46 protein-coding genes (2 of these 46 cut by a window edge) are annotated in these 57671 nt (G+C 68.5%); 25 read left to right on the forward strand and 21 right to left on the reverse strand.

Going from position 1 to position 57671, the window contains the following annotated elements:
- From KEG57_RS27990 to KEG57_RS28005, 4 genes are all read right to left on the reverse strand, one after another.
- Window positions 1-698: the start of a PAS domain-containing sensor histidine kinase gene (locus tag KEG57_RS27990; RefSeq protein WP_272458945.1), read on the reverse strand. Its footprint begins 2038 nt before the window's first position; the window shows 698 of its 2736 coding nt (coding positions 1-698); its start codon is at window positions 696-698; its stop codon lies off the left edge, out of view.
- A 184-nt stretch (window positions 699-882) separates the two neighbouring features.
- Window positions 883-2658 (reverse strand): 4Fe-4S binding protein, encoded by a 1776-nt coding sequence (locus KEG57_RS27995; protein WP_272422941.1) that lies wholly within the window; start codon window positions 2656-2658, stop codon window positions 883-885.
- 2 nt (window positions 2659-2660) lie between these two features.
- Window positions 2661-3632 carry a DUF362 domain-containing protein gene (locus KEG57_RS28000; protein WP_272422942.1) on the reverse strand — a complete coding sequence of 324 codons (972 nt, stop codon included), beginning with the start codon at window positions 3630-3632 and terminating at the stop codon, window positions 2661-2663.
- 114 nt (window positions 3633-3746) lie between these two features.
- A complete protein-coding gene (locus KEG57_RS28005; protein WP_272422943.1) occupies window positions 3747-5492 on the reverse strand; it encodes a serine/threonine protein kinase in 1746 nt (581 codons plus the stop codon).
- 198 nt (window positions 5493-5690) lie between these two features.
- Here KEG57_RS28005 and KEG57_RS28010 point away from each other — a divergent pair, with 198 nt between their 5' ends.
- From KEG57_RS28010 to KEG57_RS28050, 9 genes are all read left to right on the forward strand, one after another.
- Window positions 5691-6122 carry a universal stress protein gene (locus tag KEG57_RS28010; RefSeq protein ID WP_272422944.1) on the forward strand — a complete coding sequence of 144 codons (432 nt, stop codon included), beginning with the start codon at window positions 5691-5693 and terminating at the stop codon, window positions 6120-6122.
- Window positions 6123-6141: 19 nt separating this feature from the next.
- On the forward strand, window positions 6142-6714 hold the full coding sequence (locus KEG57_RS28015) for a CDP-alcohol phosphatidyltransferase family protein (RefSeq protein ID WP_272422945.1): 573 nt from the start codon (window positions 6142-6144) through the stop codon (window positions 6712-6714).
- 86 nt (window positions 6715-6800) lie between these two features.
- Window positions 6801-7757, forward strand: a complete 957-nt coding sequence (locus KEG57_RS28020; RefSeq protein ID WP_272422946.1) for a DUF4349 domain-containing protein — start codon at window positions 6801-6803, stop codon at window positions 7755-7757.
- A gap of 11 nt (window positions 7758-7768) precedes the next feature.
- Window positions 7769-8233 carry a serine/threonine protein kinase gene (locus KEG57_RS28025; RefSeq protein ID WP_272422947.1) on the forward strand — a complete coding sequence of 155 codons (465 nt, stop codon included), beginning with the start codon at window positions 7769-7771 and terminating at the stop codon, window positions 8231-8233.
- Window positions 8234-8370: 137 nt separating this feature from the next.
- Complete coding sequence (locus tag KEG57_RS28030) at window positions 8371-8970, forward strand: hypothetical protein (RefSeq protein ID WP_272422948.1); 600 nt, start codon at window positions 8371-8373, stop codon at window positions 8968-8970.
- Window positions 8970-10130 (forward strand): hypothetical protein, encoded by a 1161-nt coding sequence (locus KEG57_RS28035; protein ID WP_272422949.1) that lies wholly within the window; start codon window positions 8970-8972, stop codon window positions 10128-10130. The genes KEG57_RS28030 and KEG57_RS28035 overlap by 1 nt, the downstream gene beginning before the upstream one ends.
- Window positions 10131-10172: 42 nt before the next feature.
- Window positions 10173-11033 carry a hypothetical protein gene (locus KEG57_RS28040; RefSeq protein WP_272422950.1) on the forward strand — a complete coding sequence of 287 codons (861 nt, stop codon included), beginning with the start codon at window positions 10173-10175 and terminating at the stop codon, window positions 11031-11033.
- 13 nt (window positions 11034-11046) lie between these two features.
- The gene (locus tag KEG57_RS28045; RefSeq protein WP_272422951.1) at window positions 11047-12366 is read left to right on the forward strand and encodes a M28 family peptidase; all 1320 of its coding nucleotides are present in this window, start codon (window positions 11047-11049) and stop codon (window positions 12364-12366) included.
- Between the two features lie 41 nt (window positions 12367-12407).
- On the forward strand, window positions 12408-12674 hold the full coding sequence (locus KEG57_RS28050; protein ID WP_271919358.1) for a NifU family protein: 267 nt from the start codon (window positions 12408-12410) through the stop codon (window positions 12672-12674).
- Between the two features lie 78 nt (window positions 12675-12752).
- Here KEG57_RS28050 and KEG57_RS28055 read toward each other — a convergent pair whose 3' ends face one another.
- Window positions 12753-13586 carry a hypothetical protein gene (locus KEG57_RS28055; RefSeq protein WP_272422952.1) on the reverse strand — a complete coding sequence of 278 codons (834 nt, stop codon included), beginning with the start codon at window positions 13584-13586 and terminating at the stop codon, window positions 12753-12755.
- Window positions 13587-13775: 189 nt separating this feature from the next.
- Here KEG57_RS28055 and KEG57_RS28060 point away from each other — a divergent pair, with 189 nt between their 5' ends.
- Genes KEG57_RS28060 through KEG57_RS28070 form a run of 3 tightly spaced genes read left to right on the forward strand, consistent with a single transcriptional unit; the run spans window position 13776 to window position 16729 of the window.
- On the forward strand, window positions 13776-14369 hold the full coding sequence (locus KEG57_RS28060; protein ID WP_272422953.1) for a cobalamin ABC transporter substrate-binding protein: 594 nt from the start codon (window positions 13776-13778) through the stop codon (window positions 14367-14369).
- Window positions 14366-15187 carry a type I methionyl aminopeptidase gene (gene map / locus KEG57_RS28065; RefSeq protein ID WP_272422954.1) on the forward strand — a complete coding sequence of 274 codons (822 nt, stop codon included), beginning with the start codon at window positions 14366-14368 and terminating at the stop codon, window positions 15185-15187. The genes KEG57_RS28060 and map overlap by 4 nt, the downstream gene beginning before the upstream one ends.
- Window positions 15188-15202: 15 nt before the next feature.
- Window positions 15203-16729: an FAD-dependent thymidylate synthase gene (locus KEG57_RS28070; RefSeq protein WP_272422955.1), complete on the forward strand. Its 1527-nt coding sequence runs from the start codon at window positions 15203-15205 to the stop codon at window positions 16727-16729.
- 375 nt (window positions 16730-17104) lie between these two features.
- Here the strand turns inward: KEG57_RS28070 and recN are convergent, their stop codons facing one another.
- The 4 genes from recN to KEG57_RS28090 are packed head-to-tail and all read right to left on the reverse strand — an operon-like array spanning window position 17105 to window position 21559.
- Complete coding sequence (gene recN / locus KEG57_RS28075) at window positions 17105-18856, reverse strand: DNA repair protein RecN (protein WP_272425693.1); 1752 nt, start codon at window positions 18854-18856, stop codon at window positions 17105-17107.
- Between the two features lie 55 nt (window positions 18857-18911).
- Window positions 18912-20354 (reverse strand): hypothetical protein, encoded by a 1443-nt coding sequence (locus tag KEG57_RS28080; protein ID WP_272425694.1) that lies wholly within the window; start codon window positions 20352-20354, stop codon window positions 18912-18914.
- The gene (locus KEG57_RS28085) at window positions 20351-21184 is read right to left on the reverse strand and encodes a hypothetical protein (RefSeq protein WP_272425695.1); all 834 of its coding nucleotides are present in this window, start codon (window positions 21182-21184) and stop codon (window positions 20351-20353) included. The genes KEG57_RS28080 and KEG57_RS28085 overlap by 4 nt, the downstream gene beginning before the upstream one ends.
- Before the next feature lie 12 nt (window positions 21185-21196).
- The gene (locus KEG57_RS28090; RefSeq protein ID WP_272458946.1) at window positions 21197-21559 is read right to left on the reverse strand and encodes a YkvA family protein; all 363 of its coding nucleotides are present in this window, start codon (window positions 21557-21559) and stop codon (window positions 21197-21199) included.
- Window positions 21560-21716: 157 nt separating this feature from the next.
- Between KEG57_RS28090 and KEG57_RS28095 the strand changes: the two genes are divergently transcribed.
- Window positions 21717-22931, forward strand: coding sequence for a DUF3829 domain-containing protein (locus tag KEG57_RS28095; RefSeq protein WP_272425697.1), 1215 nt, complete (start codon window positions 21717-21719; stop codon window positions 22929-22931).
- 35 nt (window positions 22932-22966) lie between these two features.
- Here KEG57_RS28095 and glgA read toward each other — a convergent pair whose 3' ends face one another.
- Together glgA and KEG57_RS28105 are read right to left on the reverse strand one after the other, a co-directional pair.
- Window positions 22967-24415, reverse strand: a complete 1449-nt coding sequence (gene glgA / locus KEG57_RS28100; protein ID WP_272425698.1) for a glycogen synthase GlgA — start codon at window positions 24413-24415, stop codon at window positions 22967-22969.
- A 4-nt stretch (window positions 24416-24419) separates the two neighbouring features.
- Window positions 24420-25256 (reverse strand): shikimate kinase, encoded by an 837-nt coding sequence (locus tag KEG57_RS28105; protein WP_272425699.1) that lies wholly within the window; start codon window positions 25254-25256, stop codon window positions 24420-24422.
- A gap of 67 nt (window positions 25257-25323) precedes the next feature.
- On the opposite strand from KEG57_RS28105, the gene boxC reads away from it, so the two are divergent.
- Both boxC and boxB read left to right on the forward strand, forming a co-directional pair.
- Window positions 25324-27021, forward strand: coding sequence for a 2,3-epoxybenzoyl-CoA dihydrolase (gene boxC, locus KEG57_RS28110; RefSeq protein WP_272458947.1), 1698 nt, complete (start codon window positions 25324-25326; stop codon window positions 27019-27021).
- Complete coding sequence (gene boxB / locus KEG57_RS28115) at window positions 27018-28457, forward strand: benzoyl-CoA 2,3-epoxidase subunit BoxB (RefSeq protein ID WP_272458948.1); 1440 nt, start codon at window positions 27018-27020, stop codon at window positions 28455-28457. The genes boxC and boxB overlap by 4 nt, the downstream gene beginning before the upstream one ends.
- A gap of 352 nt (window positions 28458-28809) precedes the next feature.
- Here boxB and KEG57_RS28120 read toward each other — a convergent pair whose 3' ends face one another.
- Together KEG57_RS28120 and KEG57_RS28125 are read right to left on the reverse strand one after the other, a co-directional pair.
- Entirely contained in the window at window positions 28810-30066 is a 1257-nt protein-coding gene (locus KEG57_RS28120; RefSeq protein ID WP_272425702.1) for a cyclic nucleotide-binding domain-containing protein, read from the reverse strand.
- 48 nt (window positions 30067-30114) lie between these two features.
- The gene (locus tag KEG57_RS28125; RefSeq protein WP_272425703.1) at window positions 30115-30597 is read right to left on the reverse strand and encodes a hypothetical protein; all 483 of its coding nucleotides are present in this window, start codon (window positions 30595-30597) and stop codon (window positions 30115-30117) included.
- Window positions 30598-30709: 112 nt separating this feature from the next.
- Between KEG57_RS28125 and KEG57_RS28130 the strand changes: the two genes are divergently transcribed.
- The 5 genes from KEG57_RS28130 (at window position 30710) to KEG57_RS28150 (ending at window position 41180) form a co-directional block, all read left to right on the forward strand.
- Window positions 30710-32476, forward strand: coding sequence for a TolB family protein (locus KEG57_RS28130; RefSeq protein ID WP_272458949.1), 1767 nt, complete (start codon window positions 30710-30712; stop codon window positions 32474-32476).
- 75 nt (window positions 32477-32551) lie between these two features.
- Complete coding sequence (locus KEG57_RS28135) at window positions 32552-38899, forward strand: FG-GAP-like repeat-containing protein (RefSeq protein ID WP_272458950.1); 6348 nt, start codon at window positions 32552-32554, stop codon at window positions 38897-38899.
- The gene (locus KEG57_RS28140; RefSeq protein WP_272425706.1) at window positions 38896-39309 is read left to right on the forward strand and encodes an SMI1/KNR4 family protein; all 414 of its coding nucleotides are present in this window, start codon (window positions 38896-38898) and stop codon (window positions 39307-39309) included. Before KEG57_RS28135 ends, KEG57_RS28140 begins: the two co-directional genes overlap by 4 nt.
- 41 nt (window positions 39310-39350) lie before the next feature.
- Window positions 39351-39803, forward strand: a complete 453-nt coding sequence (locus KEG57_RS28145) for a hypothetical protein (RefSeq protein WP_272425707.1) — start codon at window positions 39351-39353, stop codon at window positions 39801-39803.
- A gap of 681 nt (window positions 39804-40484) precedes the next feature.
- Window positions 40485-41180, forward strand: coding sequence for a hypothetical protein (locus tag KEG57_RS28150; protein ID WP_272425708.1), 696 nt, complete (start codon window positions 40485-40487; stop codon window positions 41178-41180).
- Between the two features lie 334 nt (window positions 41181-41514).
- Here the strand turns inward: KEG57_RS28150 and KEG57_RS28155 are convergent, their stop codons facing one another.
- Together KEG57_RS28155 and KEG57_RS28160 are read right to left on the reverse strand one after the other, a co-directional pair.
- A complete protein-coding gene (locus KEG57_RS28155) occupies window positions 41515-42750 on the reverse strand; it encodes a hypothetical protein (protein ID WP_272425709.1) in 1236 nt (411 codons plus the stop codon).
- Window positions 42751-42759: 9 nt separating this feature from the next.
- Window positions 42760-43650, reverse strand: coding sequence for a hypothetical protein (locus KEG57_RS28160; RefSeq protein ID WP_272458951.1), 891 nt, complete (start codon window positions 43648-43650; stop codon window positions 42760-42762).
- A gap of 223 nt (window positions 43651-43873) precedes the next feature.
- Here KEG57_RS28160 and KEG57_RS28165 point away from each other — a divergent pair, with 223 nt between their 5' ends.
- Genes KEG57_RS28165 through KEG57_RS28180 form a run of 4 tightly spaced genes read left to right on the forward strand, consistent with a single transcriptional unit; the run spans window position 43874 to window position 51149 of the window.
- Window positions 43874-45034 carry an endonuclease/exonuclease/phosphatase family protein gene (locus KEG57_RS28165; protein WP_272458952.1) on the forward strand — a complete coding sequence of 387 codons (1161 nt, stop codon included), beginning with the start codon at window positions 43874-43876 and terminating at the stop codon, window positions 45032-45034.
- Window positions 45031-45858, forward strand: a complete 828-nt coding sequence (locus KEG57_RS28170; protein WP_272458953.1) for a hypothetical protein — start codon at window positions 45031-45033, stop codon at window positions 45856-45858. The genes KEG57_RS28165 and KEG57_RS28170 overlap by 4 nt, the downstream gene beginning before the upstream one ends.
- A gap of 35 nt (window positions 45859-45893) precedes the next feature.
- Window positions 45894-49721 (forward strand): serine/threonine-protein kinase, encoded by a 3828-nt coding sequence (locus KEG57_RS28175; RefSeq protein WP_272458954.1) that lies wholly within the window; start codon window positions 45894-45896, stop codon window positions 49719-49721.
- 24 nt (window positions 49722-49745) lie between these two features.
- Entirely contained in the window at window positions 49746-51149 is a 1404-nt protein-coding gene (locus KEG57_RS28180; protein WP_272425714.1) for an FAD-dependent oxidoreductase, read from the forward strand.
- Here KEG57_RS28180 and KEG57_RS28185 read toward each other — a convergent pair.
- From KEG57_RS28185 to KEG57_RS28205, 5 genes are all read right to left on the reverse strand, one after another.
- Complete coding sequence (locus KEG57_RS28185; RefSeq protein ID WP_272425715.1) at window positions 51146-51874, reverse strand: glutathione S-transferase family protein; 729 nt, start codon at window positions 51872-51874, stop codon at window positions 51146-51148. The two genes, KEG57_RS28180 and KEG57_RS28185, sit on opposite strands and share 4 nt — an antisense overlap.
- A gap of 10 nt (window positions 51875-51884) precedes the next feature.
- The gene (locus KEG57_RS28190; protein ID WP_272425716.1) at window positions 51885-52343 is read right to left on the reverse strand and encodes a hypothetical protein; all 459 of its coding nucleotides are present in this window, start codon (window positions 52341-52343) and stop codon (window positions 51885-51887) included.
- Window positions 52344-52370: 27 nt separating this feature from the next.
- Window positions 52371-53483 (reverse strand): lysylphosphatidylglycerol synthase transmembrane domain-containing protein, encoded by a 1113-nt coding sequence (locus KEG57_RS28195; RefSeq protein ID WP_272425717.1) that lies wholly within the window; start codon window positions 53481-53483, stop codon window positions 52371-52373.
- 66 nt (window positions 53484-53549) lie between these two features.
- Window positions 53550-54149: an NADPH-dependent F420 reductase gene (locus tag KEG57_RS28200; RefSeq protein WP_272425718.1), complete on the reverse strand. Its 600-nt coding sequence runs from the start codon at window positions 54147-54149 to the stop codon at window positions 53550-53552.
- 37 nt (window positions 54150-54186) lie between these two features.
- Window positions 54187-54843, reverse strand: a complete 657-nt coding sequence (locus KEG57_RS28205; protein WP_272425719.1) for a hydrolase — start codon at window positions 54841-54843, stop codon at window positions 54187-54189.
- A gap of 178 nt (window positions 54844-55021) precedes the next feature.
- On the opposite strand from KEG57_RS28205, the gene KEG57_RS28210 reads away from it, so the two are divergent.
- The gene (locus KEG57_RS28210) at window positions 55022-55945 is read left to right on the forward strand and encodes a LysR family transcriptional regulator (protein WP_272425720.1); all 924 of its coding nucleotides are present in this window, start codon (window positions 55022-55024) and stop codon (window positions 55943-55945) included.
- 56 nt (window positions 55946-56001) lie between these two features.
- On the opposite strand, the gene KEG57_RS28215 is transcribed toward KEG57_RS28210, so the two are convergent.
- On the reverse strand, window positions 56002-57671 hold the 3' portion of the coding sequence (locus tag KEG57_RS28215; RefSeq protein ID WP_272425721.1) for a DUF4215 domain-containing protein. The gene runs 1495 nt beyond the window's last position; only the last 1670 of its 3165 coding nucleotides appear in the window; its start codon lies beyond the right edge, outside the window; the stop codon is at window positions 56002-56004.

A 57671-nucleotide genomic window follows, 5' to 3' on the forward strand; every position in this document is an offset into this window, starting at 1 on the left:
AAACGCGCGGTGCCGTGGGCCGGCGTGAATTCGTGGATCGTGAGGCCCAGGATCTCCTCGCGGCTCCGGCCGAGCAGGCTGCAGGCCGCAGGGTTCGCTTCGACGAACCGGCCGTCGTCGTTCGCCACGAGGATGCTGTCGAACGTGGCGTCGAAGAAGTTCTGAAACGCATTCTGCCAGGCCTCGGCATTCGCTTCGGCCTCGCTTCGCGCGAGCTTTTCTTCGAGGACGCTCGCCGCGAGGATGGCCATGGCTTCGAGCGCGCCGCGGGTCTTCGGGCTGTTCGGTCCTGACAAACCCGCCACGAGTGTGCCGGCGCGTCCGCCGGGGAGGGCGACGGGCGCGGCAATGAAATGACGCGCCCCGCTCGCGGCGTGGGCCATGCGGACGTCCTCGGGAGCCGAGGGGGCCTCGGCGTCGGCGCCCTCGGTCGTACCGCCCTGGGCGACCCGAGCGACGAGGCTCGACGTGCCCAGGGCGATGCGGTGGAGCGGATGGGGCCATTCCGGCGGGCCGCCACGATGGGCGACGAGCTCGAGCACGCGCCTCGCGTTCGGCAGGTAAAGCAAGAGAACGTTGGCATCGAGCGCGCGGAGCGCCGCCGTGTACAGGCGCTCGAAGGGCTCCGCCACGGATTCGCGGGTCCAATCACGAGCGGCAGAGCCATCCATGGCGTGCGGCCCGAAGGCTTTGCCCATCCACGCTGGCCACGTTGTTCCCCTCCACTTGCTCACGTGAGCGCCGCTAGTTTGCTGAACGAACCATGAACCTAACACAAGCAGAATCGTTCGAGAACGACGCGGTCGAACGAGCTTGTCGAAGGTTTGGTCGCTCGCGTCCCCTGCCGGGGACGGCGGCTCGGCGGGCGCGGGGGAACGCGCTTCAGCCGGGTCGGTTGTAGTTCGTGTCTTCGAGCAGGATGACGTTCGTCTTCGAGCGGGTCTCGCCGACGTTCGTCACGTAGACGGCGGGCTTGTCCTGAACGGGGCAGACTTTTTCGCAGGCCCCGCAGCCGATGCAGAGCGAGGGGTCGACGTGCGGGCGCTGCACGTGCACGGTGGTCATCCCGGGCTCCTTGCCGTCCTCGCCCGCCATGGGCAGGCGCTTCGGGATGTCGACCTCCTCGACCCAGATGGCCTTGGGCGAGGTGGGGCAGAACTCTTCACAAACGATGCACGGCGTGGCCATGGCCCAGGGCAGGCAGCGGCCCTGATCATAGAACGCGGTGCCGATCGAGATGGCCTTCTGGCCGATGCCGAGCTTCTGGTCCTCGGTGATCTTCTGGATTGCACCGGTGGGACAAACCTGGCCGCAGAGGACGCAGGAGTGCTCGCAATAGCCGATGCGCGGAATGAGGATCGGGGTCCAGATGCCCTCGACGCCGGCCTCGAAGAACGCGGGGTGCAGGGCGTTGTTCGGGCAGACCTTCATGCATTCGGCGCAACGGATGCAGCGCTCGAGGAACTCGCGCTCCTCGACCGACCCCGGCGGCCGGATGACGCGGTGATCGTAGTTCGCGTCGATGACGTCGGCGATACGCATCGCCGGGATGACCACGGCGCCCGCGGCGGCCGAAGCAATGGCGGTGCGGCGGCCCGTGTCCGGCTTCGAGATCGTGCTCTTGCGGGTCGGGAGGAAGCGGAACTTGATCACGTCCTCCGGGCAGGCATTCTCGCAATTGAGGCACATGTGGCACTCGTCCTGGCGCCACTTCACGCCTCCCTGCGGCGAATCCGCGCCCTGGCAATGCACGAGGCACAGATTGCAATCGGTGCACTTGGCGTGGTCCTTCTCCATGCCGAAGAGCGCGAAGCGGGCGAAAACGCCGAGGAACGCGCCGAGCGGGCAGAGGACGCGGCACCAGAACCGCGGGATCACGCGGTTCATGAACAGGATCGCGACGAGCAGGATCCCGATGAACCAGGTCTGGTGGAAATAGAACTGCTTCGATTGCCAGACGGTCTGCGCCAGGAAATCCTGGGCGCTGTCGGCGGCGGCCTGCACGGGGCGCACGCCGGTCTGGCCCGTGGCCATGCTGGCGACGCCCGTGATGTATTGGAGGGCCGGGACGACGCCGAGGCCAATCGCGCGGACCGCGACGCAGATCGGATCGAAAAGGCCGCCGATCGCGCTGCCCGCGACGCTCGCCGCGAGGAAGGCGTAGAGCAGGTAATACTTCACCTGCTGGCGCGGCGCGGTCTTGTTCGATTCGACGCGCTTGTTGCCGCGCAAATAACGGGAGGGGAAGATCCAGCCGAAGAAATGGTGGAGCGTGCCGAACGGGCAGATCCATCCGCAAAAGACGCGGCCGAAGACGAGCGTCACGCCGAGGAGCCCCACGGACCAGGCGAGCCCGCGGTAGACCGTGTGCGTCGAGAGCAGCGTCATCGCCGCGACGAACGGGTCGGCGAGGAGAAACGCCTCGACGGGCAGGGGCAGGCGGACCGCGGTTTCGGCGGACGCAAACGAGCCGCGGAACGCGGTCTGGAAGAGGAAATAAAGAAACAGCGCGAGGAAGCCGGCCTGCGAGACGCGACGCACCCAGACGAGGATGCGGATCGACAAACGCGCCTCGATGCCCGAGCCGGCGCGCCCTTTCACCTTGGCGGGCTTCGCGGGCGGAGCCTTGGCCGTTCCGACGACAGCGGGAGCGGCCATCGTCAGACCTCCACCCAGCGCAGGTCTTTCCAGTGCATCGTGCCGAGCCCGCGTTCGTGGCCCATGCGCAGGTACGGGATCTCCTCGGGCGAACGGCCGATGAGCTGGCAGCCGTACGCGTCGGCGGCGACCTGATCCGTCGAGGCGAGCAGCGTGCGCATCTCCTTGGCGTCGGCGATGTTGCCGCCCTGCGGGCCGTTGCGCACGAGCACGCGCCAGGCGTCGACGATGGTGAGCGTTGGCTGCATGAACGTCGCGAGATCCGCGATGGAGACGTCGATGTTCTGGTGCAGTCGGTTTCTGCGTCCGCCGAGCGAGCCGTACCAGTTCTTCATCGCCGCGGTGTACTTCGAGAGGTTGTGGTGCTTGGCGATGGGGATGTTGATGACCTTGTCCGCGTTGATGAGCGGCGTGTAGACGGGCCACTCGTCGAGGACCTCGCCCTTGAGCCGCATGCCGCGGAAGCGGTGCGCCGCGGGGAGCACGACCTCGGCGCCGACGTCGTACGCCGCTTTCCAGATGCCCGAGCGCTGAAAACAGCGGTTCGGCTCGTTGCACGAGGCGTCCGTGACCACGACGCGCTTGGCGCCCGCGTCGTAGGCGAGCTTGACCACCTCGGCGACGACACGCGGGTTCGTGTTCGCCGCGTGGATCGGGGTGCGATCCCAGCCGATGTTCGGCTTCACGACGACGATGTCGCCACGCGAGATGAAGCGGTTCATGCCGCCGAGCGCGGCGATCGCCTTGCGCACGAGCGCCTCGGGCTCGGCCTCGTTCTTCGCGATGACGAGCTTGGGCAGCTCCGCCGGCGCGTCCTTGAGCCGATAATCCCGCGTCTGCGGCCGATCCTTCGAGGGGCCCTCGGTGATCGAGCCACGATCGAAGCGCGTCTTCGCGAGAGCCGCGGCCCCGCCGAGCACGAGCCCCGCGGCGGCGAGACGCTCGATCATCTCACGGCGCGAAATGTTACGCATCGGAAGATTTCCTACGGATAGCAAGGCCGCGCCGGAGGAACAAGCGGGCCGCGCTGTGGAGAAGCTAGTGGGAGGAGCAAGGGTCGTCGACGAGGATCGACCGCAGGGAAGCAGCTACGGGGCCGGCGGCGCGGGCGGCGCAGGCGGCGGCGGTGGAGGCGGCGGAGGCGCTGGAGGCGGCGGAGGGGGAGGGGGCGGGCCCACCGAGGCGATCGACGTGAGGGACGGCGAAGGCGAGACGGAGGCGGAGCTCGCGGGGCTCGTCGCGCCGGCCCCGGAAGACTTCACCTCGGCGCGGAGTTTCTCCCGTTCGTCGCTACACGCCTTCTGATCGGCGACGCATCGATCGCGCTCCTCGCCGAGCTTCTTCAGCTCCTCAGCCTTCTTCTCGGCGAGGGTGCGCTGCTCGTCGCGTTCGTTTCCGAGGGCGACGCGCTGTTTGTCCCACTCGGCCTCGCGGCGCTTCCACTCGGCCTCGGCCTTCTCGGCGGTCTCCTCGCACGTCTGCAGACGCGCGGCGCTCTGATCGCGGACCTTCTTGATCTCGATGGCGCAGTCGAGCTCGCTGCCCGACTCGCAGAGCTTCATCTGCGCATCGAGCTGCTCCTCGAAGAGTTTTTTGTCCTTGCTCGCGGACGCCTTGCACTTGTCGACGTCCGTCATCGCCGTCTTGTAGGAGGCGTTGCAGATCTCGACCTGATCGAACTGCCGCGCGCCCTCGGCCCGCGCGCGTTCGAGCTCCGTCGCGAGCTTCAAGGTTTCGCGCTTGGAGAAGGCGACGACCGCGCCCGCGGCGGCGAGGAGCAAAAGCGCGCCCGCCGAGACGCGGAAGGCCTGGAGCGAGGCGCGTTGCTTCTGGCGCTGTCGTTCCTCGGCGCGGGCGATCTCGCGCTCCGGTTCGAGCAGGACGTCGAGCTCCTCGGCGAGCTCGCTCATGGCCGGACGTTCCCGTGGATCGTGGGCGAGCCACCGCGCGAGCGCCCGATCGATGAGCTCGCGCGCCTCGCCCCGCACCTCGGCGAGCGTGCCGTCGGGCAGCGGATGCGTCGCACGGACCTCGAGCGCCCGTTCGAGATCGTCCATCGTGTTCGCCGTGGAGCCCGGGTAGCGATCCTCGCCGACGAGCGAGACGAGCAGCGTCGCGGCGAGGCAGTACGTGTCCATCTTCTCGCTGATGGGCAGAGCCGCGAGGTTGCCCCTCATCGCGGCGAGCTGCTCGGGCGAGGCGTAGAGCGCCGTGCCCGCGACGAACGTGCCCTCGCACTCCGCCGCGACGCCGAGGTCGAGCAGGATCGGGTGCACGCGCCCGCCGAACGTGGCCAGGAAGATGTTGTCCGGCTTGATGTCCTGATGCCGAAGGCCGGCCCCGTGCAGCGCTTCGAGGCCGCGGGCGATCGCCAGAAAAACGTCGTGCGCCTCGCGCAGCCCGAGCGGTCCGCGTTCGAGCCGCTCGGCGAGGGTCTCGCCGCGGTAGACGGGCATCGTGAGCCACACGTACTCGGGCGTCGTGCCGTGGTCCTTCATCTGGACGACGTTCGGGTGGCCGACCGTCGCCAGCATGACGAGCTCACGCTCGACGTTGCGCCCGGCGAAGTGCGAGCGCGGCAGGATCTTCAGCGCGACCTGGTGCTCGGGGACGTCCTCGCGCTGGGCGACGTAGACCTTGCCGAACATGCCGGCGCCGAGCAGGCGCTTCAGCCGGTAGACGCCGCCCACGACGTCGTCGATGGTCGGCATGACGACCACCGAGGGAGGGCTTTGGCTCTCGTGCGGGGGGGCTCCGGCCCGCTGGGAGTCGTCCACGACGGTCACGGCGTAGGCGTGCACGGTGACGGTGGCGCGGAGGTTCGAGCTCTTCACGGCGAGAACGAGCGTACCGCGAGGGCTCCCCGCGCCGCGAGAAAGCAGCAGCGCGCCCGCCCTGGCTCGGCGCGTGCAAGCCCCTCGGGCAGGCCCCGGCGACCGAGCAAGGAGGTGCCGCTCGGGGGCGAGATCTCCCTGGTTGCGCGGCTCGGGGTGAGCTTGCAACCTGCGCTCCCCAGGAGAAAAGGAGCATTCATGACGACGGGAGCGAACCAAAAACTGCTGGTCCCCATCGACTTCGAAGTCGCCTCGGCCAAGGCGCTCGCGCTGGCGAAGGATCTCGCCGCGCGCCTCGGTGGCCAGGTCGTGCTGGTGCACGCCTACCAGCTCCCGGTCTACACGTACCCGGGCCTCGAACCGACGCTCTTGCCCGGCTTCCACACCGAGGTGGCTGCGGCGGCGCAACGCGCGGTGGAGCAGCTCGCGAAGCAGGAAGGCGTGGTCGCGGTGCTGCGCGAAGGCGATCCCGCGACGGAGGTGCTCGCGGCGGCGGAAGAGCTCGGCGCCACGATGATCGTCATGGGCACGCACGGGCGCACCGGCGTCGCACACCTGATCCTCGGCAGCGTGGCGGAGAAGGTCGTGCGGAAGAGCCCGGTCCCCGTGGTGACCGTGCGGGCGGACTGAACGACCCGGGGGGGCCTTCATGCCGCAGTACCGTGTCGCGGATCTCGGTCTCTTGCCGAACGTCCTCAGCGCGTTGCGCCTTCCGCTCGCGGCGATCTTCCCGTTCGTCGTCGACGACGCCCGGGCCGCGCTCGCCGTGCTGTTCGCGGCCGCGCTGACGGACGTGCTCGACGGCTGGCTCGCGCGGCGCCGGGGTCAGCTCACGGCGGTCGGCGCGGTCGTGGATCCGATCGCGGACAAGGTCTTTGCGGTGACCGTCGTGATCACCTTGCTCTACACGCGGCGTATGCCCCCGTGGGCGCCTCTGGCCTTGCTTTCGCGGGAGATCCTGGAGGCGCCGCTGCTCGCGTGGGTGCTCGTAAGTCCGAGGTTCCGCGGCGCGCGGCGGGCGGGAGCGCGCTCGAACGTGCCTGGCAAGCTCGCGACCTGCGTGCAGTTCGTCGCGGTGGTCACGGCGATCGCGGCGCCCGATCTCGTGGAAGGCGCGCTCGTCGCGTCGGCGTGCGCAGGGACCTTGGCGGGCGTGTCGTACTGGACGCGCGAGATCGATCGGGCACGGAGGCTCGCGGGCGGGGCGCGGCGCGGCCCCTGAGGCGCACGAGCCCCTTCGCTCGCGACGCGGGCGCATGTAACGTGCTTGATCGCCATTCCAAGGCGCTTCCGCGACCAGGACGAACGATGCGACCGAACGTGCTCCTCGCGCTCTCCAGCGTGATCCTCGGGCTCCTCCCGGCTTGTTACGCGGGCGCGCAAGCGCGGTCGTACGAGCCTTCGCGATCCATGGCCGACGCGAGTGTGGCCGAGGAGATCACGGTCGCCGGCGCCGTCGAGGGAGCGGGGGACGCGCTCACGGCGAGCGGCGGCGATGAGGATGGCATCTCGTACGCGAGCACGACGCCGGGCAGCCTCGCGCTGGGCCTGCGCAAAGAAGAAGCGAATGCGGCCCCCGCGGCGCCGCCCCCGCCCCCGCCGGCGCCGCCGTCGGGCAGCAAGAAGGACGAGGCGCCCGCGAAAGAGTCGCCCGTAGGAGGCGAAGCGAAGCCACGCGCGGAGCCCACCGGCAAGCAGCTCGAAGGCGACGGCACCGTGGCCGTCATGCGCGCGCCGATGCTCGTCTACACGGCTCGCGTGACCATGGCCGTCTACGAGGTGAAGAGCTCGCTCGGCGAGGTCGAGTCGCTCGCGCGGAGCCTCGGCGGCTTCCTCGCGCGGAGGAACGATCAGTCGATCACGATCCGCGTGCCGGTCGCTCGCTTCGACGAGGCGATCCGGCGCATCGAGAAGCTCGGCGACATGCTCTCGCGCGACGTGCAGGTCGAGGACGTGACCGAGGAGTACCACGACACCGAGATCCGCCTGAAGAACGCGCGCGCCGTGCGCGAGCGGCTCGAGCAGCTCCTCGCGAAGGCGACGAAGGTCGAGGAGTCGATCCAGATCGAGAAGGAGCTCGAGCGCGTGGCCGAGACCATCGACCGGCTCGAAGGGCGCATGAAGTTCCTCCGCGATCGCGCGGCGTTCTCGACCATCACCGTGACGTTCCAGCCGCGGAGCTCGGCCGAGCTCGGCAAGCGTCGCTTCAACCTGCCCGTGCCCTGGATCCACGAGCTCGGCCTCGGCCGGCTGCTCAACCTGTAACGGAGCTTTTCGTGCGATTCCGACTCGAGTCCATCGCTCTGTTCGCCCTGCTCGTCGTCTCGGCCTGCCGTCCCTTCGAGCCGGCCACGCCGCCCGGGTTCGTCGAGCTCGAAGATCGGTACGGCCGCGCGGAGTACCGCGCCACGACGGCCGACGGTGTGGTGCTCGGCGCCCGCGCGTTCGACAACGATCCCAAGGGCGAGCGCGCCTTCTGGGTGCGCGCCCTGGAGAACCGCATGCGCGACATGGGCGGCTACGCGCTGCTCGAAAAGCGCGAGGTCAAGGATCGCGCCGGCCTCACGGGGACGCAGCTCCGCTTCGGCCACGACGAAGGGGACGAGCCGTACCTCTACTACCTCACGATCTTCGTGACCGACGATCGCGTCTTCGTCCTCGAAGCGGGCGGTGCGCGGCCGCAGATGCAAAGGCTCGCCGAGCAGATCGATTGGTCGGTGAAGAATTTCCTCCATCACTGACGGGCCCCCGAGCGCGGACAGCCGCCTTGCTTGCGCTCGGCCCCTTTGCTACCCCGCGTCTGGTGCGTCACCTCCTCTCGTCCGGCCACAGGCTCCATCGCCCACGGCCAAGGTCGCTCGCCAGCGTAGCGTTCCTCTTGCCCGCGCTTCTCGCTGCGCCCGCCTTCGCGCACGGCGGAGGCGTGGCGAGCCCGCCGATCGAGGTCCCGCCGCCGCCGCCGGGCGACGGAGCGACGGCGCTCCAGATCCTGCGCGACGTCGAAGCCAAGGCCCAGGCTCCGCGCTCGAAGAAGGCGGTCGCAGACGCGGTCACGCGTTCGAAGAAGGCGCTCGAACGGGCGCACGGCGCGCGCGCTTCGGGGGACGCCCCGCACGCGCGGCTCCTCGACGGGCTCGCGCTCGAATGGGCGGAGACGGCGAGGGATTTGCTCCGCGCGGCGGAGGCCGAGCAGTCGGCCGCGGCCATTGCCGACAAGGCGAAGGAGGCCTCGACGCAGGCCGAGCGCGCGCGCGCTCTCCTCGAAGAGACGCAGGCCCGACGAGGCCGCGCCGACGCCGAGCTCGAGCGCGCGACGGCCGAGGAGAAAGAGGCCCGCGAGGCCGCCGCGAAGGCCGAGGACGCGCGCATCGCCGCGGGCAAGGGCAAGGACAAACCGGCCAAGAAGGACGACGCCAAGGCCCCGAAGAAGGCCGGCGGCGGCGCGGCCGCGGTCCCCAACAAGGGGAAGGGGAAGTGATGAAGCGAATGCTCCTCGTGGCGCTCGTCGCGCTCGCCTCGGCGTGCGCTCCGGTGCCGCGCCCGCCGATCCTCTCGGAGGTCGATGCCGTGCAGCAGGGCGCGGCGGCGAAGGAGGCGCGTGACCTCGCGCCGCTCGCGTATGCACGCGCCGAAAAACACCGGAAAGAAGCGCACGCTGCGTATGAGGCCGGCGACGTCGCGGGCGCGCAACTCCACGCCGAGTGGGCGCTCGCCGCGTATGCACACGCCCACACGCTCGCTCGCGTCGCGCGCGCGGAGACCGACGCGAAGAGTGCCGAGGCCGAGCTTGCCTCGCGTCAAGCCGAGCTCTCGTCGCTCGATGGTGAACAGACCCGCGCGTCCGCCGAGGTCGCGGCGCTCGAAGCCCGCATCAAGGTCGCCCGCGACGCGCAGCCCGTCGCGCCGTCCGGCCCCGCGGATGCGGCGCGCGAGAAGGCCCGCGTCGCCGCGGCGCGATCGCTCGCCCTCGAAGCCCGCATGCTCTGCACGGCGGCGCGCCTGCTCTTGCCCGAGGTGCCGGCACCGAAGGCGGACGTGCCCGCGCCCGTCGGCGCGCCGACCCGCGAGGCGCTCGTCGCCGAGCTCGACGAAGCCCAGCTCATCGCGAAGAAGCTCGATGAGTCGCTCGCACAGGCGGGCCCTGCGCCGATCGATCTCGCCACGCGCGCCCGCTCGACTTGCCTCTCCGCGCTCACAGACATGCGCCGCGCCATGACCCCGGTCACGCGCGCGCCCGGCGCGGGGGACGCGCTCCTCGGCGAGATCTCCTCCACGCGGGCGTTTTCGCCTTCACGCGATGATCGCGGCATCGTGATCACGCTGCGCAACCTCTTCGCCGGCGACAAGCTCACGCCCGCCGCGACCGAGCAGATCACGCGGCTCGGCAAGCTCGCCGCGCAAAACCCGCGCTTCCCGCTCGCGGTCGTCGTGCATCAGGACAAGGAGCCCTCGGGGAAGGAGCAGGCGGCCGTGAAGGCGCGCGCCGATGCCGTCGCGGCGGCGCTCAAAGGGGCGAACGCGCCGCGCGTCGACGTCGTCCTCGCGGGCGCGGCCTCGCCCGTCGTTGATCCTGCCGGCAGCGATCGGGCGCGCAATGCACGCGTCGAGATCGTCTTCGTCACTCCCGAGACATTCTAGTAGCATGCACCCGCGCGCGTCGTTTTCGCGCATGAGGTCCCGATGCGTTCGAGCTGGCTCGCTTCTCTGATCGTCCCTGCCGCCCTCGTGGCGACGCTCCCTGGGTGTGAGGACAACAGCAAGGAGCAGGAGCAGGCCGCGGGCTACGTGCTCGACAAGCTCGTGCCCGTCGCGAACGAGGACGCCGCGCAGGTGCGCCGCGGCTTGCCCGAGGGCGCGAAGAAGCTCGGCGAGGTCGTCGACAGTGATCCCGGGGCAAACCTCGTCGCCCTGCAGAAGGCCGTCCGCGGGGCGCGTGCGTCGGTGAAGGACCTCGACATCGCGAAGAGCACGTTCTTCACCTTCGTCGACACCACGGGCATCGCGCTGCGCAGCGAAGCCGATCCCGATCTGCTCGCGCAGAAGTCGGTCCTCTCCTCGTTCCCTTCGCTGAAGAAGGCGCTCGAGCCGAGCGCGGGCGTCGTCGAGGCGTGGGGCGAGATGCAGGAGATGCGCGGCGTGCGCACGGGGCCCGACACGCAGTGGGTCGTGGCGCATCCCGTGAAGGACAAGGAAGGCCAGGTGAAGGGCATGTTCGTCACCGGCTGGTCCTTCCGGCGCTTCGCGCTCCACCTCGAAGAGATGGCGAAGCGCGAGCTCCTCGATCGCGCCGCGCGCGAGAAGCAGAAGAAGGTCCCCATCGTTTACGTCTTCCTCGTCCGCGACGGGAAGGCCTACGGCGCGCCCGTCACGCCCGACGTCAACGCGCAGGCTATCGAGGGCCTGGATCTCGCGAACAAGACGCAGAGCGGACCCTTCCGAGGCGCCCTCGAGATCACGAACCGCTCCTACGGCATCGCGGCCCAGCGCATGCCCGATCTCGGCGAGGGCACGATCCTCTCCGTGATGGCCTCCGCCATCTGAAGCGTGGTTCGTCGTGGCGAACGAGCCCCCGCCCGCGCTTCCGGCCCGTGAGCCCGCGGCGAAAGCGCCACGCAAGCCTCGCTCGCGTCGCCGCCGCATCGCCGCGCTCGTCGTCCTCGCCGTCGCGCTCCTCCTCGCCCTCGATCAAGTCGGCGTGCGTGAGCTCTCGGGCCGCGACTTCCCACAGACCGATCCGCTCTCACCCACGTTGCGCGCGCATGTCGAGACGCTCGCCGCGCCCGCATGGGCCGGCCGCGTCCCCGGCAGCGAGGGCAACGCCGCGGCGGCTCGTTACCTCGCCGATGCGCTCGCCGCGGCCGGCGTAAAACCTTTCCCATCGCTCGGCGGCTACCTCGCGCCGCTCGCCGAGCCGAGCTCGCCGCTCGGGCACAACGTGCTCGGATGGATCCCGCCCGAAGGCCCCGGCGAGCCGCGCGGCACCATCGTCCTCGGCGCGCACTTCGATCACCTCGGCCAGACCGACGAAGGCCTCCTCCTCGGCGCCGACGACAACGCCGCCGCCGTCGCCGTTCTCCTCGGCGCGATCCCCTCGCTCCTCGCGCAGCACCCGCGCCCGTACGGCATCGCCGTCGTCTTCTTCAACACCGAAGAGTCGCCTTACTTCAACACCCCGCGCCAGGGCTCACAGCGCTTCGTCGCCACGCTCCCCAAGGAGATCGGCGACCTCGACTCGATTCGCCTCGCCGTCGTCCTCGACCTCATCGGCGGCGTCGTCTGGCGACGCACGGCGGACATGATCTTCGCGTCTGGCGCCGAAAAGACCCGTGGCCTCCCGGCGATCGTCGACGCTGTCCGCGAGCCTCGGCTCGACGTTCGCCGCCTCGGCATCCACGCGGTCGAGAACATCCCCGGCTACGCGCCGCAGCCCTTCTCCGACTACGACGTCTTCCGCGACCACGGTGTCCCGTTCCTCTTCCTCTCGAGCGGCCGCACGCCTCGTTACCACCGCGCCTCGGACCTACCGGACACGCTCTACTACGACCGCATGGCGCGCACCTCGCGCTGGATCGCCTCCCTCGTCGCCGCGCTCGCCGCGTCGCCCCCCGCGTTTTCCTTCGATCCGCGTGGCGAGGACTTCGCGGCCGATCGCGACACGCTCCGGTTCGCCTTCGACGCGGCCGTCAAGCCGTGGAGCTCGATCCCTGGCACGAGCCCGATCACCGCGGTGCGCATCCTCGGTGATCGTGGTCGCCTCGAGGCCATGGCCGAGCCGGGCCACGTCTGGACCCCCGAGGACGCCCGGGCGATCGAGCGCGCGAGCTTCCGCCTGCAGTGCTTGCTCTATCGTTTTCCGGTGTGCTTCACGCTCTGATCGCTTCGTGGTACGTTCGGCCCCGGAGATAACTCGAGACGATGCCCGCGAACATCGACCAGATGCTCAAGGTTTGCCGTGAGGTGATCGCCCCGCTCGTGCGTGCGGATCAAGGCGAGCTTTACCTCGTGGCGGTGGAGCCCGACCAGATCACGCTCCACCTCGCGGGGATGTGCGCGGGTTGCCCTGGCGCAAATCTCACCACGAAGGGCGTCATCGAGCCGGCCGTGCATGCGGTCGCGCCCTCGGCGCGTGTCGTCGTGACGAGCGGCATCCGCATCCCCGAAGGCGCGTCGCTCGTCACCTGAGCCCACGCGCCCGCGAAGGCGACGCTTCCATCCCCCTGAAAAGCGAAGGGCCCCGCGTTTGGCGGGGCCCTCGTCGGCTCACTTCTTCTTCTTGTTGTCGGCGGGCGGCGGAGGCGCGGGCTCGGGGTCGGGCCCGCGGATCGCGGCGGCCACGGCAGGATCGATGGCGTCCTCCTGCTTCGGCTTGTTCGGACGCAGCGACTCGATGTTCTGCATGGTCGCGTTGTCCTCGTACGCGATCGCGATCGCCGTCTCACCGCGCTCGATCAGACGCACGTGCGTCGTTGCGTCCTTCCAGTCGACGACGGTGGCGAACATCCCGAGGTCCGGGTTCGGCGGGATGATCCGGCCCGGCGTGCCGTACGTCGTGGAGAGCTTGACTGCGGACTCCTGGAAGTTCGCGCCGAGCGGCCCGCCCTTGGCGAGCTTGATCTCGTCGATGATCTTCCAGAGCTTGTCCTGGATGAAGAAGAAGTACCGGGTCTTGCCGTCCCGGGTCATCGACAGCATCCACTCTTTGTTGAGGTAGCTGTACTCGCCGCGGAGCGGCGAGTTGTCGACGGCCGTGGGGAGCTTGCCGAACTCGATCTTGCTGCGGCGGAAGGTGTTTTTCTCTTCCAGGAGCTGCGCGTCGAGCGCCCGCTGATTCACGCCGGGCGAGACCTTCTGGTAGAGCGGCTTGTAAGCCTCGTCGAGTTGCTTGTCGATCGCCTCGCCGACCTGCTTCGTCGTCATGCCCCACTTGAGCGAAGCGGGCTCGAGCGCGATGGGCTTCTTGGTGACGGCCGGGCCCGTCATGGCGGGCGCCGCCGCTTTCTTCTTCGCCTGCGCCTCGACCACCACCGGGGTGGCCGTTGCCGCGAGGCCGAACGTGGTCGCCAGGAGCGCTGCCCAAAGCTTGTTCACCTTCATCTCCAATCCTCCGCCCCGCCGGCCCGCGGCCGGCAACCGGGATCTACCAGATTTCTGCGGGAAAAGGGGCCCGCCGAGGTCTTCGGGGGGTTGGACGAAGCCCGCGCCGGATCGATGGAAAAGGATCCGATCGAGGCAGGAGCCTGCCAGCACTGACAGATCGGAGGGGACGTGCTAGGTCCAGGCCCGATGGCGCAGCTCTCGACGCGAACGGCCAGGCGGGCCAGGGCGGTCGCGTTCGGCGTGGCCCTCGGGGGGCTCGTGTCCGGGTGCGGCGCCGCGAGCGTCCAGGGCGACACGAACACCTCCGCGCATCCCGCCTGGCTCGGACACGACCAGGTCCTCTTCGACGACGTCGTCGACGCGGCCGCCCTCGGCCTCGGCGCCGACGTTTCGAACGCGCAGAAGGATCCGCTGCTGAAAGAGCGCGCGCGTGGTTCCGAGCTCGTCTCGCGGGTGCGCGTGAGCACGGTGACGGTGGAGTCGCTGGCCGAGGTCCGCACCTACCGCCTCGTTCTCCAGGTCGTCCCGCCGCCGTTCGTCACGCCGGCCTTCGAGCAGACGGCGTTCGAGCTCGTCATCGGCCCTACGGCCCCGTCCTACGGGGTCGCGCAGGCGTTCGACATGCGCCTTCGTGGCGCGTCGTTCATCGGCTTCCTCCGTCGCTTCGCCGGCGAGGGGGACGAGCCGAGCAGGCTTCACTGGCATCTGTCGCCGGACACCGCCGAGGTGGCGGCCGCCGTGACGGATGCCCTCGCCCTCGCGGAGCTGTCGGGATCGTGAGCAACGTCGGGATCAAAACGTTGAAGGAAGTGGAAGGGATGCGGGCCGCGTGCCAGATGGCCGCGGAGACGCTGCTCGACGTCGGGGAGATGATCCGCCCGGGGATCACCACGGAGGACATCAACCGCTTCGTCCACGACGACACGGTTCGGCGCGGCGGCTGGCCCGCGCCGCTGAACTACCACGGGTTCCCGAAGAGCGTGTGCACCTCGGTGAACGAGGTCGTCTGCCACGGCATCCCGGGCCCGCGGGTCCTCGAGCCCGGCGACATCATCAACGTCGACGTCACCACGATCTACAACGGGTTTTACGGCGACACGTCGGCGACGTTCTACGTGGGCAAACCCTCGTCCGCGGCCAAGCACGTGACCGAGGTGTCGCGGCGCTCGCTCGAGCTCGCGATCGCGCAGGTGCGTGAGGGCGCGCGGCTCGGGGACATCGGCGCGGCGATCCAGGAGTTCGCCGAGGGCGAGGGCTGCTCGGTGGTGCGCGCGTTCGTGGGGCACGGCATCGGCCGGGTCTTCCACGAGGCGCCGCAGGTCTCGCACGTCGGCAAACGCGGCACGGGCATGCGCCTGCGCGCCGGGATGTGCTTCACGATCGAGCCGATGATCAACCTCGGCCATCACGACGTGGAGGTCCTCGCGGACAAGTGGACGGCCGTCACTGCGGATGGATCGCTCTCCGCGCAGTTCGAGCACACGCTGGTCGTGACGAAGAACGGCTGCGAGGTGCTCACGCGCCGGAGCAGGAAGCTCGCGAACAGCGAGATCTTCGGGGATGTGTTTTCGGTCGCCGCCGCGGCCACGACGCGCTAACGGACCCTCGGTCCCATGTCCCTCGATGAAGCTGCGCGTGGCCGCATTGCGCCGTACGTCTCCAGCCTGACCGACGATGTCTTCGCTCTCTCGGGTTTGCCCGAGGAGGTGATCGCCGTCCTCTTTGCCTACTACTCGCGCAGCCGCGACGACCTGCGGACGAACCTCGCGCGCCTGCTCGCGGATCAGGAGCTCGACGTCGAGGAAGGCGTGACGACGCGTCCTTCGTTCGGGCTCGCGACGGAGAAGGCGCGCGCGTTCCACGAGAAGTGGGTCGTCGGCTACGGGCACGCGTCGGTCGCGGAGCACGCGGTCGTGCACCTCGCGATCGAGAACGTGAGCATCGTGGCCTCGAAGGTGATCGAGGACCTGCGGCTCGGCTCGTACACCGAGAAGAGCACGCGTTACGTGGTCTTCGATCGGAACAGTTTCGTGGACTTGCCCGAGCTCGAAGGGCCATTGGGCCAGACCTACCGCGCGAGCGCGGAGCGGCTCTTCACGACGTACGTCGAGCTCATGGCGCGCGTGATGGATGCGCTGCGCGTGCGCGTGCTGCGTCCGCCGGGCGCGTCAGAGGCGGCGCATGCAGCGGCGATCCGCGCGCATGCTTGTGATCTTTTGCGCGGGCTCTTGCCGGCCGGGACGCGGACGAACCTCGGCCTCACCGCGAACGCGCGCGCGCTCGAAGCGCTGCTCACGAAGATGCTCTCGCATCCGCTCGCGGAGGTCCGGAAGGTCGCGACGACCATGCACGCGGCCGCTCGCACCGTGACGCCGACCCTGGTGAAGTACGCGGGGCGGAGCGAGCACCGATCTGCGCAGCGCGCCGACGTGGGGGACAAGCTGCGATCGATCTACGATCCCGGCCCCTGGGACCCCGGCGCGACGAACGTGGTCGGGCAGCCGGTGCGGCTCGTGCGTCACGACAAGGACGCGCTCGAGCGGATCGTGCTCGCGCTCGCGTACGACAACAGCGAGCCGAACGTGCACGCCCGCGGGCTCACGGAGGCGATGCGGCACGCGACGTCGCGCGAGCTCGAAGACGTCGTGCGCGCGTCGGTAGCGCGTCGCGGCGCGCACGATCCCGTGCCGCGTGGCTTCGAGGCGACGACGATGACGTTCGAGCTGATGCTCGATTACGGCGCGTACCGGGATCTGCAGCGGCACCGCATGCTCCTGCCGGCAACGCAGCGGCTCACGTGCCGGCTCGGCTTCGAGACGCCCGCGGAGCTCGAGGAGCTCGAACTCGATCGGGCCTACACGGACGCGATGGTCGCGGCGTGCGACGCGTGGGAGGAGCTCGAGAGCAAACGACCGCTCGAAGCGCAGTACGCGGTGCCACTCGGCTTCCGGATCCGCACGCTCTGGACGCTCAACCTGCGCGAGCTTTTCCACGTGGTCGAGCTGCGATCGGCGCGGCAAGGGCACGCGAGCTACCGGCGCATCGCGCAGGGGCTGTTCCGCGCGGCGATCGCGGTGCACCCGTGGCTCGAAGGTCTCGTCCGCGTGGATCTCGGCGACTACACGCTCTCGCGCGCCTGACCGCAGCGTAGCGCCGGGGTTTCACCCCGGACCCGACCAGGGGTTGTCCACCCCTGGACCCGGACCAGCGCAAGCGCTGGACCCGGGGTCGATGAACTCTGCGCGATGCGCAGTTCATCGAACAGGCCGAGTCAAGACCGGCGACGGGCTTGCCAGTCAAAACCGCAGCACGGACGTGTCGGCTCGAGGGTAGGGCAGCACTGCTGTCTCAGCTGGCAACGCCGCTCGTGGTCTTCCCCGGGCCCGTCCGAGAAAACGCGCATCGCGCGGTTTCTCGGCCCTCGGTCCAGGCCGTGCCTGGTCCGGGGTGAAGGGGGCGGACAGCCCCCTTCTGGGGTGCGGGGCAAAGCCCCGCGCATCCCTGTGGAACCACCCTCAGGAAGCGCGACCCTTCGCGCCGCGCTTCGGACTCGCGGCGGCGGCCGCCGAACGCGCCTTCGCCTCGTCCAGCATCTCGGAGGCCGCCTTCAGCGCGCTCGGGCCGACCTTCGCGCCCGCAAGCATGCGCGCGACCTCGGCGACGCGATCCTTGCCTTCGACGCGCTTGACCGTGCTCTTCGTGATCGGCCCGTCGACCTGCTTCGACACCACGAAATGCGCGTCCGCGAAGGCCGCGATCGTGGCGAGGTGCGTGATGCAGAGGACCTGGTGGTGCCGCGCCACGTCCGCGATTGCGCGGCCGATCTTGTCCGCCACCGCGCCGCCGACGCCGGCGTCGACCTCGTCGAACACGTAAAGCCCCGCTGGCCCCGACTCCGCGAGCGTGCGCTTGAGCGCGAGCAGCGCGCGCGAAAGCTCGCCGCCCGAGGCGATCTTGCGCAGCGGGCGCGGCTCGATGCCCTTGTTCGGCGCGATGAGGAACTCGACACGGTCGATGCCGTCGCGGCCGAGACGTGCCCCGTCGACGACGAGCTCGGATCGGTCGCCCGAGAGCGGCGCGACGTCGACGATCACACGCGCGCCGCCCATGCCGAGATCGGCGAGCTCCCCGCCGATCGAAGCGCCGAGCTTCTCGCCTGCCTCGCGCCGCTTCTGCGAGAGCTGCCGTGCGCGCTCCCCTGCCGCGCGAAGCAGCCGATCGCGCTCGTGCTCCAGCGCTTCGAGCTTCGTCTCCACGTTGCCGAGCCCTTCGAGCTCCGCTGCGATCCGCGATCGCGCCGCGATGACGTCGTCGATCGTGGGCCCGTGCTGCCGGAGCAGGCCTTCGAGCCGGTACATGCGGTCCTCGATCTCCGAGAGTCGCGACGGGTTCGCCTCGGCGCGGTCGGCGTATCGCTCGACCTCGCGGGCGATCTCGCGAAGCTCGGAGAACAAACCATCGAGCGAGTTCGCAGTCGCCTCGAGGGACGGATCGAGATCCGCGGCGGCGCGCAGATCCTTCGAGAGCTTCGCGAGCTCGTCGCAGATCGCGTGCTCGCCTTGATCCAGCCGCGCGGCGGCGTGCTCGGTCAGCTCGCGGAGCCTTCCGGCGTGGCGCAACCTCTGTCGATCGGCTGCGAGCTCTTCGAGCTCGCCGGACCGCGGGGATACCGCATCGATGCCCTGGAGCTGGAAGCCGAGGAACGCCTCGCGCTCGGCGCGCCCGCGCTCGGCTTCGCGCACCTCGCGGATCTCCGCGACGACCTTCTCGAGCTTCTCGACCTCCGCGGCGAGCGCCTCGCGTGCGGTCGAGAGGCGGCCGAATCGATCGAGGTAGCCGAGGTGCGTCGAGGGATCGGTCAGTGCGACGCTCTCGTGTTGTGAGGCCACGTCGCAGAGCTCCGACGCGAGCGCTTGCAGCTCGCCCGCGGTGCAGAGGCGTCCGTTCAGGTACGCGCGTGATCGACCGTTTTGCTGCACCACGCGGCGGATGACGAGCTCGCCGCCCGACGACACGCCGGCCGCGTCGAGGGCCGTCGCGAGCCGCTCGCTGCCCGTCACGTCGAAGAGCGCCTCGACCTCGGCCTCGTCGGCGCCGGGCCGCACTTGCTCGGCGTTGCCGCGGCCGCCGAGCACGAGCGAGAGCGCGCCGACGACGATCGACTTGCCCGCGCCGGTCTCGCCGGTGAGCACGTTGAAGCCTGGCTCGAGGCGGAGCTCGAGCGAATCCATGAGGACGAAGTTCTTGACGCGGAGGGCGACCAGCACGGGGCCGGGAGGATAAAGAACGCCGCGAGAAACGTCGACGCGTTCCGCGCGAAGATCAGCGGATCGTGACCGACTTGCTCACGGTCACGGGATCGCCGGAGAACGGCGGGACCGAGGCGCTGCGGAATGCTGCGGCGATGCAGCCGCCGGTCGGCGTGCCGGCGAACGGCGGGCCGTTCACCTGCGCCTTCGTGGCGCGGCCGGACGGGGCGAACGTGACGCTCACGCGGGCCGTGCCGCTCGGATCCGTGGGCGCCCTGCAGCCTGCGGCCCTGCCGGCGGCGGCGCCGAGCGCGGACGATGCGGCGCCCCTGTTGAACTCGTTCCCGCCGCCCGAGGGCGCCTCGGGTGCGGCGGACTTGTTGTTCGCCGCGGCCATCGCGGCCGCGAGATCCTGCGCCTTGTTCCCCGTCGCGGCCTCGGCCGGTTTCGTCTCCGGCGTCTTCTCCTGCGGTTTGTCGCCGCCCGCCGCGGGTTTGTCGCGACCATCACCCTTCGCCGCTGCCTCCGTCGAAGAAGCGGCGCGTTTGTCCGGGGACGCCTCGGTGCCAGCTTTCGCCGCCGGGGTGTTCGTGGTCGGCGTGGGCGCCTGGTTCGTGCTCGCCGTCTGCAGCGCGGGCACCGTGTCATTCCCCGGGCTCGGTGAGGTTGTCGACTCGATCCCCACCGCGGCCGTCGACTCCTCCGTCGTCGTCGACGCGCGTTGCACCGCGAAAAACACGAGCCCTGCGAGGGCCGCGACGACCACGACTCCGATCCCGAGCCGCTTGCGATCGAGCTTCCCGCCCGCGGCCGCGACATCGACGTCGAGGTCGATCGCGTCCATCGACGACTTCGTCGCAGGCGCCGGCGGCGCCGTGACGGGCGGCGCGGCCAGGAGGAGTGAGCCTCCGTTGCTCGCCGCGTCGGTTTTTCCTGCGGCGGGCTCGACCGGCTTCGGCGCGGTCGTGAGATCTTTGCCGAGCCCGGACACGCCGAGTGCCGACACGTCGGGCGCCACGAGCGGCGTCAGCGACTGGTTGTTGAAGAGGCTGTTGCTCAGGTTGAACAGGTCCTCGTCGACGAGCTTCCGGCTGCGGCTGATCTCGCGCGGATCGGGCCGCGATCCGCGCTGAGCCGCCTTGTCCGCGGGTTTTTCCGGGGCGGCTTCGGGTTGCGCGTGCTTGGCCTCGTGCTTCTCGACATCGAAGACCTCGAAGAACGAGGGCCTGTCGTCCTCCTCCTCCTTCAACGTCGGCGTGCGCTTCGTCGTGGTCGGGACCGGCTCCGGGGTTTTCGTGAGCACGGGTTGCGAGGTCGCCTTCTCGCGCGGCGCCGGCGGCGGAGGCGGGATCTTCGGGTTGTCGGTGCCTGCGAGCGCGGGCGGCGGCACCGTCACGACCTCGGCTGACACGTCGAGGTCGAAGACGCTCGTCCGCTCGGGGATCGACTTCATCGTCTCTGGCGGAGTCTCCATGTTGCCCCCTGCCGTCTTCGTGTCGTTTTTCTTGTCGCTCATCGTGGCAGAACCTCGTGCTCGTCGGGTCCGGCCGGGTCTCCCGAGACCCCGGAGATCCAGTGCTCTTCGAGCCAATCGAGCGCGACATCCGCGCTGCGGAGCGCCGCGTCGACGGCCATCACTTGTGGATCCGGCGCACCCAGATCCTTGGCGTAGGCGCGCGCGTAGAGGATCCACGTCGAGAGCTCGTAGTGGTGCAGGAGCGGCCCGAAGCGATGCGTGTCGAAACGCGCGATCCTCTCGGCGGCTTCCTCGACGGAAGGCGCGCGCACGAGCGCGGTGCTCGCGTCGAAGAGCAGCTCGCGCAGATCCTCGAACGCCTTGTCCGGGTCCTGCGACACCTCGTCGAGCATCGCCTCGAACGCCTCTTCCGGCATGCCGGCTTGCTGTGCGGCCTCGGCCATCGCGGGCACCTGCGTCTCGAGGAACGCGGCGTCCGGCGCGTGGCCAAGCAAGCGACCGACGAGGTAGAGATCGAACGCGCTCGCGATCGACTCGCCGAGCAGGAGCGCCTCGGGGCTCTGGCTCGCCGTCGTGCCGAGCGCCTCGAGCGCGCGTCGCGTGACGTGATGCCAGCCCGCGTGCATCACCACGTCGGCGGGGATCGCGTCGCTGTCGAGAACATCACCGGGCTGGTCGGGCGACCAGAACGTGAGGTTCAAGAAGAGCGCGCGATCCCACCGCGCTTCCGGCGTGCCGGGCTTCGGCACGAGGAACGCGACGTGGTCACGCACGAGCGCGCGCTTGAGCTCGGCGTAGAGACCGATGTGTCGATACGAGCGCTCGTCCTCGATGCGGAGATTGTCGAGCGTGAAAGGTTGAAGTCGCACGGGAACCCGCGTTCAGGCTACGCGGACATCGGTCCCGGATCGAGGCCCACGCACGTCCGACACGATTTCCTCCCTGGGCTCGTGGTACCGGGCGAGCTGCCGGTGGAGGATCAGCCGGAAGACGAGCACCACGCCCACATCGTCGATCCAGGTGATGAAAGGCACGGCGTCGGGCACGAGATCGAGGGGCCAGACGCAGTAAACGACCGAAAGGACGACCAGCGCCTTCGCCCAGAGCGCACCTTCCCGGTCGCGGAGCAGCCGCCATGCCGCTGGCGCATCCCGGAGAAGAGGCACGAGCGCGAGCCCGCGAGCCTTTCCGGAGACCTTCTTGCCTTCGAGCTTCTGCGGGCGCGCGTCGGTGGTCTTTTTCACGACGGCCAACATGGTTCCGCTGTGCGCGGCTGCAAGGGGCGGGGGCAGGATCGCCGCGGGGCCACGCTTGAAAGTCCGTGCTGGTCGGGCATGATGCCGGTCCGACCTAGCCCGGCCAATGCCTTGGCGTAGGGCGTCTTCGAGGAGGCATGTCTTCATGATCCGGCTGCGGTCTTTTCTTCCGTTCGTGCTCGCGCTCGCTCCCCTGGCCGTAGGCTGTAAGAAGGACGAGCCGCCCGCGCCTGCGCCGGAGGCGAAGCCGTCGACGGCGGCGCTGCCGAGCGGGAAGGGCAAGCTTCCGCTGCGCACCCCGATCGCGCCCGTCCCGAAGTTCGACCCGCAGGCGATGAAGGACTACCGCCTCGAGGTTTGTTACTTCGGTACGCTCACCCTGCGTCAAGCGCGTGACGCTTACTTCACGAGCCTCGGCAAGGACGAACCGAGCGAGAAGAAGATCCCGAGCTTCGGTATCCCCGGCGCTCCCATGCCGCCGGCCCCGCCCACGCTCGCGAAGCCGGGCGGCTCCGCGGCGCCTTCGGCCGGCCCCGCGCCCTCGGCCGGCCCCGGTCCCTCCCATACGCCGAGCGCGCACGCGGGCCGCAAGATGGCCGAGATGGGCATGCGCGCGCCGCACGAGCGCAACGCGCGTGCTTGCACCGTCGCCGCCGGTCTGAAGGAGCCGCCGATGCCCGACGTCGATGCGGCGCTCGCGACGTTCGCCCCGTTCTCCCTGGAGCTCAGCCGCAACATCGCCGCGGCCAGCGTGTACTACCAGCGCGAGGAGTACACGAAGGACAAGTTCGAGCGCGGCAAGGAGCTGCACAAGAAGCTCGTCGCCGACTTCGCCAAGCTCGACGAGACCGCCGACAAACTCGGGAGCGCGATCGCCGCGTGGCGCAAGGATCACGCGGTCGACATGGCGAAGCTCGACGAGGGCGAGCGGCTCGTGCTCACGGCCTACGAAAGGGCGCGCGGGCTCGTCCTGTCGGTGCTCGCGAAGAAGATCGACGCGGCCGCCTACAAGGAGGGCGTCGCGGCGCTCGCGAAGGACGTCGAGGCCATCAAGACGTTCGGCACGAACAACCCGAACGATCCGTGGGCGAAGATCACGGTCCCGCCGCTGAGCGCGTTCCAGAAGGCGGCCGAGGAAGCCCAGGCGAAGATCAGCGACAAGGGGATCGAGCCCGACGCGTTCCTCTCGCTCGTCAACGGGTTCACGTCGGTCATCGAGGCGAAGCACCGCGCGCTCTCGCGCTCGCTCACCGCGAAGGGCCAGGTCGTCGAGCCAAAGGCGGGGCCGCCCATGCGGCAGATCCCGACGCCGGGGCAGCAGGTCGAGCATCCCGACGATCACGCCGGCCACGCTCATTGAGACGAGCTCCGCGGGGGCGGGCTCTCGGGCCCGCCTCAGCGCTCGCCGCGATGCCTCGAGATCGCGAGCCGATACAGCGCCTCGTACTGGCGGCTCGCGTAATCCCAGCCAAACGGTTTTTTCATCGACCGCCGCTGCATCGAGCGGAAATGCTCGGGGTGCTCGCGGTAGATCCACACCGCTTCGAGCACCGTGTCCGCGAGCACCGAGGGCGAGAGGTCGAGGAACTTGAAGCCCGTCGCCATGTGCTCGACCGTATCGTCGAGCCCGCCCACCGCGCGCACGACGGGCAGCGTGCCGTATCGCTGGCTGTAGAGCTGGTTCAGCCCGCAGGGCTCGTACCGCGAGGGCATGACGAACAGATCCGCGCCCGCCTCGATGCGGTGCGCGAGCGCGTCGTTCATGCCGAGGTACGCGCGGAATCGATCCGTCGAGTGGCTGAGCCGCGTGAAGAGATCCTCCGCCCAGCCTTCGCCAGAGCCGAGCACCACGACCTGCACGTCGTGGTTCAGCAGCGTGCCCAGCGCGCCCGCGAAGATGTCGATGCCCTTCTGGTGCACGAGCCGGCTGATGAGGCCGATGATCGGTACGTCGGGACGAACCGGGAGCCCCATCTCGCGCTGGAGCTCCGCCTTGCAGAAGGCCTTGCCTTGCAGATCGTCGGCGTCGAAATGCGCGGCGAGGTGCCGATCCGTCGCGGGGTTCCAGACCTCGTCGTCGATCCCGTTCAGGATGCCGATCACGTCGTTGCCGCGCTCGCGCAAGCAGCCTTCGAGCCCGTGCCCTCCTTCGCTCGTCTGGACCTCCAGCGCGTACCGCGGCGACACCGTCGAGAGCATCGTCGAGAAGTTGATGCCGCCTTTCAGCAGGTTCAGCCGATCGTAGGACTCGAGCGCGCGGTGGTGGAACACGTCCCAGCCGAGGCCGGTCACGGGCAACTCGTGTTTGTCGAACCAGCCCTGATAGCCCATGTTGTGGATCGTCAGGACAGACGCGGCACCGCCGAGCGGAGAGCGGGCGTCGAGCGTCTTCATGTAGATCGGCACGAGGCACGTCGGCCAGTCGTGCACGTGCACGACGTCGGGGATGAACCCGAGCGCGAGCGTGAGCCGGAGCGCGCCGCGCGAGAGGAACGTGAAGCGCGCGAGGTTGTCGCGGTAATCCCCGTTCGAATCGTTGTAGATGCCGCTGCGATCGTAGAGCTCGTCGTGCTCGAGGAGGTAGACGCGCGACGTGCTCTCGCCGAGCCGCGCCTCCCACACCGCGCCCCACGCTTCGCCGCCGCCCACGGGCACGCCGAGCGAGAGCGGCAGCCGTTTGGCCGGGTGTTTCTTCGCCACGCGGTAGCGCGGCATCACCGTGCGGACGTCGTGTCCGCGCGCCGCGAGCGCGATGGGGAGCGCGCCGGCCACGTCCGCCAGGCCTCCCGTCTTGGCGAAAGGGACGCACTCGGAGACGACGTTGAGGATGCGGAGGCGGGGCATGCGTTCAACCGACCGACGGTGCCGGCAGCCTACCACGGCTCGCCGCGTTGACGATCTTCACGAGCCTGTCGATCGAGCGTTCGAGACCAAGCGCCGAGGTGTCGATGATGTGGGCCGCGCGCTCGTAGAGGGCCCTTCGCGCACGCAGGATCGCGCGGAGCTCCTCCATCGCCGCCGGCCGGCTCGCCATGGGCCTCGCGTCGCCTTGGTCGATCACGCGCTGAAAATGGTCTTCCGGGCGCGCGCGGAGCCACACGGTCACGGCCTCGCGGCAGAGGAGCTCGAACGTCTCGTGATCGGTCACGAGGCTGCCGCTCGTCGCGACGATCCCGCGATCGCCGCGCGCCACGAGCCGCTCGAGCTCCTCGCGTTCGAGCCTGCGGAAGTACGCGGTCCCGTGCATCTCGAAGATTTCAGTGAGGCTCATCCCGGCCCGCGCTACGACCAGGCTGTCGAGTTCCACGAAGGGCAAACCAAGCCGGGCCGCCGCGCGGCTCCCGAGCGTGGTTTTTCCCGCTCCACGCAGGCCGAGCAGCGCCACGAGCGGGCCCTTTTCCGCCGCGCGTGGTTCGTCCGTGGGAGCGCTCGCGAGCAGCGCCGAGGCGGATGTATCGAGCGCGCGCGCGATCGCGTCGAGACGAACCACGGACACGTTCGCCTTGCCGCCCTCGACGAGCACCAGAAAGCGCTCGCTCACGCCCGACGCGGCCCCGAGATCCCGCAGCGTCAAACCCGCCGCGCGTCGCCGCTCGCGCACCCGCTCGCCGAGCGATTGCAGGAGCGGCGAGCCTGTGCCTTCCGCTTCCTCTGCACCCGCGTCGGGCTTTTTTCGGGCCGCCACATCATGCACTATATTTCATGAACGCAGCTCCGACAAGCAGTATATTGCTTGACAGCCCATCGCCCCGGTGGTGGAGTTTTCGGCGATGGGCATCGAGAGTGAAAGCAGCGGGGCCAAGGCGCCCCCCATCCGTTTCGAGACACATCCGAGCCGGTACAAGCACTGGAAGCTCTCGTTCGAGGGCTCGATTGCTCGGCTCGTGATGGATGTGGTCGAGGAGGCGCCGATGCGCCCCGGCTACACGCTCAAGCTGAACAGCTACGACCTCGGCGTGGACATCGAGCTCGCGGACGCGGTGGAGCGGCTGCGCTTCGAGCACCCCGAGGTGAAGGTCGTCATCGTCACGAGCGGCCAGCCGCGCATCTTCTGCGCCGGCGCGAACATCTACATGCTCGGTTCGTCGACGCACGCCTTCAAAGTCAACTTCTGCAAGTACACGAACGAGACGCGCCTCTCGCTCGAAGGGGCGTGTAGCGAGAGCGACCAGCACTACGTGGCCGCGCTGAACGGCGTGGCCTCCGGCGGCGGCTACGAGCTCGCACTCGCGTGTGAGAAGATCCTGCTTTGCGACGATGGATCGAGCGCGGTCTCGTTCCCGGAGACGCCGCTGCTCGCCGTGCTCCCGGGCACGGGTGGGCTCACGCGCCTCGTCGACAAACGCAAGGTCCGCCGCGATCTCGCCGACGTGTTCAGCACGCTCGCCGAGGGCGTTCGCGGCAAGCGCGCCGAGGAGTGGCGCCTCGTCGATCGTTCGATCCCGAAGAGCCGCTTCGATCAGGTGGTGATCGAGGAGGCAAACGCGATCGCCGCGCGCACGAAGGACAAGCAGGGCCCGGGCATCACGCTCGCCCCGCTCGAGGTGAAGCGCTCCGCGGACGGCAGCAAGTCGAAGTCCGAGTACAAGTACGTCACGCTCGTCGTCGACAGCCAGACGCGCGTCGCCGAGCTCGAGGTGCGCGCGCCCGACAGTGCGCCGGAGACCACCGTGGAGGCCCTGCACAAGAGCGGCTCCGACGTGTGGGCGCTCCGCGTGTTCCGCGAGCTCGACGATGCGCTGCTCGATCTGCGCTTCAACCATCCGGAGGCAGGCCTCGTGCTGCTCCGGACGAAGGGTGATCCCGAGGCCGTGCGCGCCGCGGACAAGGCGCTCCACGCGCTGCGTGACGACTGGTTCGCCCGCGAGATCCTGCTCAAGATGCGTCGCACGCTGAAGCGGCTGGATCTCACGGCGCGCAGCGTGTTCTCGCTCGTCGAGCCCGGCTCGTGCTTCGCGGGCAGCCTCTTCGAGCTGGCCCTCGCCGGCGACCGGACGTACATGCTCGACGGCGGCGACGAGCCGCCGGTGATCGGCCTCTCGCCGCTGAACTTCGGCCCGTTCCCGATGCCGAACGGCCTCACGCGTCTCGAGACGCGGTTCCTCCACGATCCTTCGGTCGTGAAGCGTCTGGAAGGACAAACCGAGCTCGTCGACGCGGACGCTGCGAAAAAACTCGGGCTCGTGACGTTCACGCCCGACGAGATGGACTGGGACGACGAGGTGCGGATCGCGGTCGAGGAGCGCGCGAGCCTGTCGCCCGACGCGCTGACCGGGATGGAGGCCTCGCTGCGCTTCGCCGGGCCCGAGACGCTGGAGACGAAGATCTTCGGGCGTCTGTCGGCCTGGCAAAACTGGATCTTCCAGCGCCCGAATGCGGTCGGCGAGCGGGGCGCGCTCACGATGTACGGCCGGCCCGAGCGACCCGAATTCGACTGGAGGCGAACGTGAGCTCTGTCGTCAATTCCGAGCGTATCCCGAACAACGTCGATCTCGCGTCCGACAAGAAGCTTCAGCGGGCGCTCGAAGCCTGGCAGCCGAGGTTCATCGACTGGTGGAAGGAGATGGGTCCCGAGGGCTTCCAGGAGGACCAGATCTATCTCCGCACCGCCGTGAGCGTCGATCACGAGGGCTGGGCCCATTTCGACTACGTGAAGATGCCCGACTACCGCTGGGGCATCTTCCTCACGGACCCGGTGGCCGAGCGGAAGATCGGCTTCGGCGATCACATGGGCGAGCCCGTCTGGCAGAGCGTGCCCGGCGAGTTCCGCAACGTGCTGCGCAGGCTGGTCGTGACGCAAGGAGACACCGAGCCCGCGAGCGTCGAGCAGCAACGTCTGCTCGGTCAGTCGTGTCCGAGCCTCTACGATCTGCGCAACCTGTTCCAGGTGAACGTGGAGGAGGGGCGGCACCTCTGGGCGATGGTGTACCTGCTCCACAGCTACTTCGGCCGCGACGGTCGCGAGGAGGCCGAAGCACTTCTCGAGCGTCGCAGCGGCAACCCCGACAAACCGCGCATCCTCGGGGCGTTCAACGAGCCGTGTCAGAACTGGCTGTCGTTCTTCATGTTCACGTACTTCACGGATCGCGACGGGAAGTACCAGCTCCTCGCGCTCGCCGAGAGCGGCTTCGACCCGCTGGCACGCACGACGCGATTCATGCTGACCGAGGAGGCGCACCACATGTTCGTCGGCGAGACGGGCATCCTGCGCATCGTGCAGCGCACCGCAGAGCTGATGAAGAAGAACAAGAACGAGGACGCGCGCGCCGAAGGCGGGATCGATCTGCCGACGATGCAGAAGTACCTGAACTTCTGGTACTCGGTGTCACTCGACCTGTTCGGCGGCGAGATCTCGTCGAACGCGGCAAACTTCTTCGCGTCGAGCCTGAAGGGGCGCGCGAAGGAGGAGAGCTACGAGGATCATCGCGCAGTCGACGGCGTCTATCCAATGGACGTGCCCATGACCGCAGGGCCGGGCGTGGTGACGGGCTTCCGGCGCGAGGAGGTGCCGCTGCGCAACGCAATGAACGAGGTGCTGCGCGACGAGTACATCGAGGACGCGCAGCGCGGAGTCGACAAGTGGAACCGCGCGCTCGCCGAGGCAGGGATCTCGTATCGGCTCACGCTGCCGAGCCGAAGGTTCCATCGGCGCACAGGGATCTACGGCGGGCTCTACTTCGACGTGCAAGGCAACGTGCTGGCGAAGGAAGAGTGGGAGCGTCGTCGCGACGAGTGGCTGCCGAGCGAGGCAGATGAGGCGTACGTGAAGAGCCTCATGACAGCGCCGATCTACGATCCGAAGCAAATGGCGAACTGGATCGCCCCGCCAAAGCACGGGATCAAAGGCCGGCCCGTCGACTTCGAGTACGTGAAGCGCACGGCTTGAGGCTCATCGGGAAGCCGCTGCGCTGGGGCGTTGCCCCAGGCCCCACCCGGGGCTGTCCGCCCCGGGACCCGGACCAGCGCAAGCGCTGGACTCGGGGTCGATGAACTGCGCGATGCGCAGTTCATCGAACAGCCGCTGACAAGACCACCAACGACCCTGCCCCCAAAAACGGCAACTCTTCCCGTCGACGTGTGGACAAGACCTTCGTGGTCTTGCCACGGGCCTGTGGGAAGAACTGCGCATCGCGCAGTTCTTCCCCCCTCGGTCCAGGCCGTGCCTGGTCCGGGTGCAGGGGCGGACAGCCCCTGCCGGGGTCCGGGGCAGCGCCCCGGCGCCCACGCCCCAGCTCAGCCTACGACGTGTACGGCGTGACGCCTTGCGCTTCGAAGAGCTCGGCGCGGGCTTCGGAGAGCTCGGTGTTCACCGTGCGCAGACGCTGCGAGAGGCCCTGCACGAAGCTCCAGAGCAGCTTCACCGCGAGCACGGGCTCGCGTCGCATGACGTTCATCATGTCCGTTCGCGTGATGACCATCGTGCGCACGGACTCGAGCGCACGCACCGTGGCCGAGCGCCGCGAATCGTCGACGAGACCCATCTCGCCGAAATAACCGCCTGTCATGATCGTCGTGATCGCGACGTTGTCCTTCTCGACGGCCACGCGGCCGCGCAGGATCACGTAGAGGTCCTCGCCCGGCTCGCCCTCGGTCACGATCGCCGCGCCGAGGGGGTAGCTCTTCACCTCCGAGATCGCGAGGATCTCGGCTTGCTCGCGGTACGTGAGGTGCATGAAGAGCGGGATGCCGCGCAGCGCCTCGTGCTTCGTGAGCGCCTCCGGCTCCTCCGCCGTCGCGCCGTGGAACGAGAGCACGATTGCTGTGATGTTGTCCCGGCCGCCACGCTCGTTCGCGAGGTCGATGAGCTGCTCTGCGAGGTTGTCCGGCACGCTCGCGCAGAGCAAGGGAACCTCCTCGTCCTCGATGTAGCCGTACAGGCCGTCGCTGCAGATCAGGAAAAGGTCGCCCGGCGTGATCTCCACGAGCAGCGTGTCGACCTGCACCGACTCCTGCGTCCCCACGGCCCGCGTGAGCACGCTGCGCAGGGCGCTCGTCTTTGCCTGCTCCTTCGTCATCGTGCCGTTCTTGATCGAGGCCGCGACGATCGTGTGATCCTCGGTCAGCCGGTTCGCCACGTCCTGGCGCAGGAGGTAGGCGCGGCTGTCGCCCACGTGCCCGACCACGGCGCGATCCCCGGCGACGGCGAAGAGCACCATCGTCGTGCCCATGCCGCGGAGCTTCGGGTCGTTCTCGGCCATGGTCCAGAGATCGGCGCAGGCGGCCTGGATGGCCGCCGCGACGAGCTCTTGCGCGGCGATGCGGTTCTCCTGGGAGGGGTTTTCCGAAAAGCGCGTCAGCACCTCGACTCGATCGGCCACGTAGGCCCGCGCGACGTCGACTGCGCGGCGCGAGGCGACGTCACCGGCCGCCTGACCACCCATGCCGTCGGCCACGATGTACAGGCCGAGGTCGGGGTCCACGAGGTGACTGTCCTCGTTGCGCTTGCGCTTGCGACCGACGTGCGTCGCGGCCTGCGACGTGACCGTGAGAGGCATGCCCCGCATCCTAGTCGAGGCGAAGGCCGCTTCGGAAGGCGCTACGCGTCAAACCGTGGGCGCGCGTCGTTGGAACGGGAGAAACCCGATTGCGAGCGCGAGCCCGAAGATCACGTGTTCGAGGATCGCCGGACCCACGGGCACGCGCGCCGCGATCGCGCCGAGGCCCACCGCGGGCAACACCGCCTTGTACATGACGAACCAGACGATCACGCCGTACGCCGCGCCGAACACGAGCGTTCGGAACGCGTTCGCGCCGAAGACGAGCAGACCGAACAGCGCGCCCCAGGTGATCGACACGGCGAAATGCACGAGGATGCCGAGCACCACGGCGCCTGCGTCGAAGCCGGGCGCGAATGCGCGATCGTCGAGGAACGGAGCCGAGGCCCACTTGAACACGATCCACGGGTCGACGCCGCGCGCGACCGTCGAGAGGAGCCCGTACAGGCTCGCTACGATCCCCGCGAAAACGCCCGCGATCACGCCGCCCGAGAGCGCGATGATCGCTCGCTGTCTCCCCCTCGCCGCCATGGAGGACCCGTGGCGCCGGGCGCTCGCGTGTCAACCGCGGGAATCCTGTCGCAATCGGGCGGGCTCGGCGCCCAAGCCTTGACGCCGGCCGGTGGCTCCCGATCATCCCTCCATGAAAACCAAACTTCGGCGCGATATCGCGCTCTTCTTGGCCTTGGCCTCGGCCGCCGCGCTCGGCGCAGCCGGGGTCTCGTGCTCCTCCACCGGCGGCGGTGGCTCGTCTGCCACCCAGGGAACGGGCGGAGCCGGCGCCTCGGGCTCGGGCGGCTCGGCCGGCTCGGCCGGCGCGGGCGGGGAAGGCGGCGACTTCATCGGCAGCGGCCCCAATCCGAACGGACCGTTCCTTGATTTCCCCGCCGGCCCTCAAATCGACATGGGCGTGCCCGCGCAGGCCCCCGAGCTCTTCCAGGGCACGCCCGCGCAGCCGCAGGGCGGCCCTTGTGTCGCGGAGCCGCCGATGGAGGCGCTCGTCCCGACGAACTGGACGCCGCTGCGATTCGAATGGATCGCGCCGGCGGGGCACAACGTCTTCGAGCTTCGGCTCAAGGTCGACAACCAGGTGAACGAGCTCGTGGTCTACACGACGGCCACCTCGTACACGATTCCCGCGGACATCTGGTCCGGACTCGCGGGGCACAGCGCGGGCCGGGACATCAAGGTGGCTGTGCGAAGCGCGCAGATCGACGGAGGCCAGCTCATCGCCGGGCCGTTTGTCGGCACCGAGGGCGTGGTGCACGTGGCGCCCGTCGCGGCGCCGGGATCGATCGTCTACTGGACGACGGGCGCGCCGGGCTCGGGCAAGACCGCATTGAAGGGTTTTTCCATCGGCGACACCAAGGTGACGACGGTGCTCTCGCCCGAGATCGTGGGTGGAGATACGACGTGCGTGGCTTGCCACGCCTCGTCCCCGGACGGCGCGCTCACGTTTTTCACCCGCGACGCGTCGGTCGGGACGCGGACCGTCTCGGCGCGAAAAGTGGACGGGACGGCGGGTTTGCCCACGGAGATACAGGTCTCGGCCGTGGCGCTCGGGCTGCTCGGGCGGCAGAAGCAAACGGCCCCGACGCTCTCGGAGAAGCATTACACGGCGCAGGATGCCGTCGCCATCACGGTGATGATCGATCCCACGCTCACGGGGAACAGCTACGAGCTCGTCTGGACCGATCTTCATACGCAGGATCCCGCGACGGGATGGGGCATCCTCCCGCGCGTCGGGGATACCCACGCGCCTGCGTCGCCGACCTTCTGGCACGACGGGACGACCATTGCATACACGACGGCCACGAGCTCCGGCGAGGGCGTCGTCACGGCGATCTCGGACGCCGACATGACGATGGACATCTACACAGTGCCCTTCAACGACCGGCAAGGCGGCAATGCAACGCCGCTGCCTGGCGCGAGTGATCCGGCGTTCGTGGAGTTTTACCCGGTCATCTCGCCGGGCGACACGTTGCTCGCGTTCAATCGGTTCGCGCCGTACAAGCTGCCGAATGGGGCGTGGGCGGATTCGTACGACGAGCCGATGGCGGAGGTCTTCGTGGTCCCGGCGAAGGGAGGGGAGGCGGTGCGCGTGGCGGGCAACGATCCGCCGGCCTGCGTGGATCGGAAGAGCCCGGGCCTCACGAACTCGTGGCCGCGCTGGGCCCCGAGCGCCGAGGTATTCAACGGGAAAAAGTATTACTGGCTGACGTTCAGCTCGAAGCGGCGCGACCTGAACAACCCGCAGCTCTTCGTGAGCGGCGTCGTGACGACCGTGCAAGCCGACGGCTCCGAGGTGATCGACAAGACGTACCCCGCGCTTTACGTGACGTCGCAGGTCCCGGAGGAGAACAACCACACGCCGGCGTGGGACGTGTTCCAGATCGAACCGCCGCAGTAGCAGTCATCGAGGCAAGACACCCCTCGACATTTCTGGTGCTTGACGTGGGGCCCAGTCCTCTGCGCACTGGCTTGCATGCGCTGGGCCAACGTCTTCCTTTCGTGCCTGCTCGTCCTCTTCGCCTTCGTGCAGGGCTGCACCTGCGAGAATGGCAGCGTGCCCCCTCCGGCGCCGGCCGTGATTGCATGCAAGCCCCAGCATCCATCGCTCCCGGCGGTGCGAGCAGACGGGCCGGCGAGGGCGGTCGCGGCCACGCTTTCGGCCTCCTTCTCGCTCACGGACACGGGCGAGGGCGCGATTTCGATTCCGCTCACGGCGCCCCGGGGGCGTGGTGGAATCGAGCCTGCGCTGTCCGTCGCCTATAACAGCGCCGCGGGTGACGGCGTGATGGGCGTCGGGTTTTCACTCGTGGGCGCGTCGGCGATCACGCGTTGCGCGAAGACGATGGCCCTCGACGGCGAGATTCGCGCGGTCCGATATGACGCGAGCGACACGGCGTTTTGTCTCGACGGCAGGCGCCTGGTGAAGGTCGCGGAGAATGGAGAGACGGTCGAGTACCGGACCCTGCCCGACGCCCACATCAAGGTGCTGGGCCATTTCAAGGGTGAGGAGCCGGCCTCGTTCGAGGCGCTCTTGCCTTCGGGCCACGTCGTCGCGTACGGCGAAGACGAAGGGAGCCGACCACGCGCGCGTGGAGGCGCCTCGCGCGCGTGGCTCTCGTCCTCGATGAGGGACTTGCGCAGCAATACGATGACCTACGGCTATTGCTTCGCCGAGGCGGACGGGTACACGGCCGAGTACGCGCTGGACGAGATTCGCTATACGAGCTTCGAAGGCGCGTCGACGCTCCCCGCGACGCGGGCGATATCGCTCGGCTATGGCACGCGGGACGCGAACGACGTGCGGTTCCATCACGCAGGCGGCATGAGGCTGCAACGCTCGCTGCGGCTCGACGAAGTGCAAATGCGCGGGCCGGGGGACACGTTGGTTCGACGATATGCATTCACCTACGACCACAGCGAGACGACGGGGCGGACGCGGCTCCTGGAAATGAAAGAATGCGGCGCGGACAATGCTTGCACCGAGCCGATGAGGTTCTTGTATCCGGCGCGGGAGCGGGGCTTCGCCGAGGTCGACACGGGCCTGCCCGCCCCGACCTCGACGCGCGCGAGCCCCTTGCTCCTCGACGCCGACGGTGACGGGCTGGATGACCTGCTCGTGCCGGACACGAGCGCGCTGAGCACGCCCCAGAATCCGATCACGGCGTGGAGGATCGCGAGGAACGCCGCGGGTACGCTCGGCGCGCCGAAGCTCGCGTATTCGCAAGAATGGCCGCTCGTACCCGAGCCGCCTCCGCCGGCGGACCCCTCCCTCATCCAGCCCGAGCTGGGCACACCCATCGATTATGATCAAGACGGCCGCGCGGACGTGCTGCTCCACGACGTGCGCGGGTGGAAGAACGACCATATCGTCCTTCGATCGAAGGGGGACGGCACCTTCGAGGAGATCGATACCGGGATTCCGAGGCCGTTCCCGCTCGGCGCGACGCCGCACGGCCTGCGATCGAGCGGTGGATCCGTGCATCTGGCGGACGTGGATGGAGACGGCGTGCCGGACTTGATCCAATGCGAGGATCATGGTGACGCCCCGGATCCGACCCTGTCTTCGTGGAGACTGCATTTGTGGCGACCGGGCGGCTTCGAGCCGACCTCCTCGCCGATCGCGCTCCTCGACGGGTATGGGTGCGGCGTCGAGCTCCATACCGTCGACATCGACGCGGACGACAAAGTCGAGCTCGTGACGCCAGGTTTGCGCATCTTTGGCGGCGACGAAGCCGTACAGCTCGCGACCTATACCGCGTTCGCACGAGCGAGCGACGGGACGTGGACGAGCGTCGATACGAAGTTGCCGCTCGCGCCGGTGGGCGGTCGCGTGATGTTCCTGGACGTCAACGGGGATCGACTGCCGGACGCCGTGACGGGCGGTTTCTCGGATACGCGGCTCTACACGAGGCTGAATACGGGGCACGGCTTCGACGCGTCGCCGATGCATAGCCTCGCATGGGATGGGGTCTTCCCGCAGGACACCTATTTTCGTCTGGCGACACCGCTCGATTTCGACGGTGACGGCCGGATGGATCTCCTCATGCCGCTCCGCGCGGGAGGCGGCCTGCTGCCGAGGTGGACCGTGCTCTGTGCGGCGAGCGGAGAGCTCACCTTCGAGCCCGTCGATGCGGGGATTCCCTTCGAGGCCGAGCTCGGCGACGCCATCACGCTCGCGGATCCTCGCGGGCCTCGCGTCTCCGACGTGAACGGCGATGGTGCCAGCGATATCTTGATGTTCATCGGGAACGCGCTCCGCGTGTTTCGCAACGAGGCAGTGGACCCCGACAGGGTCGTGGGATTCTCGGACGGCGTGAACGTGGATCCCCCCAACGTCGAGCTTTCGTATGGACACATGATCGAGGATCCGGACCATTATGATCCGCGGGCCGATCCGGCGAATGGCTGCGCGTATCCTCGTGTCTGCGCCGTCGGCTCGCGCCGCGTGGTGAGGAGCTACGCCACGATCGACGGAAACGGCGGCCAGCGACATTTCGACGTGCGCTACGAGGACGGCCGGTACGATCGCCGCGGGCATGGCTTTCTGGGCTTCTCCGCGCGTGTGGTCACGGAGCGGGAGACGGGCGTGGAGACGACGGACCTCTACGACAACCGCACCTATCTCGAATCCGGCGAGGTCGAGGCGTACCCCTTCGCGGGCCAGGCAGAGGGGCGGCATCTACGCTTCCCGTCGCTCGATCCTGAAAAGGACGAGGTCTCTCTCGTGGACGTGACGCCCACCTATATCCCCACGGAGAATGGCAAGAGCTATTTTACATTGCCCCTCACGCGGCGAACACAGCGGAGACAAGGCGCGACGCTCCTGCGCGACACGACGACGGAGGTCCTCGATTTCGATGCCTTCGGCAACGTGCTCGAGGTGCATCAATCGACCCTCGGCGTGGACCTGACCCTGCACACGACGCGCGTCGTCGAGAACGACACCGAAAGGTGGGTGCTCGGGCAGGTCCAGAGCCAAAAGGAGTGCAGCGCGGCCGCGGGAATCTCGCAATGCCGTACACGGACGCAAACGACGAACACGTTCGGCGAAGTCGAGACGGCGTCCCTCTCGACCGATGACGGCGGCCTCGAAGCGAGTTTGTTCGTGAAGTACGAACGAGACGAATTCGGCAATGTCACGACCGTGACGGCGGACGACGCCTTCGGGCACCATCGGGTCTGGCGCACGGCCTTCGATGCGGAGGGCATCTTTCCGGAGCAACGCACGAACCCGGCCGGGCACGTCACGCGCTCGAAATACGACAGCCGCTTCGGTATGCCGATCCGAGAGACCGATCCGAATGGACTCTCGACCGAGTGGTCTCACGACAGCCTGGGCCGGTTGCAGCACGAAAAGAGGCCCGACGGGTCCGAGACGTGGATGGATCTGTCGCGCGGGCCGGACGGGCACATCGTGAAGAGATCGAGGACGACCGGGGGCGCCGAGGACGAGGTGATCCTGGACGGTCTGGGTCAGCCGATTCGCCATTTCTGGTACGGTCCGGATACGATCGAGGGAGAGGGAGAGCCGCCTCGGTTGATGCAGGTCATCGAATACGACGATCGCACGGGGAAGGTCCGGAGGCGCTCGGTGCCGACGAGCGAGGGCACGCCCGACGCCGAGCTTCTCTTCGACGAATACGAATTCGACATGCTGGGGCGCGAGATTGTGCACACGACGCCCTGGGGGGCCGTCACGAAGACGACCTATGACGGCCTCTTCGTCGAGGTGCTCGATGCGCTCTCGAACCTGACCGTCACCGAGCACGACGCGCTCGGTCGTCCCGTGATCGTCACGGACGCGGCGCATGGGGAAACGGCGTCCACGTACGCGCCCTTTGGCGTGCTATCGAGCGTCGAGGATCCTGGCGGCGCCGTGACGCGCATCAAGCGTGATGCCCTGGGGCGCCCGCGGGAGATTGACGATCCGGATCGAGGCAAGACGACGCTCGTGCATGATGGGTTCGGCGATTTGCTATCGACGACGGACGCGCTCGGGCGCGTGACGACGTTCGAGGTGGACGCGCTGGGCCGCGTGACGTCACGCGTCGACAAAGAAGGCGGAGCGACGTGGACGACGCTCTTTACGTGGGACACGGCGGCGCACGGCATCGGGCGGCTGCGGGAGGTGACGAGCCCGGATGGCGTCAAGAGGTATACGTATGACGATCGGGGGCGAACGGAGAGCATGACGCTCTCGGTGGGCGGGGCGCAGTTCGAGGTGCGTTCGTCGTACGATGCTTTCGGCCGCGTGTCGTCGATCTCGTATCCTGGCGTCGAGCCTTTCTCGGTGACGTACACGCATGACGATCATGGCTATCGGGTGGCTGTGCGTGACACCTTCACGGGCGCTGCCTACTGGCGCCTCTCCGAGGTGGACGAGGCGGGGCGAACCCGGAAGGAGGTGTTCGGGAACGAGGTCGTGACCTCGCGGAGCTATTTTCAGGACAAGCAGGCGCTTCGGAGCGTCCGGACGACGTTCGGCGCGACGAAGATCCAAGACCTCTCGTATGAATTCGACGCGCGGCTGAACCTCACGAGCCGCACGGACGCGCTGCAGCCGCAGAACCCGACGGAGCGATTTCGTCATGACGCGCTCGATCGATTGACGTGCGCCTACTTCAGCGTGCCGCCGAATCCGGCCGCGCCCTGCGACGGCTCGTACGTGTATGCGCCGAACGGGAACCTCCTCTCCCGGTCCGACGTGGGCGCGTACGTGTATGGCAATTCCCTGCATCCGCACGCGGTGACGAGCGCGGGCGGGGACGGGTATTCCTATGATGCGGTCGGCAACCAGGTGATTCGCCCTGGCGCGACGGTGACGTATACGCCCTTCGATCTGCCTCGCGCGATCACGATGGGCGCGGGGACGACGACGTTCGGTTATGACGGCGACGAGGCGCGGATTCGAAAGACGACGCCGACGAAGGAGACGATCTACGTCGGGGACCTCTACGAGCGGATCGAGGACAAGGCGACGGGGGCGGTGGAGCATCGGTATTCGGTGCACTCGCCGGAGCGGGTGGTCGCGGTCGTGACGCGGGGAGGCGCGGAGGCGGGGACGCATTACCTGCACGTGGATCACCTGGGCTCCGTCGAGACCGTGACGGACGAGCACGGGAGCCAGGTCGAGAAGCGGAGTTATGATCCGTTCGGGCAGCGGCGGAACGTGATCTGGGGATTGCCGCCGCCGGCATCGCCCACGAGCAAGGTGACGACGCGGGGTTTTACGGGGCACGAGGGCGACGACGAGCTCGGCCTCGTGAACATGAAGGGCCGGATGTTCGATCCGCGGCTCGGGAGGTTCTTGACGACGGATCCCGTGATCGCGGACGTATTCGACGGGCAGAGTCACAACCGATACAGCTACGTCCGAAATAACCCGCTTTCGCTTGTCGATCCGACGGGGTTCGCGCCGGCGGGCGGGGTCGTGCAGCAGCCGGGGTATCCGGACGTCCCGTTGCCGGAGGATCACATTCGGCCGAGCCCGTGGTTTTTGGCGGGGCAGGAGGTGCGTCGGCTGCTCGCGCATGAGATCGATCCGCCCGGGGTCGGCGCGGGGGCGCCCGCGACGGATGTGGATACGACGGGGAGCAAGAGCGCGGCGAGCGTGGATCTGCCGACGGTGGAGATTCCGCACCCGTCCGGGCCGGGGACGGATGATCCGTTTGGCGTGTATCCGCCGGACGTGGTGCTGGATTCGAGCCCGATTCCGTTGTTCGAGCAGCTCTTCGCGGGCGGGCCGGGCGGCGGGCGGACCGCGTTCGTCGTGCAGGAGGAGGGCGGGATCGGGCGGGATTTGTCGATCCTGTTCGGGCCGGAGCGGGAGGTGATTCTGCTGCGGTCGCAGATAGGGGATCCGGTCCTGCGCGACCCGAGGGAGCAGGCCGCGGGGCGGCTCTTCTTCGAGGGGACGTTGGTGCTGGGCGCGGTATTGACCCCCGGGCCGGAGGATGATATCGCGCTGCTTGGTGGTAGGGCCCTGCGGCGGGGTCCGAACGCCGCAGGGGGTGGAGCAAGGGTTGGCGAATTCTCCGTCATCGACTGGAGGGGCTATCCAACTGGAGTGGCGAAGCCGACGGGCCCCTTCCGCCTTCTCGAGGGCGCCGAATACCAAGCGGCGCGGGAAGCTGCGAACAAGGCGAACGTCGCTCTTCGAGCCGCCGATCCGGCCAGGCACGCCGGGAAGCAGATCCACGAGATCCATCCTGTAAAGTTTGGCGGAAGCCCGACGGCCCCCGCGAACAAGGTGGCGCTGACGCCGTCCGAACACGCGAAGTACACGACGTTCTGGAACCGGCTGATGAGGGATATCCAATGAGTACGCTTGACGCCTTCTTGGCGACAGCCCAGACGCGGGCTGGAGCCAAAGACTCGGAGATCGCCTTGGTAGAACGCGAGATTGGTCAGCGATTGCCGGACGACTACAAGGCGGTCCTCCGTCGAAGCAATGGTCTTGAGGGGTTTGTTGCTCCGCATGCGTATCTCATGCTCTGGTCGATTGGTGGGATCCGCTCTCTAAATGACGCCTACTCCGTCGCGGAGTTTCTCCCAGGGGTCATCCTCATCGGCACAGATGGTGGCGACACGGGCTACGGCTTCGCGTGGGGGGAAGCAACGGCACGCTACATCAGCGTGCCGCTGATTGGCATGGAACCGAAGGCGGTGTCGATTCTCGGCAGCGCTTTGACCGATCTCATTAACCAACTGAGGAAGGAGAGCACGACCTGATGCATTATGCGCCTGGTCGAACGCGCTTTACGAGGCCGCTGATGAATGACCATACCTTCAAGACTGGCGTTGAGCGCGCACTTCTCTCGGCAGGGTTCGAACGGCACGGGAAGTTGCTGAGGCGGCATGACTCAAGCGTCTGGACGCTCGTCGGTACAGAGAAGGGGTTTGGACAGCAGTGGCACATCAACGTGGGATTCTGGCTAGAAGCACTGGGAGCTGCATGCCCTGCGCAGGTTGAGAAAACGCACCTCTACTTTCGCCTTGAGCGTCTATTCCCAGAGCACCACGAAACGATAGCGTCAGCAGGTGCGCTTGATGACCAGAAGCAATCAGAGGCATTCGGTAAGCTCAACGCGCTCCTTGTCGGCGAGATCGAGCGTGGACTCCGCGCGCTCGGCACCGAGGCCGGGCTCCGCAGTGCAATGGCAGCGGGCCGACTCACGCAGGGGCTGATCACAAAGGAGGCCCGCGAACACCTTCGAAGAGCGTAGCGCGTAAAGAGTTGCCCGGCGTGTGCCGCTGCGATCGAGGGGGCCGGAGCAAGAGCCGTAACACCGCTATGAGCCAGGTGAACTGGTGCGCCTAGTCGAACGCGCTCTCGGGTAGCCTTCGCGCCTCCTTGCCGGAGGATCACATTCGGCCGAGCGCGTGGTTTCTGGCGCGCAGGAGGTGCGCCGGCTGCTCCCGCCCCCGTCTGGGCCCGAGCGCCGGGTGGACGGGCGCTCGTCGTGCAGGAGCAGGACGGCACCGCGCCTCCCCCGCATCGGCCGCTTCTGCCGCATGGCGCGCGGCGCGCATCGTTGCGCGAGCGACGCCCACCTCGTGGCGGTAGCCCCGGAAACGTTGCGCGACGCACGTCCACGCCGTGGCCGAGGGTGCGGAAACGTTGCGCAAGCGGCGTCCAGGTCCTGGAGGCGCGTTCGGAAACGTTGCGCGAGCGGCGATCACCTCGTGGCGGTGGGCTCGGAAACGTTACGCAACCAGCGTCCACGCCGTGGCCGCGCCTCGCGCAACGATGCCGCGCCCTCGGCCATCACGTGCGGCGCGCTCGCGCAACGTTGCGCGCTCTTCTCCACGAGAAAACCATCACCGGCGCCGCGACGCGAACCTCTTGACGATCCCACGACCATGATGTGTGCTCCCTCGCGCTTTCCTGAGAAAGGATCTGCCTGATGTCCGTACTCCCGAACGCAAAGACTCCCATCGACAAGTGCGAGCACAAGAGCCTGCACACACGGACGATGCTCACGAAGTTTCAGGACGTCCCCGCCCTGGATGGTCTCGCCGCCAAGCTGGAGGCCGCGACGAGCCTGCTCCTCGCGACGCAGGACGCCTACAACGCGAGGGTCAAGGCCCTCATCGTCGTCCGCGTGGAGGTGAAATTCACGGACCTGCTCGCGGACCGGGCCGTCCGTCTCTCGCTCAAGCGCGCGGAGATCGAGGACGGCAAGCCCGGCGGGAAGATCGTGTCGATGCTGTTCCCCAGCGGATCGACGCCCATCATCAAGCCCGTAGGCAGCACGCAGGTGCAGGAAATGCGCGCGCTCGAAGGTCGATACGCAGAGGTCGGGGGGATGTATCCAGCAGCCGTCGACGAGGCGCAGAAAATCACGACACTCCGCATCCGCTACGAGCAGGCCCTCGACGCACGGCGAATGGGAATGGAATCAGCCGCGCAGGCACGCGCCGCGCGCAATCTGGCGAAAGAGGAGTTTCTCGACGTCTTCGCCGAGGTCGCGAATCGAATCAAGGCCGCCTTCCCGCGCGACAAGGCGACGCAGGATCTCTTCTTCCTGAAGGACAAAGTCGCCGCAGACGACGGCGATACGGACGACGCAGACAGCGGGGACGACACGGGCGAGGCATAGGATCACAAGCCGTCTCGCTGGGGCTTCGCCCCAGACCCGACCAGGGGCTATCCGCCCCTGGACCCGGACCAGCGCAAGCGCTGGACCCGGGGTCGATGAACTGCGCGATGCGCAGTTCATCGAACAGGCCAGGTCAAGACCGGCAGCGGCGTTATCCACGAAGACAGCCGCGCGGCTGGTTCGGCTGGCAATCCGGCTTCTTCGTCGGCCTGTTTGAAAAACTGCGCGGAGCGCAGTTTTTCAACCCTGCGTCCAGGGCTTGCCCTGGTCCGGGGTCGAGGGGGCGGACAGCCCCCCGCGGGGTCCGGGGCGGCGCCCCGGTCCGCTTCAGGTATCAAGGAAGGGCTTCGAGCTCGCCTTCCGCCTCTTTCACGTCCTTCGTGAACTCCTTGATGTGGCGGTCCCGCTCCTCGCTCTGCCATTCCGCATCGGAAAACACGCTCTCCGGGTAGGCCTTCGTCGTGTGGAATGGCCCGTCGCGCCCTGGGACGAGCTCGCGGTCGGGGTAGGTGTCTTCCTTGAGAAGGTACGCCTCCACGTCGCGTAGCACGAATGGCGATTTGGCTCGCTCGTCGAGGACGAGTTTGCCGAAGATGCACATTTTTGCTTCCTGCGCGCCCGCGCCGAGGGGGTCGTTGTGCTCGAGGTACGCGAATCCGTCCCCCTCGGCGTCGTCCACGCGGCCCACGACCACGTAGCGGCCCGGTTTGTCCACCGCGAGGCGCAGGTACAAGCAGAGCGAACCATTCTCGATGACTTCGCGCACGTCGCCCGTCAGGCGGGCCGGCGGCGCGGGCGTGTACACGACGTTGAATTGCGCGGCGCCTTCCTCGCCCTCGATGCGCAGATCGAGGTTGATCGCGATGGGGCCGTGATAGCCGCCGAACCCCTCCTTCGCTGGGGCGAAGAGTGCGGCGATCGTGGACCCGCCCGCGCCTTCGTCGGCGAATGCGACGCGGGCCGGGGGCATCGTGCTCGCTTGCGGCATCGTCTCCGGGACGCGGGCTTCGGCGCGGAGAACCTCGCAACGCGCGGGGCCGTCGCTCGTCGTGCACGAGGCCACGAGGCGCGCGGCCTCGTCGCCCACGAGATACAAGCGATCTTGCTCCAGCGTCACCCGCGCGTCCGTGAGCTTGTGATCCGGGCGCGCGAGCGGCAGCGTGTTCTTTGCGACGGAATGCGGCTTCTGGAGATCGGGTTTTTCCGAGAGCGGACGCGCGCCGGGCGGGTAACGTGTCGCCTGCACATACCCTTCGAGCGTGTGCCGCGCTCGCTCCAGGCGTTTTTCGGCGATTTGGCGCGCGCTCGCCTCCGCGTCCTCGCCCGTGCCGGCGTTTTTCGAGCCCACCCACCGTGGCTTCGGGCCTGCCTGGTCGCGGCCAGGCGCGGAGCCCGCGGATTGCGCGGGGGATGCGGCGAGCAGATCGTCTTCGGAGGGCGCGCGCCGCGGCGAGAGGCGGTCGCGTTGCCAGAAGAGCAGGAGGACCGCGGCGAGGACGGCCGCCCCGATGACGAGGCGCCGCCGTCCCGGCCGCGGGGAGGCCGTTGTTCCTGCCGAGCGTTTCGTCACGCGGCGGGCTTACTTGGCGAAGTTGACCATGTCGGTGCGCACCGGGGCGATGATGCCCGCCCAGGCGCCGTTCGCGTAATGGTTGTACTGCTCGGACGTGTCGACGAGCGCGACGTTGTGGTACGACCATTTCTGCTTGCCGTTGCTCGTCGCGGCCGTGCCCGCCGTGAGCGTACCGTCGCAGAAGAGGTCGCCCGCGTTGCAGAAGCCGCCCGTCGTGGAGACGCCGCCGGTCGAGTGGTACCCGACCGCCTCGTCGTCCTGGCCGGCGAGCGTGGCCGAGTAGAGCGTGCCCTTCGCGCCCGCGAACATGTCAAACCAGATTCCGCGGGTCTGGTTGTGGTCGTAGAGCGCGCGCATCGTGGCCGTCTTCAGGTCGTCCGTGAGCGCGTCGCTCACCGCCCAGGCGCCGATGTTCGCGAGCTCGCTGCCGCCGCCGGCGCCGCTCGCGACGTCGACCCACTTGATGTTCCAGCCGGTCTGCGTGCCGCCCGCATTGCCACACGTGCCGTCGGCCGCGGGGCTCGCGTTTTTGATGCTGCGCGTCGAGCCGCCGAATTTGTCGAGCGCATACCCGATCTGGGCGTCGCCGGCGCTGTGGGCGGCGATGTAGCACCAGTTCGCGCCCGTACAGTAGCAATCGAGGGCGTTGCGGATGCGGAAGTTCTGCTCGGAGATGTGGCTCTTGCCGTCCCAGTTGACGGCCTTCTTGTTGATGCCGGCCGCGGTCGCCGACGAACCCCAGTAGGAGAAATCGGTGTACGTACCCGCCTTGGTCGCCGTGCCGGTGTTCCGGCCGTGAATCCAGAGCGAGTAGTTCGTTGCCGACGCGTCCGGAGCGACCAGGAGCGCGGCGGCAGCCAGAGGTGCGAATGCGAGGAGGAGAGAGGCGCGGGACATCCTTCGAGGAGAATCGAGGGGGCCTTGGGTGTCAAGCAGGAACCCAGCCCGCGACATTCGAACGAATTGCAGAATGGTGGAGCTTTTCCGCGTGGGGTGGAAGGAGCCGTGAGCAGGGGTGGTCGGAATGGTGATCAGGTGGCGCGCATGCAGAGGTCGGTGACCGGGGGCCACACGTAAGGATCTTTCAACCGTCGGGGTGTGGCGGGTAGCATGGACGGTCATGGGACTCCTCACCCGCCGCCGCGCGTCATGCGCGCTCTCGATGTCGGCGCTCCTCGCCTTGCTCCCGGCCTGCGAGCCGCTCGCGGACGACATGGATTTCGTCCGTCAGGAGGTGCAGGTCACGACGCGCAGCACGCTCGTGCCGCCTGCCGATCCCGCGCCCGCCACGCTCAAGGTGATGGCCTGGAACGTGAAATACGGGGCCGCGCGGATCGACTTCTGGTTCGATTACTGGGGCGATCGCGTGCAGATGACGAAACAAGAGGTCGTGGAGAACATGGCCGACCTCTACCGCCTCGTGAACGAGTACGACCCCGATATCCTCATGACCGAGGAGATCGAGGTGAACTCCCGGCGCAGCGCCTATTACGACATGGTGCAGGGCATGCTGGAGGGCACGAGCCTCAACTACGCGGCCTACATCCAGACCTGGAACAGCCGCTACGTCCCCTCCGAGGGCGTCGGCCGGATGGATCTCGGCAACGCGATCTTCTCGAAATACCCCATCACGTTCGCCGAGCGGATCCGGCAAGAGGATCGCACCGATCAGGACGCGCTCACCGCCAAGTTCTACATTCACCGCATGATCGGGCGCGCCGTGATCGACGTGGGCGCGGGGAGGGACGTGGCCGCGTACGTGGTGCACACCGAGGCCTACGACGTCGACGGCACGAAAGGCCGTCAGATCCAGCAGATCTACGACGAGATCAAGAAAGAGACGCTCCCGTTCGTGGTGGGCGGCGATTTCAACGAGCTGCCGCCGACCGCGATCAAGCTCGTCGGTTTTCCCGATGAACACCCGAGCTCGATCGGCACCGAGTTCGAGCAGCCCCCGTACACGCCGGAGATCATGCAGAAGTTCTACGACGATTTCGTTCCCTGGGTGAGCCTCGAAGCCTACGGCACCACCGAGGCCGATCAGAAGCGTTATTTCACGCATACCGTGGCCGGGCCGCTGCGACCCGACGAGCAGGGCAATCCACAGTTCTGGAACCGCACCCTCGATTATCTCTTCGTCACGAAGGCCGACGCCTGGACCCCGGGATCGACCGACGTGCTCCAGGAGCCGGGGAGGCAAGGGATCACGAGTGATCCGCTGCTCCTCAGTGATCACGCGCCGGTCGTGGGGACCTGGGTGCTCGGGGGAGGGACGCCGTGAAGCGAGCGTGGTTTGCCGTGATCGGGCTTTTTGCCCTGCTCTCGCCGGCCCTCGCCGAGGCCGAGCCCATGGATGCGCGCGAGACGGCGCGGGTGCTCGACAAGGGAAAACTCTCCGGCGGGCTGATGTCGCCGTTCGAGCTCGGGCTCGGCGGCGGCTGGGAGGTCACGACGATGATCGTGCCGTGGCTTTTGCTCTCGCCGAACCTCACGTTCCGCGGCGAGCTCGGCCATCTCGGCAAGGGCGTCGTGGTGACGGGCGAATACGGACTTTCCGTGCCGACGGGCGCGATGCGCCTGACGCAGGGATATCTGTTCCCGAACTGGGAGAATTCGGGGCAGCGGCCCGGCTGGGTGGTCGCGCCGACAGCGGGGCTCTGGATCTCGGGCGGCGAGCGCGGGGTCCTGACGGGACGGCTGGAAACGACGGTCGGCCTTTCGCTCGGAGACAACCCCGCCACGCCCCTCGAGACGTACGCGCCGCTCGAGCTGCTCTTCGCGCCGGCGCTGAACGGGTTTCGGGTCCGGACCGGCCTGGCCTACGATTACGCGATCGTCGATTGGCTGCGAGCGCGTGCCGCCGTGAACGGATATGCGATCGGGCGGAGCCCGCACCCGCCGCGCTCGCCGTTCTACGCGAGCGCCGAGGTCGGGCTCGAGATCGGGCTCGGCAAGACGCTGCGCGTGGCGCTCGGGGGGATCTGGTACAATTACGATCAGCGCGAAAAGGTCCTCCAAAATGGGGAGGACGGTCGGTGGCGCAGGGTCCCCGTGCGATCGAACGATTTTTTCCCGACGTTCGACTTGATTCTGCGACCCCGGTGAAGCGAGGCTAGGGGTCTCTGGGGGAGGAGCGACCCGTGGAACATCTCGTGCAATTGCCGTCGGTCTCCGAGGAGCTCAGCCGGCGCTTTCTGATCCGCCGCTGCCTCGGGCAGGGCGGCTTCGGCGTGGTGTACGAGGCGTTCGATCGATCCCTCGGCTCGGACGTCGCCCTGAAGGCGCTGCTCTCCATGGATCCGGCGGCGCTTTATGCCTTCAAGCAGGAGTTTCGCGCGCTCGCCGACGTCGCGCACGAGAACCTCGTCGGGCTGCACGAGCTCTTCTTCGACGACGGCCGCTTCTACCTGACGATGGAGCTCGTGCGTGGCGTGAGCTTTCTCCGCCACGTGCGCCCGAGCCGTGAAGAACGGAGCGACGCGTCGGCGATCACGCTTCCGCCCCTGCCCACGGCCCAGCGCGCGATGGCCGTCACCATGGACGTCCCCGCCGTCGCGGGGCCGCACGGGACGATCGCCATGGCGACCTTGCCCCTCGACGGAAACCAGGCGTCACGCCCGCCGATCCAGCAGCCCGACGCGCACGGCGAGCTCGACATGGATCGGCTGCGCCAGAGCCTCGTGGGGCTCGCGAAGGGCGTGGCCGCCATTCACCGCACGGGCCGCGTGCACCGCGATCTCAAGCCCTCGAACGTGCTCGTGACGCGGGAGGGCCACGTAAAAATCCTCGATTTTGGGCTCGTGGGGTCGTTCGAGTCGCTCGCGCGGGATCGCGTGCTCGTGGTGGGCACGCCCGCGTACATGTCGCCCGAGCAAGCGACGGGTGCGTCGGGGGATGGAAGCTCGGACTGGTACTCGGTCGGCGTGATGCTGTACGAGGCGCTCACGGGCATCGTGCCGCACCTTTTCGAAGGGACGAGCATCGAGAATCTGCTTTACGCGAAGCACCTCGTCGATCCGCCCGATCCGCGGGAGATCGCGCCCGGCGCGCCGGCCGATCTTTCGGAGCTCGCCCTGCGCCTGCTCGCTCGGGATCCGAGCGCGCGCGCGGGCGCCGAGGACATTTTTCGGGTGGTCCGCGCCGCGCGGGAGAGCGCGCCGCCCGCGGCGCCGGGGAAGCGCGGCGCGAAGTCGAGCTTCATGGGACGCGCGCGCGAAATCGCGGCGATGCGCGAGGCGTGGAGCGCGTGCGTCCAGGAAAACCAGCCCGTGGTGCTGCACGTGCACGGCACGTCCGGGATGGGCAAATCGGATCTCGTGCGGCATTTCCTGGATGTGCTCGCCGAGGAGCGTGCGCCGATCATGCTCGAAGGCCGCTGCCACGAGCGCGAGTGGGTGCCCTACAAGGCATTCGACGGCGCGATCGACGCGCTCGCGCGGTTTCTCGGGGAGATCGATTCCGAGGATCGCGGAGCGCTCTTGCCCCCCGGTTTTTCCTCGCTCGCGCGTCTGTTCCCCGTGCTCGGAAGGCTCGCGGAGGAGGGGAGCGAGCCGGAGGCGCCCGATCCGCACGAGCTCCGGCGGCGCGCGTTCGAGGCCCTGCGCAGGCTCTTCGCAAACCTCGCGGAAGAGCGGCCGGTGGTGCTCTATCTCGACGATCTGCAATGGGCCGACGCGGACAGCGCGGCGCTGCTCGAAGCCTTGCTCGCGGCGCCCGCGCCGGAGCTTTTCCTCGTCGCGAGTTATCGCACCGAGGAGGCGCGCGGATGCGAGCTCGTCGGGCGGTTGCCCTCGGCCGAGGCGCCTGCGCCGGGCCTTCTGGCGCGCGAGGTCGTCGTGGGGCCGCTCGCGACCGAGGATGCCGAGGCGCTCGCGCTGTCGATCCTCGCCGAGGACGGCGAGGAGGCGCGAAGGATGGCGGCGCGGATCGCGCGGGAAGCCGCGGGGAGCCCGTTTTTCGTGCAGGAGCTTTCGAGGTATCTCCTCGCCGGTCATACGAGCGAGGGGCTCGACATGCGCGGGGTCGTGGCGGCGCGCGTGGCGCTTTTGCCGGCACCGGCGCGGCTCGTGCTGGAGATCGTGAGCACGGCGGGCAGGCCGATCGAGCCCGTGCTGATCAAGGAGGCCGCGGCGCTCGGGGACGAGGAAAACAGCCGCGCGCTCGCGGTGCTGCGGGCCGAGGGCCTGCTCCGCGCGAAGGGCGGGCGCGACGAGGCGCGCGTGGAGACGTACCACGACAAGATCCGCGAGTCCGTGGTGCAGGGGCTCGCCGAGGGAGATCTGCGCGCGCGGCACCGCGCGCTCGGTCACGCGATGGAGCTGATGAGCAACGCGGATCCGGAGGCGCTCGCGATGCACTTCCGGACAGCCGGCGAGCCTTCGCGCGCGCGGGCCTACATGGAGCGCGCGGCGCAGCGGGCCGAGCACGTGCTTGCGTTCGATCGGGCCGCGACGCTCTATCGGTTGGCGCTGGAGCACGCGGAGGCCGCGGATGTGGGGGCGCTCGAGCTCGGGCTGGCGAGCGCGCTGGCGAAGGCGGGGCGAGGGGCGGAGGCGGCGAACGTGTTCCTCTCCGCGGCGACGAAGCTCGACGCGCGGCCGGCCCTCGTGGCGCGGCAGCGGGCCGTCGAGCATTTGTTACGCGCGGGGCATGTGGACGAAGGCCTCGCCGCGGCCCGGGAGCTCTTGCCGGCCGTGGGCCTTCCGTATCCCGCGACGCCGCGGCGCGCGTTCGTCAACGTCGCCGTGGCCCGCGTGAAGCAGAGGCTCCGCGGCTACCATTTCCAGGAAAAACCCGAGCACGCGATCGACCCCGCAGCGCTCCATCGCATCGATCTTTGCTGGTCGCTCGGCAACGGGCTCGGCGGTGTCGACGCGGTCCGCGGCGCCGATTTCCAGGCGCGGCACCTCGCGCTTTCGCTCGAGGCCGGCGAGCTCTACCGCATCGCGCGGGCCTTCTCCTGGGAGGCCGTGCTGCGCAGCCTCGGCGGCGGCGAGAAGAACATCGCCGATGCGCGGGATCTCTCGGCGCGGGCCGAGGCGATCGCGCTCCGCATCGGCCATCCGCACGCGCTCGCGTGGTCGTGCGCGGGCAAGGCGCTCGCGGCGCACAATGCCTACGAGTTTCGCGAGGCCGTGGTGCTCTGCGAGCGAACGATCGCCCTCTTCCGCGAGGCTTGCAGCAACATCGCCTGGGAGATCGCCTCCATGTACGCCTGGTGGCTGCTCACGGCGCTCTTCTACGTCGGCGACGTCCGTTCCCTGCTCGACCTCTTGCCACGGTGCCGGAGCGAGGCCGAGGCGCTCGGCGATCGGTACATGGAGACCGCGCTCGGCGCGTTCATGACGCCAATGAGCCTGCTCCTCGAGGACCGGCCCGAAGATGCCGTCGCGTCGAGCAAACACGCCCTCGCGCGCTGGACCACGCGCGGCTTCCACACGATGCACTGGGGCGCGTTTTATTCGAGCACCCAGGCCCTGCTTTACCTGGGCGAAGGCAGCCGCGCGTACGCGGCCGTGCATGGGCAAATCGGAGCCCTTCACGCGGCGATGATACCGCGCACGGTCAAAGCGATCCGGCTGCGGCTCTTCGATCTCCAGGCACGAACGGCGCTCGCACGGGCGCGCGAGGTCGCGAATCCCGAGCCCCTCGTCCGCGAAGCCCTCTTCCTCGCCGAGCGCCTCGACGCGGAGCGCTCCCACTGGTCCGACGCGTGCGCGCTCGGCATTCGCGCGGCTGTATTCGCGCGGCGCGGCGACGTGGATCGTGCCCTCGTTTACCTCGCGCGCGCGCGCTCCTCGTTCCGCCGCTCGGACATGGAGCTCTTCGCGCGCCTCACCGAGCGCCGCATGGGCGAGCTCGAAGGCGGCGAGGCGGGGCGGGCGCGGATCGCCGAGGTCGACACGTGGCTCGGCGCGCAGGGCGTGCCGCGGCCGGATCTGCTCGCCCGGGCCTTGCTTGCCTTCTGACCGCGCTTTACGAGACGCGGGAACATGCAGAAACACGCGGTCGTCATCGGTGCGGGCATGGCGGGCCTCTCGGCGGCGCGGGTGCTCGAGCGATTCTTCGAGAAAATCACGATTCTCGATCGTGACGAGCTCCCGGAGGGGCCCACCGCGCGCGCCGGCGTGCCGCAGGCGAGGCACGTGCATGCGCTCCTCACGCGAGGAGCCAAGGAGCTCGAGGCCATGTTCCCGGGCTTCCTCGCGGAGTACGAGGCGAAGGGCGCGCGCAGGCTCGACGTCGCCCACGAGGGCGCGATCCTGCGATATTCGGGCTGGCAGCAGCCGATGCGGAGCGGCTGCACGGCCTATCTCGCGACGCGGGATCTGACGGAATCGATCGTACGCCGGCGGCTCCGGGAGTGCGGCCGCGTGGAGATCCTCCCGCGGACCGAGGCGACGGGCCTGCACGTTCGTCCGGACGCGCCCGGCCGTGTCGCGGGCGTGCTCGCGGTGCAGCGGGGCGGCGGGACGAACCTCACGCTCCCGGCCGATCTCGTGGTCGACGCGAGTGGCCGCTCGTCGAAGGCGCCTTCGTGGCTCGCGTCGCTCGGCGCCGAGGTGCCGCGCGAGGAGGTGGTCGATTGTTACTCGGGGTATAGCTCCCGCTGGTACGAGGCCCCCGAGCAATTGCCGCCCGAGCTCTGGTGGAAGATGGTATGGCTCGACCCTTCGCCCGAGGAGAACCATTTCATGGGCGGTGTGCTCTTCCCGGTCGAGGGGCGCCGCTGGATCATCTCGCTCGTCGGGTACGCCAAGCATTACCCGCCGAGCGACGAGGATGGGTTCTTGCGCGCGCTCGGCGAACTGCGATCGCCGGTCCTCGCGCGTATGGCGGAGCTCGGAAGGCCCATCTCGCCGGTTTATTCGAGCCGCGCGGGCCAGAACCGTCTGCGCCGGTTCGACAAGCTCGCCCAGCCATTGCCGGGGTTCGTCGCCGTCAGCGACAGCGTGTGTACGTTCAACCCGGTGTATGGCCAGGGGATGACGGTGGCCACCCTCTCGGCGCGCGCCCTCGAATCCACGCTGGAGCGGGTTTCCCTCGGGGATCCGGGCTTCGAGCGGGTCTTCTTCGGCCATCAGCTCCGCACGATCGAGGACGCATGGAACCTCGCCACGAGCGCCGACATGCGGTTCCCGGGCGCGAAGAGTGATCTGCCGAGGCCGTCGAGGTTCGCGTCGTTCTTCGACGATTCCATCCAGCACACGATGACCCGCGACGCCGAGGTGCTGCGGCGGGTGATGCGCGTGTATTACATGATGAAACCGGTGCGCTCGCTCTTCGAGCCGGAGCTCGCCGCGCGGATCCTGCTCGGAGGCGCGGCGAGCATGGCCGCGTCGCGCCTCCACCCGAGGCCGCTCGCGAAAAAACCTCCGCCGCGCCCGGAAAGCTAGGCCGCAGGCTCGTTCGCCCAGTACGTCTCCCGGATCCGCTCGCAGAACGCGACGAGGTTCGCCTTCTCCAGCACGCGGGCCTTCACCGGGTTCTCGGGGGGCGTGAAGACGAGCGGCGCGAGGAGCCCGTACGCTGTCGTGTCGAGCGTCGAAGGCGCGTCGTCCAGGAAAAACGGTTTGTCCCCGAGCAGCTCGGAAGCCGCGTCCACGAGCGAGCGGCCCATGGCATACACCTCTTCCCGCGTGTGCCGCCCGATCCCCTGCGCTTTGAGCATGCTGCGCGTTTGCCGCTGCGCGAACGCGAGCAGCGGGGACACGGCGAAGCGCGGGACCCCGCCGGCCGTCATGCCCTGTGCGATCACGGAACGGAAGCAGGCGAAATCCTCGTCGCGCCACCAGCGCAGGTACACGAAGACGAAATAAAAATCGGCCTCGAACATCGATTTCATGGCGAGCCCGAGCGCACGCTCCTTCGGGCCGAAGCGGCCGTCGTTCAATCGATCGCCGTGCTTTTCGATGAGGTAATCGATGATCTGGCTCGAATCGGGGATCAGACGGTCGCCGTCCGCCGCGTAGGGGATTTTTCCCTTCGGCGCCTTGCGGAAATCGCCGAGCTCGCTGCGATACGGCAGCCCCGCCATGCGGAGCCACGTCTCGAGCTTGATGACGAACGGACCGAGGTCGGGCAAGCCAAACGCGGGGCCGAATTTGTAGACCGTCAGCATGATCGTTCCTTCAGTAAGGGGAATCGTCCTTGCCGTCCTTGCCGTCTTTGCCGCCGTCCTTCTCGGGCGGCGGGGGCGGAGGCGGGGGATCGGGCTTCCGCGGCGGATCGCCGTACTCGACGTGTAGCTTCTTCGCGAGCGCGTCGACGATCATCCGCTCGTGGTAGCTCGGCATCGTCGCGAGCTGCACCGTCACGCGCACGACGTCCTTGCCGCTCTTCACGATCTCGATCGAGCCCGCGTGCACGCGTTTTCCGCTCTCGGGGCTCGTGTACTTGAAGAGCAGGTAGCCGTGCTCGGGATCCTTTTCGGTGATCTCGAGCCCGAGATCCACGCGGACGAGGCGCACCGCCGTGCCCCAGGTCTGCTCGAACGTGTAGGGCGATTCGTAGGCCGTGGCCGCGAGCGCTTCGGGTTCGAAGGCGGGAACGAGGACCACGCCCCCGAGGAGGAACGCACAAAGGGCCATGCTCCAGAGCCTTCGCATACCCAGCATTTACCCCAAGGCTTCGGCCTTGGAAAAGCTTTCCGGCGCCCGCCGGAGCATCCACAGCCCGAGCCCGAGTCCGAACAGGTGAAAGCCCACCTGGGACGCGTACAGCACGAACACGAACGCGGCGCCGGGGCCCCGGAGCGTGTGCTCGGGGAAGTACATCGCGAGCGCCATGTACGTGGAGAGCTGGAACGCGCCGAAATAACCGGGCCCGGAGGGGACGAGGATCCCGATGCCGAGGCAGCCCATGGCCACACACGCCTCGGCCGGCGTGATCCCCGAGAGCCCCGACCCCCACGCGAGCAGCCACACCCCCGCGGCATTCACGCTCCAGTATGCGGCCGTTTCCAGGAGAAACGGCAAGAGGTGGCGGGGCGAGGGCAAGAAGCGGATGCCCTGCGCGACACGGTCGACGATGTCCGCGACGCGTTCGCCGAGGCGCGCGGAGACGAGGCCGACGACTTTTTGGGTGGCGCGGCGGGCGAAATCGCGGGCGAAGAAGAAGACGGCCATCGCGACGAAGGCCGAGAAGAAGAGGAAAAGCGCGACATTGGCGGCGCCGGGCACGGCGGCGACGGGGACGGGGAGATCGCCGATGTGATCGGGGAGGGGATCGAGCGGCGTGGCGCGGCGGAGGGCGACGAAGAGGATGGTGCTCAGCGCGAGGCCGTCGATGACGCGCTCGGCCCCGACGGTGCCGGTCGCCTCCCACATGCGGACGGAGCTGCGGCGGGTGACGAGGTACGGCCGGACGATCTCGCCGCTGCGCAAAGGTGAGAGGAGGATGGCGCCGAAGCCGACCCAGGAGACGGAGATGACGTCGCGAAGGGAAACCCGGCCGAGCGGGCGGAGGAGGTGGCGCCAGCGCGCCGCGCGGAACCAGTGGACGGCGGCGAGAGAGGCCACGTAGGCGACGACGGTCCAGGGGCGGAGGAGGTCGAAGGAGCCGTCCGGCGGGTAGAGAGGCAGGCCGCCACGAAGGAGGATCCAGGCGAGGCCGAGGCCGCAGAGGAGGGAGATGGCGAGGCGGCTGCGCCAGGGGGTCTGGGGGCGTTCGGGGGCGACGCTCGGGACGGGCGTGGCTTCGGGCGGGAGAGGCTCGTCCGCGGCGGACACGGCGCGCAGGGTGGCAGGACGAACGGACGGGGGCAAGGCGGGAGGTGCAGGACCTCGATTGAGAGATCAATCCAGCTCGATCAGATTATGCACCGGGAGCGGGCCGCCTGGAAATTGTTGTAACTTCCCGCCCATCGAAAGGCCGCCGAGGTCGAGCGTCGCGAAGCCGGCCTTCTCGAAGAGGCCACGCACCTCTGCCTTCGCCGCCTCGTCATCCCCGGACATGAAGAGCACCCGGCGACCTCCGGCCTGCCTGGGATCCGCCGCGAGCACGGCGGCGCGCAGCGTATTGGCGGCCTTGACCACGCGCGCGCCCGGGGCGAGCGACGCCACGACCTCGCTCGACGTGCGCCCGCCAAGATCGGCCAGGCGGAAACCGGGCTGAAGGACGGGGTTCGTCGCGTCGACCAGAATGCGATCCTTCCAGGCCGGCAGCCCGGACAGCGCCTCGGGCACTTGCTCCCACGGCACCGAGAGCATCACGAGATCCGTGGCCGCGGCTTCCTGTCGCGTGCCCGCCCGCGCACGGGGGCCGAGCTCGGCGACCAGCCCCGAGAGCGACTCCGGGCCGCGGCTATTGCTCACGAGCACCTCGTGTCCGGTGCTGGCCATGTGGCCTGCCAGGGCCTTCCCGATGCTGCCCGCGCCAATGATGCCAATCTTCACGACGACCTCCAGGTCCGTTTCTCCGGGATGTTCCGACTCACTTCTCCGGGGGTGTGGCGAGGAGCTGCTGCTCCCACGTGAAGCTCGTGCCGACGTTGCCCATGTGCTCGACCAGGAGCTTTGCAATGCCGGGAACCGTGGCCGTGCGAGCCCAATCACGCTGCAGTTCGGACGCGAACACCGTCCAGGTGAGGGGCACGGCGCCGGCCTGGATCATGCGCTGAATGGCCACCTCGTGCGCCTCGACGGACACGCCGCCCGAGGCGTCGGTCACGATGTAGACCTCGTAGCCCTCGCCGAGCGCGTGAATGACCGGAAACGCGAGGCAGATCTCGGTCCACAGCGCGGCCATGACGATCTTCTTCTTGCCGGTCTTCTTCACCCATTCGACGACGCGCGCGTCCTCCCAGGTATTGATGAAGGTTCGGTTGATGGGCTTTTGCTCGGGGAAGACGGCCTGGAGCTGCGGGAGGAGGTATCCGCCGCGCTCCTCGATGACCGTGGTCAAGAGCGTCGGTACGCCGAACAGCTTCGCGGCCTTGGCCAGCCCCACGACGTTGTTGATGATCGTCTGGGTATCGTGGCTACGCAGGCCGGCGAATTGGAAGGGCTGGTGATCGATGAGGATCAGCGCGCAGTTGTCGGACGTGAGCAGGGCTCCGAGGCCAGCCTTCGGGTTCTGGGGGGCGTTCATGTCGATCTCCACGGCAGTAGGGGTTCGAGAGCTCGTGGACCCGGCGCCGGGGGGCGGCGGGTCGCTGTTCGAGGCGGATGATGCAGGCGGGAGTCCTCTCCCAGTAGAGGGGACTTTGCGGAATCTGTTTCAACAAGATATTTAAAGTGTGCCTGACTCGCAGTAGCATCGGGGGTCGATGGAGACGCTGATCACGCTGGAGTCGTTCGTCCGCAGCGCGCAGGCCTCGAGCTTCTCGGCGGCCGCGCGCCGATTGGGGCTATCGCCCGCCGCCGTCAGTCAAAACGTCGCGCGGCTCGAGACGAAGCTCGGCGTGCGTCTGTTCCAGCGCAGCACCCGAGGGCTGACGCTGACCGAGGCGGGCGAGCGCTTCCTGCGCGAGGTCACGGACGGCCTCGACACGCTCCAGGCAGCCCTCGCCAACGTGTCCCTGGCCGCCGGCCAGCCGTCCGGCGTCCTCAAGGTCAGCATGTCCCCCGGACTCGGGCGCGGCTATCTCGTGCCCATGCTGAAGGATTTTCTCGCGCGGTATCCGGGTATCGTTCCGGACTGGCATCTCGACAACCGTCCGGTGGACCTCATCAACGAGGGTTTCGACGCGGCGATTGGCGGCGGATTCGAGCTTCCCTCGGGTTTGGCTGCGCGCGAGCTCGCCAGGGCGCACATCATTGCGGTGGCTTCCCCCTCTTATCTGGCCGGTCGCACACCACCCCGGGAGCCCGCGGACCTCCGCCACCATGACGGCATCCTCTTGCGTCCACCTGGAACCGGGCGCATCCGCGCATGGCTCTTGCGCAATCCCGCCGGCGAGCAGGTCTTCGCCGAGATTCCGCCGCGCATCATTCTCAGCGACCCGGACGCGCTCGTCCAGTGCGCCTTGATGGGCTTCGGCATCACCTTCGTCACGGTGATGGATGTGCTGCCGTATTTGCGGAACGGAACCCTCGTGCGGGTCCTTTCGGCGTGGCACGCCGACATTGGTCCGCTTTCGCTCTATTACGCCGGGCAAAGGCAGCTCCCGGCGAAGACGCGCGTGTTCGTGGATTACGTGGTCGACGCGTTCCGGCGGCAGGAGCTGGCCAAACAGTTTTCGGCCGTCTGAAGGGCGCGCGTGGGATACGCGGGGCGGCCCTTGCGCGAGGGCCGCCCCGGTCCTGTTCAGGCCGCGCGCCGTGGACGACGGCGCAGGGCGATCAGCGCCGCGCCGAGGACGAGCACGAGGCCCGAGCGCGTATCTCCGGTCGAGCCGACGGTACGGCAGCCGCAAGCGCCGCTGTCCTCGCCCGCCGTGCCAGCGCCGGTCCCGCCGCCGCCCGCGCCGCCTTCACCACCGGCGCCACCGGCGCCACCGGCGCCACCGGCGCCACCCGCGCCACCAGCGCCACCAGCACCGCCAGCACCGCCAGCGCCGCCCGCGCCACCCGCACCGCCAGCACCGCCCGCGCCGCCAGCGCCGCCAGCGCCGCCAGCGCCGCCGACTCCCATCGACTCGATCTGGCAGTCGGACGCGCAGCCGTCGTCAGAGCCGGTGTTCCCGTCGTCGCATTCCTCGACGCCGTCCTGCACGAACCCGTCGCCGCACTTGGCCCACACGCAGGTATTGAGGCAGGCGTCGGCATTCGACACGTTGCCATCGTCGCACGTCTCGACGCCCGTGTGCATCTGGCCGTCGCCGCACTTGGCCATCTTGCAGGTGTTCGTGCATGCGTCGGTGTTCGACGCATTCGCGTCGTCGCACTCCTCGCCCGCTTGCACGACGCCGTCGCCGCAGCCCGGCAGGCTGCAATTGTTCCGGCAGGCATCGTTGTCGATCTGGTTGCCGTCGTCGCACGCCTCGACGCCGTCCTGCAGGAAGCCGTCGCCGCACGCCGCATTCTTGCAGGTCACGAGGCACGCGTCCGTGTTCGATGCATTGCCGTCATCGCAGGCCTCGACGCCCATCTGCACGAAGCCGTCGCCGCACGCCGCATTCTTGCAGGTCGTGGTGCAGGCGTCCGCGTTCGACGCATTGGCATCGTCGCACTCCTCGACGCCCGCTTGCACGAAGCCGTCGCCGCAGCCCGACGTCTTGCACGTCGTGAGGCACCCGTCCGTGTTCGACGCGTTCCCGTCGTCGCACTCCTCGGCGCCGTTCACCATGCCGTCGCCGCAATAGAAGGGAGGCACGAATTCGTACGCGCCCATGTCGACCGCGGGGCCATTGGCGCCGTCCCCGTCCATCGGCCGCACATTGCCGTCGAGGTCCGTGAGGGGGGCGCCCACCGACGTGCCCTTGTCGATGCACGGGCTGCCCATGGCCAGGTGCAGGTCCGCCGGCGCGTTCACGAAGCCCGGATTCTGCGAAATGCAGCCCGTTCCTGGTACCACGTTATCGTAGTTCTCTTCGGTGCCCAGGACGTTCGTGTACGTGACGGTGGCCGTCGTCGTGCCCGTCGCGTTGTCCCGGTAGATGCCCGACGTGGTCCCGATGATGATGCTGTTCTTGACGTTCACGATCGCCGTCGCATTCGCAGCCGCCCTCAGGGTCACGCCGAACGCGCCTGGACCGTGGACCGTCGTGTTCGTCACGTTGAGCGTGCCGGTCGCGGTGTTCGTGGCGTTGAGGCTGATGTTATCCCAGTTGTTGCGGAAGAGCCCGTTCTCGATCGTCATCGTGGCGGTGCCGCTCTCCGGGCGGAAATCAACGCCATCCCACTCGTTGTCGCTCACGGTCAGGCCCGAGAAGGTGGGGGATGCATTGCCTTTCACGGTGATCCCGTACTCGTTGCTCTTGGTCGTGAAATTCTTGATGAGCGGCGCCCCCGCGTCGAGAAGCAGGCCGTAAAACG

Source organism: Polyangium jinanense, from assembly GCF_028435365.1.

What these genes read in the sequence shown, in the direction of transcription:
- KEG57_RS27995 (WP_272422941.1), bottom strand. Translation starts at nt 2,658, where the DNA reads ATGGCCGCTCCCGCTGTCGTCGGAACGGCCAAGGCTCCGCCCGCGAAG.
- KEG57_RS28000 (WP_272422942.1), bottom strand. Translation starts at nt 3,632, where the DNA reads ATGCGTAACATTTCGCGCCGTGAGATGATCGAGCGTCTCGCCGCCGCG.
- KEG57_RS28010 (WP_272422944.1), top strand. Translation starts at nt 5,691, where the DNA reads ATGACGACGGGAGCGAACCAAAAACTGCTGGTCCCCATCGACTTCGAA.
- KEG57_RS28015 (WP_272422945.1), top strand. Translation starts at nt 6,142, where the DNA reads ATGCCGCAGTACCGTGTCGCGGATCTCGGTCTCTTGCCGAACGTCCTC.
- KEG57_RS28020 (WP_272422946.1), top strand. Translation starts at nt 6,801, where the DNA reads ATGCGACCGAACGTGCTCCTCGCGCTCTCCAGCGTGATCCTCGGGCTC.
- KEG57_RS28035 (WP_272422949.1), top strand. Translation starts at nt 8,970, where the DNA reads ATGAAGCGAATGCTCCTCGTGGCGCTCGTCGCGCTCGCCTCGGCGTGC.
- KEG57_RS28040 (WP_272422950.1), top strand. Translation starts at nt 10,173, where the DNA reads ATGCGTTCGAGCTGGCTCGCTTCTCTGATCGTCCCTGCCGCCCTCGTG.
- KEG57_RS28050 (WP_271919358.1), top strand. Translation starts at nt 12,408, where the DNA reads ATGCCCGCGAACATCGACCAGATGCTCAAGGTTTGCCGTGAGGTGATC.
- KEG57_RS28055 (WP_272422952.1), bottom strand. Translation starts at nt 13,586, where the DNA reads ATGAAGGTGAACAAGCTTTGGGCAGCGCTCCTGGCGACCACGTTCGGC.
- KEG57_RS28060 (WP_272422953.1), top strand. Translation starts at nt 13,776, where the DNA reads ATGGCGCAGCTCTCGACGCGAACGGCCAGGCGGGCCAGGGCGGTCGCG.
- KEG57_RS28070 (WP_272422955.1), top strand. Translation starts at nt 15,203, where the DNA reads ATGTCCCTCGATGAAGCTGCGCGTGGCCGCATTGCGCCGTACGTCTCC.
- KEG57_RS28080 (WP_272425694.1), bottom strand. Translation starts at nt 20,354, where the DNA reads ATGAGCGACAAGAAAAACGACACGAAGACGGCAGGGGGCAACATGGAG.
- KEG57_RS28095 (WP_272425697.1), top strand. Translation starts at nt 21,717, where the DNA reads ATGATCCGGCTGCGGTCTTTTCTTCCGTTCGTGCTCGCGCTCGCTCCC.
- glgA (WP_272425698.1), bottom strand. Translation starts at nt 24,415, where the DNA reads ATGCCCCGCCTCCGCATCCTCAACGTCGTCTCCGAGTGCGTCCCTTTC.
- KEG57_RS28120 (WP_272425702.1), bottom strand. Translation starts at nt 30,066, where the DNA reads ATGCCTCTCACGGTCACGTCGCAGGCCGCGACGCACGTCGGTCGCAAG.
- KEG57_RS28125 (WP_272425703.1), bottom strand. Translation starts at nt 30,597, where the DNA reads ATGGCGGCGAGGGGGAGACAGCGAGCGATCATCGCGCTCTCGGGCGGC.
- KEG57_RS28130 (WP_272458949.1), top strand. Translation starts at nt 30,710, where the DNA reads ATGAAAACCAAACTTCGGCGCGATATCGCGCTCTTCTTGGCCTTGGCC.
- KEG57_RS28135 (WP_272458950.1), top strand. Translation starts at nt 32,552, where the DNA reads ATGCGCTGGGCCAACGTCTTCCTTTCGTGCCTGCTCGTCCTCTTCGCC.
- KEG57_RS28140 (WP_272425706.1), top strand. Translation starts at nt 38,896, where the DNA reads ATGAGTACGCTTGACGCCTTCTTGGCGACAGCCCAGACGCGGGCTGGA.
- KEG57_RS28145 (WP_272425707.1), top strand. Translation starts at nt 39,351, where the DNA reads ATGAATGACCATACCTTCAAGACTGGCGTTGAGCGCGCACTTCTCTCG.
- KEG57_RS28150 (WP_272425708.1), top strand. Translation starts at nt 40,485, where the DNA reads ATGTCCGTACTCCCGAACGCAAAGACTCCCATCGACAAGTGCGAGCAC.
- KEG57_RS28160 (WP_272458951.1), bottom strand. Translation starts at nt 43,650, where the DNA reads ATGTCCCGCGCCTCTCTCCTCCTCGCATTCGCACCTCTGGCTGCCGCC.
- KEG57_RS28165 (WP_272458952.1), top strand. Translation starts at nt 43,874, where the DNA reads ATGGGACTCCTCACCCGCCGCCGCGCGTCATGCGCGCTCTCGATGTCG.
- KEG57_RS28180 (WP_272425714.1), top strand. Translation starts at nt 49,746, where the DNA reads ATGCAGAAACACGCGGTCGTCATCGGTGCGGGCATGGCGGGCCTCTCG.
- KEG57_RS28185 (WP_272425715.1), bottom strand. Translation starts at nt 51,874, where the DNA reads ATGCTGACGGTCTACAAATTCGGCCCCGCGTTTGGCTTGCCCGACCTC.
- KEG57_RS28190 (WP_272425716.1), bottom strand. Translation starts at nt 52,343, where the DNA reads ATGGCCCTTTGTGCGTTCCTCCTCGGGGGCGTGGTCCTCGTTCCCGCC.
- KEG57_RS28205 (WP_272425719.1), bottom strand. Translation starts at nt 54,843, where the DNA reads ATGAACGCCCCCCAGAACCCGAAGGCTGGCCTCGGAGCCCTGCTCACG.
- KEG57_RS28210 (WP_272425720.1), top strand. Translation starts at nt 55,022, where the DNA reads ATGGAGACGCTGATCACGCTGGAGTCGTTCGTCCGCAGCGCGCAGGCC.